The following is a 57,671-nucleotide window of genomic DNA, read 5'->3' as shown; positions in this document are numbered from 1 at the left end:
AGAGCTACTCGCCCGAGCACACCTACGACGTGCGCGACCAGGAGTTGCTCACCTTCGTCGGCTACCACGTCGCCAACGCCCTGCAACGCAAGCACACCACCGAGTCGCTGAAGCAGGCCTATGCGAGCCTGGAGCGCCGCGTCACCGAACGCACCCGCGCCCTCGCCCTGGCCAACCGCGACCTGCGCGAACAGATCGCCGAACGCGAGCGCGTGGAACGCCGCCTCAAGTACGAAACCCTGCACGACTCGCTGACCGGCCTGCCCAACCGCACGCTGCTACTGCAGCGCCTCGAACAGGCACTGCAGCGCTATCACGGCGATACGCAGGAATTGTTCGCGGTGCTGTTCATCGATCTCGATCGCTTCAAGGTGATCAACGACTCGGTGGGCCACCTGGTCGGCGACGACCTGCTGTTCCAGGTCGGCGGCCGCATCCGCGCGTGCCTGAAGACGCGCGACGTGGTGGCGCGCCTGGGCGGCGATGAATTCGCCGTGCTGGCCGAAGGCATCACCGATCCGAAGATGGCGATGCTCATCGCCGAGCGCATCATCGACGAATTGCAGACGCCGTTCCGGCTCGGTGCGAAGGAGATCTTTACTTCGGCCTCGATTGGCATCGCGCTGCCCAGCCCGCACTACCAGCGTCCGGAAGAACTGCTGCGCGACGCCGATGCGGCGATGTATCGCGCCAAGGACGAAGGCCGCCACCGTGCCGCCGTGTTCGACGATCGCCTGCGCCGCGAAGCCCTGTCGCTGCTGGAGATGGAAGGCGATCTGCGCCGCGCGCTGAGCCGCAACGAATTCGTGCCGTTCTACCAACCGATCGTGGCGCTGCAGACCGGCCGCACCGTGGGCTACGAAGCCCTGCTGCGCTGGCGGCACCCGGATCGCGGCTTGCTGACGCCTGGCGATTTTCTTGCCGTGGCCGAGGAAAGCGGCTGCTCGGAAAGCATCGACTGGCAGATCTTCGAACAGGTCTGCGCGCAGGCCGAAGCGTTGGCCGGCAGCGACGGCTTCGTCAGCATCAACGTATCGGGCCGCCACTTCCGTTCGCTGGACCTGGACAAGCGCCTGCTCGATCTCATCGAATCGCATCATGTGCCGCCGCGTTGCCTGCGCATCGAGGTGACCGAACGTGCGCTGCTGGAAAACGCCATCCAGGTGAAGCGCATGCTGGACAACCTGCGCGAGCACGGCGTGAGCATCGCGCTGGACGATTTCGGCACGGGCTATTCGTCGCTGAGCTACCTGCATCAGTACCCGATCGAGACGCTGAAGATCGACCGTTCCTTCATCGTCGAACTGCCACGCGAAGGCGGTCACGGCGCGGCGGTGGTGCGCGCCATCCAGGCGCTGGCCAATTCGCTGCAGATGCAGGTGATCGCCGAAGGCATCGAGGACGAGGACCAGCGCGAGGCGCTGCTGCGCATCGGCTGCCGCTTCGGCCAGGGCTTCCTGTTCGCCACGCCGAAGATGGCCGAGGTGTGGTTGCAGCGCGAGCATCATTTCGCGCTGCCGTAGGGCGGCGCGCCTTTGGTTCCAATGCCTCGATTCCGCCTGTTCGTCATTCCGGCGCAGGCCGGAATCCAGTAGCGATGCGATGGATTATTGCGGCGCCTCCAACGCAGGCTGTCATAACGCGACAACCGGGCACAGACGCTACTGGATTCCGGCCCTTGCCCCCTTTTGCGGGGTGCGCCGGAATGACGGGCAAGAGAAAGGCCGGCACCTTTCGGTGGCCGGCCTTATTCAACTTCTTGCGGGCTTATTGCGCCGTGTGCGGCGCATTCGCCGCCGGCGTCACGCTGAGCAGATGCTCCGCATCCACCCGGTCGAAGGTGTAACGCTGCGCGCAGAACTCGCAGATCACCTCGATTTCGCCTTCGCGGGCTTCCAGCGCCGCTTCCACTTCATCGCGTCCGAGCGAGCGCAGCACAGCCTCCACGCGCTCACGCGTGCAGCTGCAGCCGAACGCCAGCGGGCGTGGATCGAACAGGCGCACGGATTCCTCGTGATAGAGGCGGTACAACAGCTGTTCCGGCGGCGTGGAGAGCAGTTCCTGCGCACCCAGCGTGGCGGTGAGATGCTGGATGCGCGTCCACGCGTCTTCATCTTCCACGGCGTCGTGACCGCCCTCGTCCGGCAGCTTCTGCAGCATCAGACCCACCGCGTGCTCGCCATCGGCCGCCAGCACGATGCGTGCCGGCAACTGCTCGGACTGGCCGAAGTAGTTCTCCAGCGCCGACGCCAGATCCGGATGCTGCAGGTCGACCAGGCCCTGGTAGCGCTGGCCACGCTCGGCATTGCCGATGGTGATGGCCATGTAGGCTTCGGGCATCGCTGCCAGATCCAATGTTTCCGGCAACGGATCGTTCCAGCGCGCCAGGCCGCGCAGGCGACCGCGATCGGTGCACTCGGCGAACAATAGGCGCAGCGGACCGCTGCTCTTCAGCTCCACCGAGAGCGCACCATCGAGCTTGATGTTGCCGGTCAGCAAGGCGCTGGCCACCAGCGTCTGGCCGAGCACCGAACGCAACGCGGCGGGATAGTGGGCACGACCGGCAACTTCACGCCAGGCCGGCCCAAGACGAACGAGCACGCCGCGCACGCCGGCGCGCTCGAGCATGAAGCGATGCAGGACATCTTCGACAAGCACGGTTTCCACGGGATGGACCTCTCAAGAACAATCCCCCTAGATGGGGGCGCCTGCATCGGGGCACAACGACCGCGGGAGCAGGCTATCGGGGAAGGGGCTGGCGCCTCCTATACTGCCGCCAATTCCGTCTAAGCGCCGCCATGACTCCACGACGCCCGTTCGCCGCCCGTCTGCTCCGCACCCTGGTCCTGCTTGCGATCTCCTGGCTGGCACTGAGCTGGCTGGTGGTGCTGGTGCTGCGCTTCGTGCCGCCGTGGACCTCGGCGGTGATGATGGAGCGCCAGCTGGGCGCGCTCATCCATGGCGAGAAGGATTTTCACCTGCAACACCGCTGGGTGCCATGGAGCCAGGTGTCGCCCTATGTGCCGCTGGCGATGGTGGCCGGCGAGGACCAGAAATTCCCCTACCACCACGGCTTCGATTTCGATTCCATCCAGGATGCGGTCGATGCCGCCGACGAAGGCCGGCGCCTGCGCGGGGCCAGCACCATCAGCCAGCAGACGGCCAAGAACCTGTTCCTGTGGAACGGGCGCAGCTTCATCCGCAAAGGACTGGAAGCGTATTTCACCGTGCTGATCGAGCTGAGCTGGCCCAAGCAGCGCATTCTCGAGGTTTACATGAACAGCGCCGAGCTGGGCGACGGCATTTACGGCGTGGGTGCGGCCAGCGACGCGTTCTTCCATGTGCCGCCTGCGCGTCTCAGCGCGGCGCAGGCGGCGCGCCTGGCTGCGGTGCTGCCGAGCCCTCGCCGTCTGCATGCGGATCGCCCTACGGCCTACGTGCAAAGCCGGGCAAACTGGATCCAGCAGCAGATGGCGCATCTGGGCGGACCGGGCTACCTGCAAAGCCAGACTGCGCCACGCGATACGCGACGGCGCTGACGTGACACAGCCGCTCGCTACGGGCGAGACGCTGCACTAGCATCTGCCCACCTTTCAGGAACCCTCACGCCGCCATGCCACGTCTCACCGTCGTCGTACCGGCTTACAACGAGTCGGCCGTGCTGGATGCCTTCCACGCCCGGCTCAGCCGGGTGCTGGACGAACTGGCGCTCGATTGCGAGGTGCTCTACGTCGACGACGGCAGCACGGACTCCACCTGGCAGCTGATCAGCGCGCTGACGGCGCGTGACGGCCGCACCGGCGCGATCAAGCTCTCGCGCAACTTCGGCAAGGAGGCGGCGATGACCGCCGGCCTGGACCAGGTGGACGCCGATGCCGCCATCGTGATCGATGCCGACCTGCAGGACCCGCCGGAACTGATTCCGGCCCTGGTGGAACGTTGGCGCGAAGGTTTCGACGTGGTCTACGCCACGCGCAGCGCACGCCAGGGGGAAACCGGCTTTAAGCGTCTGACCTCCGCCCTGTTCTATCGCAGCATGGACCGCGTCTCCGATATCCACGTGCCCCGCGATACCGGCGACTTCCGCCTGCTCTCCCGCCGCGCGCTGGACGCATTGCACCAGCTGCGCGAACGCCAGCGCTTCATGAAAGGCCTGTTCACCTGGATCGGCTATCGGCAAACGGCCGTCTATTACCTGCGCGAGCCACGCCAGGCCGGCACCACCAAGTGGAACTACTGGCGCCTGCTGCAACTGGCCATCGAGGGGTTCACCTCGTTCTCCACCGCGCCGTTGCGCCTCGCGACCTGGGTGGGCCTGGCGGCATCGCTGATGTCCTTCCTGTTCGGCCTGTGGGTGTTCGGCAAGGCGTTGTTGTTTGGCGACCCGGTGCAGGGCTATCCGTCGCTGATGGTGGCGATCCTTTTCATCGGCGGCGTGCAGTTGCTGGCGCTGGGCGTGATCGGCGAGTACCTGGGACGCAATTACGCGGAGAGCAAGCAGCGCCCGCTGTACTTCGTCGAGGAGCAGCGCCCGGCGCGAGAGAAGCGTTGAACAGCGTCCGGCCGGCCGCTTCACGTCGGGCCAACACCCCGTCCACGCGGCGGCGCTAGACTTTCGCCATGCGGCCCATCGGCGGCCTCCTGGGAGGTGGAAGCATGCGACAAGTCAAGCATTTGCTGGAAGGAAAAGGCAGCGACATCTTCAGCATCGCACCGGACGCGCCCGTACTCGAAGCGATCAAGCACATGGCGGAACGCCGCGTCGGTGCGCTGCTGGTGATGCGCGACGAACGGCTGGTGGGCATCGTTTCCGAACGTGACTACGCACGCAAGGTGATCCTGCAGGGCCGCTCCTCCGCCCAGACCGCGGTCTCGGAGATCATGAGCAGCCCGCCGCTCACGGTGGGTCCGGACACGGACGTGTTCGACTGCATGCGCTTGTGCACCGACAGCCGCATCCGCCACTTGCCGGTGGTGACCGGCGAACAGGTGGTCGGCGTCATCTCGATCGGCGACCTGGTGAAGGAAGTGATCGACGCGCAGGCCGAACAGATCGAGCAGTTGCAGCGCTACATCACCAGTTGAGCCGGTACCAGCTGAGTGGGCTCAGGCCTTGGCTGTTTCTGCCGGGGATGAGGTGCCTTCTGCGGCCTGCTGCTCCGGCAGCAGGTCGGGCGAATGACCCGCGCGCGCGGCCACCCAGGTAGCGACCACGGCGACACCCGCACCGAGACCGGCCATGCCGGTAGCTGCCACGCCCAGCGTGCCCAACACGCTCACGCCGCTGGTGACCAGCACGTCGCCGAACCGCCAGATGGCCGTCTCCACGAAGTTCTTGCCCTTGTAGCGCGTCTCGCGCGGCACCCGGGTGTACAGCGCATCGACGGCCGGTTTGGTCATGCCATAGGCGAACCCGCGCGAACCGACCAGCATGATCGAGAGCATCGGCACCATGGTGCCGAACAGGCTGACGCTGCCCACGCCGACGATCACCAGCGACACCAGCAGCGCGAAGTTCACCACCGACGGCAGCACCAGGCCCGGGCCCGCGCCCTTGCGCACCAGCAGCCAGCGCGTCAGCGTGAGTTGCAGCACGGCGCCGAGCAGGTTCGCGTACAGATCCAGGTCGTTGTAGAACGACGTGCGCGCCACGCGATCAGGCAGGTGTGCCTTGGTGTAGTCGGCCATCAGCGCATAGGCGAGCGTGCCGATGCCGTCGCCCAGCACCATCAGGATGGCCATGTAGCGCAGGAACGGGCGCGTCCACAGCTCCTTGACGCCGGCCCAGAGCGAACCGCCGATGGGTTCTTCGTTGCGCGCTTCATCGCGGCAGTCGTGTCGCGACGACAGGGTCAGCAGCAGGATCAGGGCGATCGTCAGTGCGGCCGCCGACACCACCAGCAACGACGCCACGCCGATCAGCTGCACCAGGAACTTGGTCACCAGCGGCCCGAAGATCGCCCCGGCCATGCCGCCCAGCGCGATCAGCGGGAACACGCGGCGAGCCTGCGCGCTCTTGAAGATGTCCGCCATGAAGCTCCAAAAGAGCGACACCACGAACAGGTTGAACACGCTGACCCAGATGAAGAAGCCCACGCCCAGCGCACGCGCGCCGATGCGATCCTGCGCCACGAACGCCGGCACGAAGGCAAACAGGCAGGCCACGAAGAAGCTGTAGCTCCAGCCCAGCAGGCGCTTGCGCCGGAAGTGCGACACCAGCGCGCCGAACACCGGCGTCAGCAGCAGCATCACGCCGAACGTGCTGGCGTAGAACAAGGGCAGCGATTGGGAACCGACGGCGCCGCTGAGCTGGTCACGCACGGGCCGGATGATGTAGTACGCCGTCATCACGAAGAAGAACGCCACTGCCGACAGGATCGACGCAAGGCCTTCGTTCGCTGCGGCAGGTCGGGGGGTATTCACCGGCAGTTCCAGCGGGGGACGCGCACAGACTAGCATGCGGCCATGACGGTCACTGACAGGGACCGGGGGACACTGATGACATACGACATCATCATCGTTGGTGCAGGGTCGGCCGGCTGCGTACTTGCCAACCGGTTGAGCGCGAACGGCAACCGGCGCGTATTGCTGCTGGAAGCAGGGCCGCCGGACTGGCACCCGCTGATCCATATGCCCGCCGGCATCGCGCGCCTGGCCAACAACCGCCGCCTCAACTGGAACTACCGCACCGAACCGCAGGCACAGTTGAACGGCCGCACGCTGTGGTGGCCCCGCGGCAAGACCCTGGGCGGTTCCAGTTCGATCAATGCCATGTGCTACGTGCGCGGCGTCGCGGGCGATTACGACCGTTGGGCGCAAGCCACCGGCGATGCACGCTGGTCATGGGAACAGGTGTTGCCATGGTTCCTGCGCAGCGAGGACAACACGCGCGGCGCTGACAGTTTCCATGGCACGGGCGGCCCGCTCGGCGTCAACGATCTCCGTCACCACAATCCGCTGTCCGGGGTTTTCATCGAAAGCGCGGTAAGCGCAGGCTTTGCACGCAACGACGACTTCAACGGCGCCGATCAGCAGGGCTTTGGCCTGTATCAGGTCACCCAACGCGATGGTGCGCGCTGCTCCGCCGCGGCGGCTTATCTGCGCCCCGTGCGCGACCGCCCGAACCTGGAGGTGCGCACCGGTGTGCTGGTGGCGCGCGTGGCGATGGCCCAGGGGCGCGCGGTTGGCGTGCAGTTGCACGGCAGCGATACGCTCATCGAAGGCGGCGAGGTCATCCTCGCCGGCGGCGCGGTGAACACGCCGCAGCTGCTGATGCTCTCGGGCATCGGTCCGGCCGACCATCTGCGCGAGCATGGCATCGCCGTGCAGGCCGACCAGCCCGAGGTCGGCGCGAACCTGCAGGATCACCTGGACATCTGCACACTCGACGGCAGCACCCAGAGGATCACCTACGACCACCTCAACGAACTGGCCGCCGGCTGGCGCTTCCTGCGTCATCGCAATGGACCGGGCACCTCCAACATCGCCGAAGCCGGCGGCTTCGTGCGCAGCCGGCTTGCCATGGACGAACGCTGCGACCTGCAGTTCCATTTCGTGCCGGCCCTGCTGGACGATCATGGCCGTCATCGCCTGCCCGGCTATGGCTACACCGTGCATGCCTGCTACCTGCATCCGCGCAGCCGCGGCACGCTGCGCCTGCGTTCGGCGAATCCCGCACAACCCATCGCCATCCATGCCAACTATCTCGGCGATGCCGAGGGGCACGATCTTGCGCGCATGATCGAGGCCGCGCGCCTGTCGCGCGAGCTGCTTTCCCAACCCGCCTTCGCGCCGTTTCGAGGAGCGCCCGTTTTCCCAGAGCGCAAGATCACGAGCGACGCGGAATACCTCGACTTCATTCGCCGCAAGGCGGAAACCATCTATCACCCCGCGGGCAGCTGCCGCATGGGCAGCGACGCGCGTGCACCGCTGGACAGCGAGTTGCGTGTACGCGGCGTGCAGAACCTGCGCGTGGTGGACGCCTCGGTGATGCCCAACCTGCCCACCGGCAACACCAACGCGCCGGTGATCATGATCGCGGAACAGGCCAGCGCGATGATCCTGAACGAAACCAAGTCGGCGCAGCCGTTGTCCCAATGAGGCTTGCCGTCCATCGGTCGTACGGAAAGGGGATTTTCGCGTCTTGCTGCGGTAATCTCCGGCAGCCGTCATGGATGGAACAGGCTCGCGACATTAGGCCCAGCTCTATCCCGAGCTGTCTTCGATACGGCGTCATCGACGCCCCGCATCTTCGAATCGCATGACGCTTCGCACGCTTCCACTGCTCATCGCCGCCACACTGGGATGGGCCAGCGCACTGCCCGCTGCGCACGCCGCGACGCCAGCAAGCGACGGCACGCTGCCGCCCTCCCAGGGCGTGCCCGCCGATCGCATGAAGGACACCCTGACCTCCTACCAGCAATGGCTGGAGCGCGTCGACCAACGCAACGTCGTGGCTGGCCTGGCCACGGCCGTGGTGTCGGACAACAAGGTCGTGTTCGAGGACACCATCGGTTACGCCGACGCCGCCACGCGCGAGCCGGTGACGCCCGAGACGGTGTTCCGCCTGGCCTCGCTGTCCAAGGCGTTCGCCACCGCGCTCACCGGCGTGCTGGTGGACGACGGCAAGCTTTCCTGGGACACCAAGCTGGCAGCCGTGCTGCCGTTCTTCAAACTCAAGAGCGACAGCGCGGCGCAGCAGGCGACGGTGCGCGACATCCTCGGCCAGCGCCTGGGCCTGCCCAAGAACACCTACGACAGCATGCTCGAAGACAACGTGCCCTACGAAGAGCTGGTGCGCCGGCTCGACGAGGTCTCTCTGACCTGCGACGTCGGTCAATGCTACGGCTACCAGAACATCGCCTTCAGCCTGATCGGCGATGTGGTCTATGCGCAGACCGGCGACTTCTTCACCCGCCAGGTCGACAAGAACATCTTCTTCCCGCTGGGCATGAAGACCGCCAGCTACGGGCGCGAAGGACTGGAAGCGAGCAAGAGCTGGGCGCGTCCGCATCGGCCGAGCAGCAACGGCTGGATCCCGTTCGAACCGAAGGACGCCTACTACCGCGTCGCTCCGGCGGCAGGCGTCAACGCGAGCCTCAAGGACATGGAGCAATGGCTGATCGCGCAGATGGGCGGGCGCCCTGACGTGCTGCCGCCCGCGCTGCTCAACACGCTGCATACGCCCGAGGTATCCACGCCGATCGAACTGCGCGGGTCGCCATGGCGCCGTGCGCGCCTGGAGGATGCCTCCTACGCGCTGGGCTGGCGCGTGTTCGACTACCAGGGCGAAACGATGATCTTCCACGCCGGCGCCGTCGAAGGCTATCGCACGATGATCGGTTTCCTGCCCAGGCAGCACGTGGGCCTGGTGATGATGTGGAACTCGGCCGATCCGCTGCCCGCCGGCCTGCTGCCGATGGTGTTCGACAGCCTGCTCGGCCTGCCGCACGTCGACTGGGCCGGCGTCGAGAGCGACGCGCCGCCCGCCAACACGATCAAGGGCAAGCCGCGCAAGAAGAGCAAGACGGCGGCGACGCGCGGCAGCAAGGGCTAGGCAGCACGCTCACCCCACGGCGCAAAAAAAGGCGCCACAGGTTTCCCTGCGGCGCCTTTTCTTTTGCGGCAGGCTCGCCGCGAGCGCGGCGAGCCCTTGCTCAGTTGAGCTTGAACACGATGCGACGCTTGTCCTGCGACGGCACCGGGTTGCCATCCTGCGTGGCCGGCTGGAACTTCCAGCGACTCACCGCTTCGGTCGCCGCGCGATCGAACACGTGGCGCGGCTCGGCATCGACCACCTTCACGTCGTCCACGGTGCCTTCGGGCGTGACGGTGAACGTCACTTCCACCCAGCCTTCCTGATTGGCACGGACGGCCGTGGTCGGATAGCGCGGCGGCACGTTGCGCAACAGCACCGCCGGGTGCGTACCACCCGCGCTGGCCGTAGCCGTGTTGCCGGCACCCGCCGTGGAGGTCGGCGCCTGCTGCGTGCGCGCGGCTTCCGCCTGTTGCTGCTGCGCTGCGCGGGCCTGGGCCGCACGCTGGTCGGCCACCGCCTTCTGCTGCGCTTCGGCTGCGAGGCGATCGGCTTCCGCCTTGTCGGTCACTGCCTTCTGCGCTGCCAATTGCTGCTGCTTCTCCTTGTCCGAGGCCAGCTGCTGCTCGCGATCCTGCAGCTTGCGCTGGGCATCGAGCTTGGAACGCAGGATGGTCAGCGTGTAGTTGGCCGGGTCGGCCTTCGCCAACAGATCGATCTGGCGCTGGGCTTCGTTGAAGTCGCGCTGGTTGATCGCCTGCTCGGCCACGCTGGCGCCCACCGGGAAGGTTTCGCGCAGTGCGTCGGTGGCCACCGGGTTGCCGGGCTGCTTCTCCAGCACCTTCAGGTAGAACTCGAACGCGTTGTTGCCGGCCGGTGCCAGCAGACGCTGTTCGTTCACTGCCTTGCGGGCTTCCGCAAGCAGCTGGTTCATGCTCATGGCCGCCACGTTGACCGGCGGAGGCGGCGCCTCGCCGGCCTTCACCGGCGTGGACGGGTGCGCGCCGGCATCGGCTTCGACCATGTCCTGGTGCGGCTTGATGATAAGGAACCATGACGCTGCGGCGAGTACGGCAACAACAGCAACGATGGCAATGGCAGCGGGCCGAATGGCCCCACGCGCGTTACGACGCGCATGACGTGTGTATCGGGTATCCATGATCTCTCACCGAGTGGCATCAGATACCCGCGCTTTTTCCCCCTGTGAATCCAGGAGCGGCAGCCTCCCCAGGCCACCGCGGCGCGGATGTGTGAAAGGTAACCGTAATGCAGCACTACGGCAAATCGTTCGACGTGTCGGCGACAGGCCGCACATCGCGTCGTATTGGCTTGCGGCGTGACTCACGCCACCTCGGGCCGCCAACGCTAGGAAATTTTCTTACCCCAGAAACGAAGCGTCCCGGCAAGGGCCGGGACGAATCGCTCTTTCGAAGGACTCTCCCCGCGCTGGGCACCGCGGGGAGAAAAGTCGTTCTTGCTTGTTATTAAGAGTAAAGCTTAAAGCTTACTTCTTGGCCTTGGCGGCCTTGGGGGCCTTCGCAGCCTTGGTCGCCTTGACGACCTTGGCAGCGGCAGCCTTCTTCACGGTGCGCTTCTTAGCAACAGCCTTCTTCGCAACCTTCTTGGTCGCGACCTTCTTCACGGCAGCCTTCTTGGCAGCGGCCGGGCGCTTCTTAGCAACAGCCTTCTTGGCGACCTTGCGGGCGACCTTCTTGGCAGCCTTCTTGGCGGCCGGCTTGCGGGCTACCGGCTTCTTGGCAGCGGTCTTCTTCACGGCGGTTTTCTTGGACGCCTTCTTGGCGGCCTTCTTTGCAGTGGCTTTCTTGGCAGTGGCCATAGTTCGTCTCAGCTCCTCATCAGTTGGCAGTGGTTGCCCAGTAAAAGCATGTAGGAACGCCTCCACAAGCAGATCGCTATTGGTAGCGTGCCTTAAATTGTTCACCTGACGACGGGTGCGTTCGTCAGACAAGGGCCTCAAGATATGCAATGGGATCGAGACCGTGATCTTGCGTACTGCGCCGGCCTTCTCTCCATGATCGACATAAGGCTTGATGAATTTCGATGTTGCCATGGCACCCGTTCTCCGTGTTCCGATGCGAAAGCTATTCCTGAAGATTTCAGCTGTCAATTGATTTTAACCATGAAATCAATCCATTTCATCCCCCTGCGGGAGGGTCCAAACCCCCGCCACACAAGGCCTTACAGGGGTTTGAAGGCATTTTCTTTTGGACGTCCATACATCCAGACGTCAATGCTGTTTTGATTACCAAGACAGCGACAAAACCGCTTAAAACAAGCCATTTTGCATTTTCCGCGCACATGTGCGCAGCACGCTCGCGTCTCACAAGTCGAGACACATCAAGGACATGCCGGAGCAGGTCCGGAGCTGCCCTCCAGGATGAACGAAAGGCGACTGAATTTATTTTTTGGGCGACCCCGCCGGAAGGTCGTTTCGGACCTCTTCGGACACGTCAAAAGGCATCGAAGCGGGTCGACTCGCGACTCGCCCCCCGCTTTTCGGAACCTCGCCTTGGCCATCTATCGGCATGGACGGCGAGAACTTCAACGCGAAAAACGAGGCGTCGATCACCCGGCGATTCGCCTTTCCGCGGATCGAAAAACGCAGCGGCCGCGAGGCAAAAAGAAGCCGGCCGCTTGCGGCGGCCGGCATCGGGTGAAGCGTCGAACGTCAGGGCTTAGTGGTCTTCGTTTTCGACCAGTTCGGCATAGGCGTCGGCGTCGAGCAGCTCGTCGAGTTCGCCGCGATCGCTGGCGCGAACCAGGAAGATCCAGCCGTCGCCGAAGGCATCTTCGTTGATGGTTTCGGGCTTGTCGTTGAGGCCTTCGTTGACCGCGACGATCTCGCCGGAGACCGGGCTATAGATGTCCGAAGCGGCCTTGACCGACTCGACCACGGCCACGCCGTGACCGGCCTGCACGCTCGCGCCGACCTCCGGCAGTTCCACGTACACCAGGTCACCGAGCTGGCCCTGGGCATGGTCGGAGATACCCACGCGCACCAGGCCGTCGTCTTCGACGCGGGCCCATTCGTGGGACTTGAGAAATTTCAGATCGCCGGGAATCTCGCTCATGATCGAATCCAGTCGTTGATGTGGGTCGTGGGTGGAGCGCCGATTCTAGCCGCTTCACCCGATGGGCAAAACGGGCTGCGCCCGTTCTGCGGATAAGCCTGATCTCAGATGCCGTCGCAGGGCTGGCCGTCGCGCACGAACGGATACTTCACCACGCGCACCGGCACTTCCTTGCCGCGGATATCCACGCGCACCTCGCCCGGCTCGCCGGCCGGGATGCGCGCGAAGGCCACGGCCTTGTTGAGCGTCGGCGCGAAACTGCCGGACAGGATCTCGCCGGTACCGTTGGCGGTGAGCACCGGCTGGCCGTGGCGCAGCACGCCCTTGTCGTCGAGCACCAGGCCGACCATCACGCGCTTTACACCCGCGGCCTTGTGCGCCTCGAGCGCCTGGCGGCCGATGAAGTCGCGGCCTTCGTCCAGCGCGATGGTCCAGCCGAGGTTCGCTTCCCACGGCGACACGGTCTCGTCCATGTCCTGGCCGTAGAGGTTCATACCCGCTTCCAGGCGCAGCGTGTCGCGCGCGCCCAGTCCGGCCGGTGCCACGCCCGCGGCGGCGAGCGCCTGCCACAGCGCCACGGCGTGTTCCTGCGGCACGATGATTTCGAAGCCGTCCTCACCGGTGTAGCCGGTGCGGGCCACGAACAGCGGCATGCCGTGCGGACCCTGCGCCGCCGCCGCCGCGAACTTGCCGAGCTTCTTCATGCGCTCGTGATCCACCTCGGCCAGCAGGCCGATCACCTTGGCGCGGGCGTTGGGGCCCTGCACGGCGATCATGGCGAAGTCCGGGCGTTCCTTGACCTCCACCCCGAAGGCCTTGGCCTGCCGTTCGATCCACTGCAGGTCCTTCTCGCGGGTGGAGGCGTTCACCACCAGGCGGAAGAATTCCTCGCCGAGGAAGTAGACGATCAGGTCGTCGATCACGCCGCCCTGTTCGTTGAGCATGCACGAGTACAGTGCCTTGCCCTGCACCTTTAGCTTGTCGACGCTGTTGGCCAGCAGGTGACGCAGGAATTCGCGCGTGCGCGCGCCGTGAAGATCGACCACGGTCATGTGCGAGACGTCGAACATGCCGGCATCGCGGCGCACCACGTGATGTTCCTCGATCTGCGAGCCGTAGTTGATCGGCATGTCCCAGCCGCCGAAATCGACCATGCGCGCGCCGAGCGCACGATGGGTGTCGTTGAGTACGGTCTTCTCGGTCATCGCGGTGGTGCTCTGGGGAAAGAGCCATTATCGCCGGGGGCGTGGATACATTCCAAGCCGAGGGGCCGTGCGGGGCCGTATCGCTGAACATCTTGCGACGCAGCAAGCGTGCGACCGCCTGCGACTACCAGCTGCGACCTTTCCTATCCGTCATTCCGGCGCAGGCCGGAATCCAGTAGCGATGCGATGGGTCGCCACGGCAGATCCCATCGCAGGCTATCGTGAGGCGTTAACCGAGCGCTCGGCTACTGGATTCCGGCCTGCGCCGGAATGACGACCATGGAGGCGCGGCTAGTCTCAGAGCGGCGTATGCCCCAGGCCCGCAAGCAGTTGTTCTACCACCTGCTCCGCGAGCTGCTCCGCACGCAACCCGGCCGTGAGCAGATGCAACTCTGCCTGCTCGGGCGCCTCGTAGGGCGAGTCGATGCCGGTGAAGTTGAAGATCTCGCCGGCCCGCGCCTTGCGGTACAACCCCTTGGGATCGCGGCGCTCGCACTCCTCCAGCGTGGTGTCGACGAACACCTCGAGGAATTCACCCTCGTCGAACAACCCACGGGCGAAACGGCGCTCGCTCTGGAACGGCGAGATGACGCAGACCAGCACGATCAGGCCCGCATCGACCATCAGGTTGGCCACCTCGGCCACGCGGCGCACGTTCTCCACCCGCGCCTCGGCGGTGAAGCCCAGGTCCTTGTTGAGACCGTGGCGCAGGTTGTCGCCGTCCAACATATAGGTGTGATACCCGAGCGAATGCAGTCGGCGCTCCACCAGGTTCGCGATGGTCGACTTGCCGGCGCCGGACAAACCGGTGAACCACAGGCAGCGCGCCCGCTGGCCCTTGCTGGCGCTGCGCACTTCCTTGTCCAGGTCGGTGTGCTGCCAGTGCACGTTGGAGGCGCGGCGCAGCGCGAAGTCCAGCATGCCGCAGCCGACCGTGGCGTTGGTGGTGCGGTCGATCAGGATGAAACCGCCCAGCGTGCGGTTGGCCTCGTACGACTCGAAGGCGATGGCATGGTCGAGCTCGAGGTTGCAGTAGCCGACCTCGTTGAGGTCGAGCCGGCGGGCGGCGAGCTCGGCCTGGGTGTTCACATCGACCTTGTGCTTGATCGAGCTGACGCGCGCATTGACCGTGTGCGAGCCGATCTTCAACCAGTAAGCGCGATGGGGCAGCAGTGGCTCGTCGCCCATCCATAGAACATGGGCCGCGAACTGATCGGCCACAGGTGCGGGGCGAGCCGCGTCGGCAATCACATCGCCGCGGCTGGCATCGATCTCGCGGTCCAGCGTGAGCGTCACCGCCTGACCGGCGACGGCTTCGGTCAGGTCACCGTCCGCCGTAACGATGCGTTCCACGCGTGCGCGCCGCATGGCAGGCTGCACCACGATTTCAGTGCCCACCGCGATCCGGCCGCCGCAGACCGTGCCGGCATAACCGCGGAAGCTGGCATCGGGACGGTTGACCCACTGCACCGGCATGCGGAAGTCCTCACCTTGCGTGGCAGCGGTGTCGGCGGACTCCAGCAACTCCAGCAAGGTCGGCCCCTGGTACCAGGGCATGCGCGTCGAGTGCTGGCCCACGTTGTCGCCACCCGGTGCCACCACCGGCAGGCAATGCACGCGGGTGATGCCGAGCTGGGTGGCGAGCTCGCGGTATTCATGGGCGATGGCGGCGTAGACGTCTTCCCGGCAATCGACCAGGTCCATCTTGTTCACCGCCACCACCACCTGGCGGATCCCCATCAGGGCGCAGATATAGCTGTGGCGACGCGTCTGCGGCAGCAGGCCCTTGCGGGCGTCCACCAGCACCACCGCCAGCTGCGCGTTCGATGCGCCGGTGGCCATGTTGCGGGTGTACTGCTCGTGCCCGGGGCAGTCGGCCACGATGAAGCTGCGGCGCGGTGTGTGGAAATAGCGGTAGGCCACGTCGATGGTGATGCCTTGCTGGCGCTCGGCATCCAGGCCGTCGGTGAGCAAGGCGAAATCAAGCGCTTCGGGCGCCTCGGCATGCAGCTTGCGGCTGTCGCGGGCCAGAGCGGCCAGCTGGTCTTCCGGCACCATGCCGGCGTCGTAGAGCAAGCGGCCCAGCAGGGTGCTCTTGCCGTCGTCGACGCTGCCGCAGGTGATGAAGCGCAGCAGGTTGGTGTCCGCGGAAACGGTGGAGGTGGCATCCAGCGTGGCCATCAGAAATAACCCTCCTGCTTCTTGCGCTCCATCGAGGCATTGCCGTCGTTGTCGATCACCCGGCCCTGGCGTTCCGAGGTGCGCGAGGCCGCCATCTCCTCGATGATCTTGTCCAGCGTATCGGCCGAGGATTCCACCGCGCCGGTAAGCGGATAGCAACCCAGGGTGCGAAAACGCACCTCGCGCAGCTCGACCTTTTCGCCTTCGCGCAGGGTGAAGCGCTCGTCATCGACCATGATCAGCGCGCCGTCGCGCTCGACCACCGGGCGAGGCTTGGCGAAGTACAGCGGGACCACCGGAATGCCTTCGCGGCGGATGTAGTGCCACACGTCCATCTCGGTCCAGTTGGACAACGGGAACACCCGCACGCTCTCGCCCTTGTGGATGCGTGTATTGAAGGTGTGCCACAGCTCGGGACGCTGCTGCCTGGGGTCCCAGCGATGCTGCGCATTGCGGAAGGAGAACACGCGCTCCTTGGCGCGCGACTTTTCCTCGTCGCGACGAGCACCGCCGATGGCCGCATCGAAGCCGTACTTGTCCAGCGCCTGCTTGAGCGCCACCGTCTTCATCACATCGGTGTGCACCGCCGAGCCGTGGGTGAGCGGCGAAATGCCCTGGCGCACGCCGTCTTCATTGATATGCACCCGCACCTCGACGTCGCCCGCCGCCGCCACCTGCTCGCGGAAGGCGATCATCTCGCGGAATTTCCAGGTGGTGTCCACATGCAACAGCGGCATCGGCGGCCGGGCGGGATGGAACGCCTTGCGCAACAGGTGCAGCAGGACCGACGAGTCCTTGCCGATCGAATACAGCATCGCGGGCCGCTCGAAAGCGGCAGCTGTCTCGCGAAAGATATGGATGCTCTCGGCTTCGAGGGTGTCCAGGTGGGACATGGAAGGCATGCGTTGCGTCACTGGTAGCGGGGCCCGAAAGCGCCTTCGGCGCGCGGTCGATGGAGCAATCTAGCGGAAAATGGCCGTTCCGGCAGCGCCGGCCTTGGCAAGGCGCCAAGAAACGCTTCAGCGCTCCCACCGATGACGCACCCATCGTTTCGTCACCTGATATAGGCGACACTCCACTAAAATCGTGCTTGATGAGACCATCGATGGCGACAGGAAGCGCACAACTCGATGCCACGGCCACGCCTCCCCGCCTGCGTGTGGCCGGCGACTGGACACTGGCTCACTACGCTACGCTGGAGCGTGCGGTCGACGCGCTCAAGCGCCGCCTCGACCCACACACCCCGATCGACCTGAGCGCGCTGGGTGCGCTGGATACCGCGGGCGCCGCACTACTGTCGGGCCTGCTCGGCGCAACGCGGCTCAGCGACCTGGCCACCGACGACCCGACCCTGCCCGCCGCCCAGCGCGCGCTGTTGCAGACCGTCGGCAAGGCGATGGCGAGCTACGTCGAGCCCAAGACCAAGCGCCGCCACAACACCGTGACCGAATTGCTCGCACGCATCGGTGCGGCGATGGAAAACGTGTGGCGCCAACAGGTGCAACTGCTCGGCTTCATCGGCCTGACCCTGCAGACGCTGGCCCAGACGATCTGGCGTCCGCGCCGCTGGCGCGTCACCTCGCTGGTGTCGCATGTGGAGCAAACAGGCCTGGATGCGGTGCCCATCGTGATGCTGCTCACCTTCATGGTGGGCGCCGTGGTGGCCTTCCTCGGCTCGACGGTGCTGGCGGACTTCGGCGCCACCATCTACACGGTGGACCTGGTGGCGTTCTCCTTCCTGCGCGAATTCGCCGTGCTGCTCACCGCCATCCTGATGGCCGGTCGCACCGCCAGCGCTTTCACCGCCCAGATCGGCTCGATGAAGGCGAACGAAGAGATCGACGCGATCCGCGCGCTGGGCCTGGACCCGATGGAACTGCTGGTGCTGCCGCGCGTGCTGGCCATGCTCGCCTCGCTGCCCATGCTCACCTTCCTGGCAATGATCGCCGGCCTGATCGGCGGTGGCCTGGTCTGCGCCGCGGTGCTGGATATTCCGCCGGTGATGTTCATCAACCTGGTCAAGTCGGATATCGGCGTACGCCACTTCCTCGTGGGCATCGCCAAGGCGCCAGTGTTCGCGTTCCTGATCGCGGTGATCGGCTGCCTCGAGGGCTTCAAGGTGAGCGGCAGCGCCGAGTCGGTCGGTGAGCACACGACGTCCAGCGTGGTGCAGTCGATCTTCGTGGTGATCCTGATCGATGCGCTGGCCGCACTCTTCTATATGGAGATGGGCTGGTGAACGCCGTGGCGAAACCGCAAACCGCCGAGAACGTGATCGAGGTTCGCAACCTGGTGAACCGCTTCGGTACGCAGACCGTGCACGAACACCTGGATCTGGATGTGCGGCGCGGCGAGATCCTCGGCGTGGTCGGCGGCTCGGGCACCGGCAAATCGGTGCTCCTGCGCAGCATCGTGGGACTGCAGCGTCCGACCTCGGGACAGGTGCATGTGTTCGGCAAGGACTTGCTCAGCCTTTCGCCCGATCAGCGCTCCTTGCTGGAACGGCGCTTCGGCGTGCTGTTCCAGAACGGCGCGCTGTTTTCCTCGCTCAACGTGGTGGAAAACGTGGCGATGCCGCTGATCGAACACGCCGGCCTCTCGCGTCCCGATGCGCAACAGCTGGGCTCGGTAAAACTGGCGCTGGCCGGGCTGCCGGCGGGCACGGAAACCAAGACGCCTGCCGAGCTTTCCGGCGGCATGGTCAAGCGCGCCGCGCTGGCGCGTGCGCTGGCGCTCGATCCGGAAATCCTGTTCCTCGACGAACCCACCGCGGGCCTGGACCCGATCAGCGCCGCGGCGTTCGACCAGTTGATCCTGACCCTGCGCGATGCGCTCGGCCTCACCGTATTCCTGGTCACGCATGACCTGGACACGCTCTACACCATCTGCGACCGCGTGGCCGTGCTGTCGCAAAAGAAGGTGCTGGTGGTGGGTCCCCTGGACCAGGTGGCCGAGTATCCCGACCCATGGGTGCAAGCCTATTTCCACGGCCCGCGTGGCCGCGCCGCCGAAGAGGCGCACGAACGCGACGCAAAGAGCGTGTTCAATGCCTCCCCGTAGCCCGCGTTGCTCACCCCAAGCGCCCAGCGAGCGGATCGTGGCGCAGCGCCTGACTGGCCGTCAGGTCAAGCCGCGAGCCGCTCGCTGGGCGCTTGGGGTGAGCAACCCTTCGGGCCGGGTCTGTTTGCCCACAGGCCGGCGTCATCACTCAGTCGTGTATCGACATACACTCCTTCGTTCTTCCTTGTCCTGCGCGCAAACAGCTCCCGGCGCGGGCCACGGGGAGACATTGAACACGCTCTTAGAGGTGAAGTGACATGGAAACGCGTGCCCATCACGTACTCATTGGCTTGTTCACGGTGATCGTGGTCGCCGCCGCGCTGCTGTTCGCGCTATGGCTGGCCAAGTCCAGCTCGGACCGACAGTTCACCGAATACCGCGTGGTCTTCAACGAGGCGGTGAACGGCCTCTCGCAGGGCAGCGCCGTGCAGTACAACGGCATCAAGGTGGGTGATGTCATCCAGCTCAGGCTCGATCCGCAGGATCCGCGCAAAGTGCTGGCGCGCATCCGCCTGGGCGGCGACGTGCCGGTGAAGCAGGACACCCACGCCAAGCTCACCATGACCGGCGTGACCGGGCTTTCCGTGATTCAGCTCAGCGGCGGTTCGCCGGGCAGCCCGCCCCTGGTGTCGAAGGACGGCCAGCTGCCGGTGATCGTGGCCGACCCTTCGCCACTCAGCCGCATCCTCGCCAACGGCGAGGACCTGGTGACCAACATCAACGAAGTGGTGGCGCGGGCGAACATGCTGCTGTCGCCGCAGAACACCGATCGGATCAGCCGCACACTGGAGCATCTGGATCAGGTCACCGGCACGATTGCCGACCAGCGCGAGGATATTCATCAGTTGCTGCAGCAGCTGGCGCAGGCGAGCAAGCAGGCCAACGAAACCCTGGCGCAGACCGACCAGCTGGTGCGCAATGCGAACGGTCTGATCGACAACCAGGCACGTGCCACGCTGGAAAGCGCGCGCAGCGCGATGGCCTCGCTGGACCACTCCGCCGCCGACATCGATCGCCTGCTCAGCGACAACCGCGCCGCCATCAACGGCGGCCTGCAGGGCTTCAGCGAATTGGGACCGGCCGTGCGCGAATTGCGCGACGCCGCCGGTTCGCTGCGCGGCGTGTCGCGCCGCCTCGACGACAACCCGGCGGGCTTCCTGCTCGGCCGCGACCGCAGCAAGGAGTTCGTGCCATGAGCGTGCGCTTTCGCCTGTGTGCCTGTGCAGCCATCGCGCTGCTCGGCGCCTGTTCCATCCTGCCCAAGGCGGAATCGCCGGATATCTACCGCCTGCCAGCCACGCCGCTGCCGCGCGACAGCACGCCCGCGGTGAATTGGTCGTTGCGCGTGGACACGCCCAACGCCGAGCGAATGATCGACAGCTCGCGCATCGCGGTGCTGCCGCAGGGTGACGTAGTGAGCGTCTACCAGGGCGCACGCTGGAGCGACACGGCCACCACCCTGCTGCGCAACCGCATCGTGGACGCGTTCCGCGACAACGGCCGCATCGCCGGCCTGAGCAGCGACGAGACCAGCCTGCAGGCCGATTATTCGCTCTCCGGCGACCTGCGCTCGTTCCAGTCGGTCTATCAGAACGGACAGCCGGTGGTGGTGATCCGTTTCGATGCGCGACTGGTGAAGAACAACGGGCTGAGCATCGTCGCCAGCCATCGCTTCGACATCACCCAGCCGGTCGGTGGAACCAGCGTGCCGCAGGTGGTTGCCGCGTTTGGCCAGGCCTCCGATGCGCTCGCCTCGCAGCTGGTCAGCTGGACGCTGCAGCAGCCGCTCGGCGGCCGCGAGGTGCATACGAACTGAGCGCAACGCGACTCAGCGCCGCGATGCGTCCAGCCAGCGAAACGTGAGATTGAGCCGCGGCCCCACGGCCGCGCTTGTCTTCGGTAGATCGTGCACGTATCGGTGTTGGGTGTCCCCCGCCATGCGCAACAGGCTGCCGTGGCCCAGTTCGATCACCTGCACATCCCCGCGAGCGGCTTCGCCGCGCGGCTTGAGGCGGAAGCGCCTTGCGGCCCCCAGGCTCAGCGAGGCGATCACGGGTTGCCGCCCCAGCTCCGGCTCGTTGTCGCTGTGCCAACCCATCGAATCGCGGCCATCCCGATAGAGATTGGCCAGCACGCTGTTGAACCGCGCATCGCACGCCTTCGCCACGCGCTCACGCAAGGCAGCCAGCGTCGGCGTCCACGGACGCGGTTCGAAACGCGTGTGCGAGTAGACGTAGGTGGCATCTTCGTCGCCGATCCAGCAACTCAGGCGCGGCGAATCCACTTCCCGCCCGAAGATGCGGATGCGGTGCACTTCCCATGGAATGGTCGCGCGCAGTTCGGCCAGCAGCGCGTCCGCCTCGTCGTTGCCCAACCACTGCGGCCACAGCGAAAGCTCAGCGCCCGGCAACGGCAGCGGCTGCCAGCCGCCGGTCGTTGCCTGATCGAACAGTCCCCGCACGATCCTGCCCGCCTCAGCGAATCGCCGGATAGGCAGGTTCGACGTCGAGCGTGGCCGCGCACACCGAGGCCAGTTCCAGCAGGCGCAGATCCGAGCCACGCGCGCCCACCAACTGCAGGCCGATCGGCATGCCGTCGGGCAGGTAACCCATCGGAATGTTCACCGCCGGACAACCGGCCAGACTGGCGAAGCTGGTGAGATCGGCCTGCGAATCGGGCACCGCCGCGTCGAGCGGGAAGGCGCCCTGCGGCGTGGTGGGCAGCACCAGCACGTCGATCTGCGCGAACAGCCGGCGCATCTTCAAGGTGGCGGCATCGAGCACGCGGTCGGCGGCGGCGTAGTCGGCGGCACTCTTGCCGGCGGCGTAGCCCAGCAGTCGACGGAAATGCTCCGACACGTGGTCGTCCGTGGCCAGATCGGAGGCAAAGGTGCCCAGCATCTCCGCCTCCATCAACAGCAGGCCGGCCCGACGCGTGCGGGCGAAATCCCAGTCGGCGAAATCCACCGTGCGGCGCTCGCCCAGTTCGCGCGGCCACTTCGCCAGCGCCGCTTCGAACACGTCCACCACATCCTGATGCACGCCAACGGCGCGCAGGTCGGGCAGGAATCCCGCGCGCAGGCGGCCCGGTTCCCAGTCCGGCGGCGACAAGGCCACGCGTCGGCGGCGCGAACGCGCATCATCGGCGTCATAGCCCGCCAGCACCTGCAGCAGCACGGTGAGATCGTCCGCGCTGCGCGCGATCAGGCCCACCGTATCCAGGCGACGCGCCGCCGGCACCATGCCTCGCGCGGAAATCTCGCCATGCGTGGGCTTGAGCGCATAGACGCCGCAATAACTGGCGGGAATGCGGATGGAGCCGAGGCTGTCCGAACCCACCGCGGCCACGGCTAGGCCCGCCGCCACCGCCGCTGCCGCGCCGCCCGAGGACCCACCCGCGGTGTAGCCGTGGCGATGCGGATTGTGCGTTGCACCGAAATGCGGGTTGTCGGTGACCGCGCCCAGCGCGCCCTCGTCCATATTGGTCTTGCCGATCAGGACGGCGCCGGAGGCGCGCAGGCGCGACACCACGTGGGCATCGTCGCTCACCGGCTTCTGCCGCCCCGCCAGGCCCGCGCTGGTGGGCCAGCCGGCCACATCGAAGTTGTCCTTCAGCGCGATGGGAATGCCGTCGAGCCGCCCGATGACGCCGTCGCGACGCCGATGCTGGGCCGCCAGGGCCTGCTCCTGCAGCATCGTCGAACTCAGGCCCAGATAGGCATTGAGCTGCGGATTGAGGCGCTCGATGGCTTCCAGGTAGGTCTCGGCCAGCGCCTGCGGTTGCACGCGTTCCACCGCCAGCCAATGCAGCAGCTGGCACATGGTGGCTCGTCGCAGATCGAGTTCGCTGATCGGTGGTTGCACATTCATGCTCTCTTCCCTGTGTCGCTTTTGGGGGGATTATCGCTACCGCGGATGAAGGGTTTGCAAGGATTTGCCCCCGGTGGCCCGAACCCGGACAATGCCAGTTTGGCCGTTCCATACGTCAGGAAACGGTTAACGTGCCGCACAAGATCAGCTGGAGTCCGCCGTGAGCGACCGCGAAATCATGGAATACGACGTCGTCGTCGTTGGCGCAGGCCCCGCCGGGCTTGCGTTCGCCATCCGCCTCAAGCAATTGAAGCCGGAAACGAGCGTTTGCGTGATCGAGAAGGCGTCCACCATCGGTGCGCAAATCCTCTCGGGTGCCGTGATCGAACCGCAACCGCTGGATGCGCTGCTGCCGGGTTGGCGCGACAATCCGCCGCCCATCTGCGTGCCGGCCACCGACGACGAATTCTGGCTGCTCAGCAAAGAGGGTGGCCGCAAGCTGCCGGTACCGCCGGGCATGAACAACCATGGCAACTTCATCGTCTCGCTGGGCGCCCTGTGCGCCTGGCTGGCGCCGCAGGCCGAAGCGCTGGGCGTGGATGTCTTCCCCGGCTTTGCCGCGGCCGACACCGTTCACAACGACGACGGCTCCGTTGCCGGCGTGCGCATCGGCGACATGGGCGTGGCGAAGGATGGCTCGCACAAGGCCGGCTACACCCAGGGCATCGACATCAAGGCCAAGGTCACCGTGCTGGCCGAGGGCGCGCGTGGCAGCCTCACCAAGCAGCTGATCAAACGCTTTGCGCTGGACAAGGACAGCGATCCGCAGGGCTATTCCATCGGCATCAAGGAACTGTGGCAGGTGCCCGCTGGCCGCGTGCAGCCGGGCAAGATCGTGCACAGCTTCGGCTGGCCGGCCGACAACCACACCTACGGCGGCAGCTTCCTCTATCACCTGGACAAGGACCGCATCGCGCTCGGCTACGTCAGCGGCCTCGACTACAGCGACCCCAACTACCAGCCGTGGGAAGCGTTCCAGCAGTGGAAGAATCACCCGTCGGTGAAGTCGCTGCTCGAAGGCGGCAGCATTCTTTCCGCCGGCGCGCGCGCCATCGTCACCGGCGGCTACCAGTCGCTGCCGAAGGTCGAGATGCCGGGCGCGCTGCTGATCGGCGATACCGCCGGCCTGCTCAACGTGCCCAAGATCAAGGGCACGCACCAGGCGATCAAGAGCGGCGTGCTCGCTGCCGAGCATCTCGTGGCGAACGAACTGAACCCGGCCGGCTTCGACGCCAAACTGCGCGGTTCGGACGTGATGGCGGAGCTGAAGAGCGTCCGCAACATCAAGCCCGCGTTCAAGAAGGGCCTGTGGTTCGGCATGTTGAACGCGGCATGGGAAACCGTGCTGCGCGGCGCTTCGCCATGGACATTGAAGAACAAGGCCGACTGGTCGTCGCTGCACAAACTCGGCGCGCAGGAAGAACCCAAGCGCGACTATGTGCAGCCGCGCGAACTGCCGCCGCGCGATCGCCTCGCCGGCGTCTACTTCGCCGCCACCGAGCATGACGAAGACCAGCCGATTCACCTGCACGTGGCCGACACCAACGTATGCGTGACCCAGTGCGCGGTGGAATACGGCAACCCGTGTACGCGTTTCTGTCCCGCCGGCGTCTACGAGATCGTCGACGACGGCGCGGGCAAGCGCCTGCAGATCAACGCCGCCAACTGCGTGCATTGCAAGACCTGCGACATCAAGGACCCCTACCAGATCATCAACTGGGTCACACCGGAAGGTGGTTCGGGTCCGAATTACCAGAATCTCTGACGCGAGGGCATTGCGCTGTCCGCCCGACTCACCTGGCGCTTCAAACGCCTGAACTACGCGCTGCAGCGCTTCCGCGGTAGCGTGGCGCTGCGCGGCTGGCGCGGCACGCTGGCCCGCGTGCAGCAGGAGTTCCAACGTCGCCCAAGCTTCGACGACTCGCTGCAGGTCGAACCGCTCGATGTTCCCTTCGAAGCTTTTGCGCTGCCCGTCTCGGAGCAACCGCTGGTCTCGGTGATCATCCCGGTCTATGGCAAGCTGGAGTACACGCTGGCTTGCCTGCGCTCGATCGCCAGGCATGCGCCCAACGCGCCCTGCGAAGTCATCGTGGTGGACGACAGGTCACCCGACGATTCCGCCGCACGGCTCGAACAGGTTGGCGGCCTGCGTCTCCTGCGCAACGAGCGCAATGTCGGTTTCGTGGGCAGCTGCAATGCCGGTGCGGCGAAGGCACGCGGCCAATTCCTGTTGTTCCTCAACAACGACACGCAAGTGATGCCGAACTGGCTGGACGGCCTGCTCTGCTGCTTCAGCGATCGTGAGGACTGCGGCATCGCGGGCAGCCGCCTCGTATATCCCGACGGTCGACTGCAGGAAGCCGGCGGCCTGGTGTTCGCCGACGGCAGCTGCTGGAACGTCGGCAAGTTCGAGCAGCGTGACGCGCCGCCCTGGCGTCGCCGTCGCGAAGTGGATTACGTCAGCGGCGCATCCCTGATGATCCGCCGCGAGGTGTTCGAACACATCGGCGGCTTCGATGCACGCTATGCACCGGCCTACTACGAGGACACCGACCTCGCCTTCGCCGTCCGCCAGCAGGGGCTGAAGGCGTACTACGAGCCTTCGAGCACCGTGATCCATTGCGAAGGCATCAGTGCCGGCACCGACCTGCATGCCGGCATGAAACGACACCAGCTGACCAACCAGAAGGCCTTCGTGGCCAAGTGGGAAACGGCACTGGCCGCGCAACCACCCGTCGGCACATCGCTGATGCATGCGCTGCGCTGGCGCCGCCGCGGCCGCATCCTCGTGGTCGACAGCATGACGCCCGAACCGACGCGCGATTCGGGCTCCCTGCGTTTGAGCGCGATCCTCCGGCTGCTCGACGAACAGGGCTGGGCCGTCTCGTTTCTTCCCGACGACGGGCGCGCCAGCGACGAGGAAATCCGCGCACTCGGCGCGCTTGGCACCGAAGTGCTGTGCCGCCCCTGGGTTTCCGACCTGCCGCACTGGCTGCGAGCCCATGGGCACGAACTTCGCGCCGTAATGCTTTGCCGCCACACCGTGGCCGGCCAGTACGCATCGCTGGCGCGCAAGCTGGCGCCCAAGGCCCGCCTGTTGTTCGACACCGTGGACCTGCACTTCCTGCGCGAACGCCGTGCCGCCGAATTGAGCGGCAGCTCGTCGATGGCCCGCCAGGCCCAGACGTCGCGCAAGAGCGAGCTGGCGCTGATCGAGGCAAGCGATGTGACCTTCGTGGTGAGCCCGCACGAACAAACCCTGCTTGCTGCCGAACTGCCGCTGGCGAAGGTGGAGCTGCTGTCCAACATCCACGAGGTGCATGGTTGCCGGCAGCCCCATCCAGCGCGGCGCGACTTTGTTTTCATCGGCGGGTTTGGCCACCCGCCCAACGTCGATGCGGTACGCTGGATCGCGTCGGAGATTCTTCCCGCCCTGCGCCTGCAACTGCCGGACGCGCGCGTGCACGTACTCGGCGACGTGCCCGACACGGCCCGCGAAGAGTGGGGCGGCGTGCCGGGACTGGAGCTGCATGGCCGCGTGCCCGATCTGGCTCCGTGGCTGGACGGCGCATTGGCATCGCTCGCGCCGCTGCGTTTTGGTGCCGGCGTGAAAGGCAAGATCAACATGGCGATGAGCTACGGCGTGCCGGTGATTGCCACTGCCGTCGCCGTTGAAGGCATGCATCTGAAACAGGGCCAGGACGTACTGCTGGCCGACACGGCAGATGCGTTCGCTCGCGCCGCCGGACAGCTCCAGCAAGATGGCGACCTGTGGCAGCGCCTTTCGCTCGCATCCATCGACAATGTGAAGCGCCATTTCTCCTCGCGCCTCGCCTACGAGGCGCTGGAGCGCGCACTCGCGCCGGCGCGCGGCTGAAGCGGGTCATCCATGCCGTCACTCGCCCAGCTTTCTTCCTTCCTGCGTGATGCCATCCAGCGTCATGGCGGTGGCATGACCGGCATCCGCTCGCTCGCCACCCGAAGCGTGAAAGTGGTCAGGGCACTCGGGATACGTGGCCTGCTCTGGCGCCTTCGCGCGGCGCAACAACGCAACAGCGCGCTTCCTCCGCCGGAGGCCATGACGCTAAACGCGGCCGCACCGCTGGCCAGCGTGAACATGAGCATCGGCGTGATGGCGCACGTGTTCTACCCCGATCTGCTTGAAGAGCTGGCGGGTTGCCTCGCCCGTATTCCGCTGCCCTACACGCTGATGGTATCGGTGGTGGACGAGTCCGCTCGCGCGCAGGCGGAGGCACGCCTTTCAGCGCTGCCGCGATTGAGCGCGCTGCATGTACGCATCGTGCCAAACCGCGGACGCGACATTGCCCCCTTGCTGGTCACGTTCCGCGAGGAGATTCTTGCGCTGGACCTGATCTGCCACGTGCATACCAAGAAGTCGCTCTACGGCGGACAGGATCAGGTCGGTTGGCGCGGCCATTTGTTCGACTCGCTGCTGGGATCGTCGGAACGACAGTCGTGGATTTTTGGCATGTTCCAGGCCAACCCGGAGCTAGGTATCGTCTACCCGGAAAGCTACGCCAACGTGCCCCTGTGGGGACACACCTGGCTCAGCAATGCCGAGTGGGGCCGTCAACTGGCCGAGCAGCTCGGTTTCGAGATCGACGCGGCGGGCTATCTCGATTTTCCCGCAGGCTCCATGTTCTGGGCGCGCACCCAAGCCCTTCGCCCCCTGTTCGAACTTGGCCTGCGCACCGATTCGTTTCCTCCCGAGAAGGGCCAGATCGACGGTACCTTGCAGCACGCCATCGAGCGCATGCTGTCCCTGGTCACCCGGCATCAAGGCATGTTCGTCGGCATCCTTCCCACCGATGGGCGACTGGCATTGGCGCAGGAAGGCGAGCGCAATCGCCGACTCTATTTCGACGCGCCGCTGCGGCAGAAGATCGATTACTTTGCGACCGATGCCACCTGGCTGTCGTTCGACATCTTCGACACGCTGGTGCTCCGGCCTTTCCTCACGGCGCAAGGCGCACGCGACTTTCTCGCCATGCTCGTGCACAAGCAGCATGGCATCGAGAACTTTGGCGCACTGCGCACGCAAGCCGAAGCAAAAGCGCGCGCGCGCGCCGGCAAGGATGTAGACCTCGACCGCATCTACGCCACGCTGCACGAAGATGCGGCACTGCCCGCCGACACGCTCGCCGCGGTCAAGTCACTGGAACTCGCCACCGAACGACGCCTGCTCAAGCCCCGCCATGCCTTGGTGGCCGCGCTTGAATCCTTCGCTGCCGAGCCGCAACGCAAGCTGCTGGGCGTATCGGACATGTACATCACCGAGGCGGAGCTGCGCAGCGTACTTCCCGCGGAGGTCGATCGCTCGTTGAGCCGGCTGTATGTGTCGTGCGACACCGGCTGGCGCAAGGACAGCGATGCCGGATGGCGTGCGCTGCTGGACGCCGAGCACGCCGAGGCCAGGCGCTGGCTGCATATCGGTGACAACGAGCAAGCCGACGTCATGCGGCCGCTGCATGCGGGCTTGCTGTTCCCGGTGCACGTGCTGCGCCCTGCGGCGTATCTCGATGTGGTGCCCGGCTTGCGCAGCCTGCGCCCGTCGCCCGAACAGCGTGGCCACTGGTCGCACGAACTCTGGCTCGGATTGGTTGCCAATCGCCTGGCGCAAGTGGGCGATCAGCAACCGCTGGCGTTCGCACAGGCGGTTCAGATCGAGCATCCGGACACCTTCGGTTACACCGTGCTCGGGCCGCTGCTCGCGGACTATCTCCTGTGGTTGGCCCGAACAGCCCTGCAACACGGCACGAAGAAAATACTGTTTCTGAGTCGTGAGGGTTATCTGCTGCATCGCCTTTATCAGCGCCTGCAGGAGCACGTGCCCGCGCTCGCCGATGTCGACGGACGTTATCTGCTGGTATCGCGCCGCGGCGTCAATACGCCAGCCGTGCGGTCGCTGGCCGACCTGGCGCCCGTCTTCCGCAAGCCATATACGGGCACGCTGTTCGGCCTGCTGGATTCGCGACTCGGCCGCGACGTCGCCGTGGCCGCACGGGAAACGCTGGGCAAGGCCGCGCTCGACAGCGAGGTGTATCTGCCGGAAATGGCTGAGGCGCTGATCGATCGCCTGCGGCCGGCCGCATCGATGCTGGAAAACATTGCCGAGCGCGAGCGCAGCGCGTATCTGGCCTATTGGAAGACCCACGTCCGCGAGGGAGACCGTCCCATCCTCGCCGACGTCGGCTACGTGGGCAGCATCCAGGCGCAATTGGCACGAGTCACCGGTGAAGCCCTGGGCGGCGCCTACTTTGCGGTGACTCGCGAAATCGGCGAAGTACTCGCCGGCAATCAGTGGGCCGCTGCGCGATTCCATGATGGCCGGGAGCAAGTCGAGTCATCACCCGTGCTCGAGCAGCATCTGCTACTGGAGTCCATGCTCACGTCGCCGTCCGGGCAGTTTTCCCATTTCGAGCAGGACGGCGCCGAGCTCGTTGCCCGCTATCGTGAAGACGAGGCGCATGGCCACCGCTGGACGATCATCGGCAAGGTGCAGGCGGGTGCCGAACAATTCATTGCGGATCTGCTGGACGTGGTGGGCGAGCACGCTTTGGAAATCCACGTATCTTCGCTTGCCGTACAGGAGCCTTTGCGCAGCGTCGGCAGCGGACGCTGGCAACTGGGCGCGTGGAGCGAAGCGTTGTCCGTCGATGATGGGTATACGGGACGCGGTCAAGTCACGACACGGCCCGCCACGCGCTGATCACGCCCGGTATCACCCCGCGCGAGATTCGATATAGCGCTGCCCACCAAACCGCGCCACCATTCGCACCCGCATGGTGGCCCCAATCTGGTTAGAATGATCGTTTAAACAAACGTTCAAGCGCCTCGGGGCGCCGGCAACTCAAGGAAACCGCTCATGAAGATTCTGGTCGGCTACAAGCGCGTGGTGGACTACAACGTCCGCATCCAGGTGAAACCCGATGGTACGGGTGTGGTGACGGACGGCGTGAAGCTCTCCGCCAACCCCTTCGACGATATCGCGCTCGAAGAAGCGCTTCGCTTGCGCGAGAAGGGCGTCGCCGAGGAAGTCGTGGTGGTGGGCATTGGCCCCGCCGACCTCACCGCCCACCTGCGCAATGGACTGGCCATGGGCGCCAACCGCGCCATCCATGTGGTGACCACCGACGCCGTGCAGCCGCTCACTGCCGCCCGCATCTTCCAGAAGCTGATCGAGAAGGAACAGCCGGGACTGGTGATCCTGGGCAAGCAGGCCATCGACGACGACGCCAATCAGACCGGCCAGATGCTCGCGGCGCTGTGGGATCGCCCGCAGGCCACGTTTGCCAGCAAGGTCGAGATCGCCGACGGCAAGGTCACGGTGACCCGCGAAGTGGATGCCGGCCTGGAAGTGATCGAAGCGGAACTGCCCGCCGTGATCACCACCGATCTGCGCCTCAACGAGCCGCGCTTCATCAAGCTGCCGGACATCATGAAGGCCAAGTCCAAGCCGATCGACACCATCGAGTTTGGCTCGCTCGGCGTGGAAGCGAACGATCACCTGAAGACCACGCACTACGCCGCGCCAGCCAAGCGCAGCAAGGGCGTGATGGTCAAGGATGCGGCCGAACTGGTCGCGGCCCTAAAGCAAAAGGGCCTGCTTTAAGCAGCCTTGGGAGATAACGACATGTCCAAGATCCTCGTCATCGCCGAACATTTGAACGGCAAGCTGAATTCCTCCACGGCACGCGCTGTGAGCGCTGCCGCGGCCGTCAAGCCCGAAGCCATCGACGTACTGGTGCTGGCCGACAACGCCGACGCCATCGCCGCCGAAGCCGCCAAGATCGACGGCGTCAGCCGCGTGCTGACCATCGCCCGCGCCGAGAACGCCCACCCGCTCGCCGCCGTGCTGGCCCCGCAGATCGCCAAAGCCGCCGCCGGCTACAGCCACGTATTCGCCCCTTCCACGACCTTCGGCAAGGATGTGCTGCCCCGCGTAGCCGCCCTGCTGGGCGTGGCCCAGGTGAGCGACGTGATGAGCGTGGAAGGCAGCCACACCTTTAAGCGCCCGATCTACGCCGGCAACGCCATCATCACGGTGGAAGCTGATGCCGGAAGCACGGTGGTCGCCACCATCCGCACAGCCTCGTGGTCCGCCGCAGCGAGCGGCACGAACAGCGCACCGGTCGAGGCCCTGAGCGTCGATGCCGCCCTGCCCTCGCATACCCGCTTCGTCGAACTGCAATCGGGCAAGAGCGACCGCCCGGACCTGCAGAGCGCCAGCAAGGTGGTCTCCGGCGGCCGCGGTGTGGGCTCGAAGGAAAACTTCGACATCATCTACAAGTTCGCCGACAAGATCGGCGCCGGCGTGGGTGCCTCGCGTGCCGCCGTCGACGCCGGCTACGTGCCCAGCGACCTGCAGGTCGGCCAGACCGGCAAGATCATCGCGCCGGAGCTATACATGGCCATCGGCATCTCCGGCGCCATCCAGCATCTCACCGGCATCAAGGACGCCGGCACCATCGTCGCCATCAACAAGGACGGCGAGGCGCCGATCTTTGAGATTGCCGATATCGGCCTGGTGGGGGATCTGTTCAAGATCATTCCGGAGTTGGAACAAGCGCTCTAAGAGCTTTGGCTCGCACGCGCGAGGCGTACTCGTGTAACTGAGTACGCCTCGCCCACTGCGTCGGCGTTCCTGCACATCCGCTCTCCAACTATTGCCGATGCTTTGCAGTCCGGCCCATTAGCATGCAGTAGATTGCCCTCGATACTGTAGACGCAGCGCGGCTCGACGCCAGGCCGCTTGAGCAATCCAGAGACAGACTCTGACTCGGCATCTGACAGATGCCAGCCTGCCAGGACCTCCCTCAAAATCGCTCAACAACGGCAAACCAGAGCTTCAGCGTACTGGCCAGCCTCGCTTATCCGGTGATACCTTCGGACAGGACTATCCAGATTACGGGGTGACGCATCAATCGGATGCCGAAATCCCGACAAGTGCCACACACTTAGACCATTTACTACCGGCTAGTGTCGGGATTCTGAAATTGCGATCTCATTGTTTCGATAGAACACATCCACCTTGCCTATGGAGTAGGCCATGGACAGACGTGATTCGATCCTCAAGTACATCGCAAAAGAGCAACGCGGAATTGAAATAGGCCCCTGGTTTGGCCCGCTTGCACCGAAACGCGATGGTTATCAGTGCCTAGCACTCGACATTGCAGACACCGATACTCTGAAGAGAAGAGCTTCGGAAGACGTGAGACGACCTCCGGAGGACATTGACCGAATTGAAGAGGTCGATCTGCTTGGCTCCTCAACGGATATCAGCGAACTCGTAAAGCGGCGACATCAATTGGGCACGTTCGACTACGTTGTTTCATCGCATAATGTCGAGCACATGCCGAATCCGATTCGCTTCTTTCAAGGTTGCGGCCGAGTCTTGAAGCAAGGCGGCATCATCTCAATGGCCGTTCCCGACAGGCGCGCCTGCTTTGACTATTTCCGGCCGCTGACGAAACTTGCGGAATGGATTGAAGCCTCTCTGGAAGAGCGCAATCGCCCGACATTTGCTCAGCGATTCGAATTCGATACAACATTTGCGCAATATGACGACGGCAAGCAAAGCGTTTCCAGCTTTCATTGCAAGGTGCAGCCGTCCATGGTCTCGGCCATCTTTAACTTGGACACCGCCTTTCAGCAATGGCTGGATCGCCGCCAACAGAAGGATCCGCCGTATCTGGACACTCATTGCTGGGTCTTCACTCCCGCGTCGTTTGAACTGCTGATACGAGACTCTGCATATCTAGGGCTTATTCCTTTCGAATTGGTGGAAATTTCAGAGACGGCCGGCAACGAGTTCTACGTACACCTCAGGGCGACAACATCTACTCACACCCTACGGCCAGCCAACTACGAAGCAATTCGGAATTCGATCTTGCGGCGCGTTCTCGATGAGGCAGCCGTCACGTCCGCGCTCAGATATGACGCGGAACTGGAAAGCAAGCGGGCGGCGGAGCCGGATGCTCAGTCAGTCGATGCCAAACATCCGCATGATGGCGTCGAGGCCGAGCCCGCACCCGTCGATACAAGGTTGAATGTCGCCAATCTGAGGATTCGACAGCTCGAGGAAGCTATGGCCGAATTGCACGCCTCCTCCAGCTGGCGTCTCACTGAGCCCCTGCGGCGAATAGTCACCCATTTGCGCAGATTAAGGGCATCTAATTGACGATGGTTAATTGACCATCGTTCGGCCGACCTGAATTGATTGCGCTTCCAGCCCATGCCGCCGCTAGCGGCATCAATCCACTTTGCGCGACGTAGCGCGATGCGCCACATGGCGCACAAAAGCAACCCAACCATGTTGGCGCACAAAATCAGCATGGCCTTTCACGCGCACCCGTTGACGACCGCGCCAAAGCAACCACGCAAACTGAATGCGTATAAACCACCTATCCTCAATGGCACGCAGTTGTGCAGCCGAAAGCGTCTCGTTCCACATCGCCGCTACGCGATCCACATCATGTCGCTCGCGAACCTGCATACGTGCGCGACGCCCCATGCGTACACAGGCCTCCCGGTCCAACAGCAAACGCTCGATTGCACCAAACCATGCATCGACCGAATCGTCGACCAACAAGCCATCCACGCCATTATCGACGGAACTCGCGTACGGCTCGACGTTGCTGTAAATGCCAGCAATGCCCAGTGCCCCGTACTCGCGATACTTGTTGTTGGTCTTGGCCTGCGCAAAAGGACTACTGAGCAACGGGGCCAGGCCCACATGCCAGCGACGCGCCTGCTTTAGCTCGAGGAATTGACCGTAATCGGCATGTCCATCGATGACGGTCACGCCGTCCAGATCACGCAATGCCTCGGGGACGAAACCGATGAATTCGAATTCAATGCGACCTGGGTATTTGGCCAGCAGACGGCGAATCGCCTCGACAGCAGCATCAAACGCCGCACCGCGGGTCGTGCCAGCGTATCCGACTCGCAGCGGTGCATCGCTTGTGATGGCTGCAGGAGGCTCATCGGCGATTAGCGAGAAATCGAAATGCGCGGGAACCACGCTGATATTCAACGCGGGAAAACGCCGTCGCATGCGCTCTGCCAGGAACCCGGAGTTGACCACGACGACCGTCGCATGCCGAACAAACTCGTCCAACGCATGCAATCGAGATGGAGCAGCAAAGAACGCCTGTAATTCGGGCGTGGCATCGCACTCCCAAAAATTGTCGTCGAGATACAGCGCGTACCGTCCGCCTGCTCGACGAATAAGCCTAGGAAGGCGCGCCAATGCCGGATCAAATGCTCGTGAGAAGATCGTGGCACGCGCAGCCAACGTCTTTGCATCAAACTGCTGACCGACGCTGGTATGGACCTCGGCTGCGCCGACCAACCTTGTCAGGACCTGCCGGACAATGGCCGTAGTTGGAATTTCCCCATCGGCGATGAGATTGAAGCCATCGTTATAGCGGTATTTGTAGCAACGCTGACGAAGCTCAACAATCTCTGCCTGCCGGTTGCTCGCGTACTCCTTCAGATCTTCCAGCTCTTGTTGGAAGACCTGCAGTTGGCCCTCTCGCTGATCGGCAAGAGCACGGCTGCTATCGACCTCTTGCCGCGCGGCATGCAACAGTTCCATGCGCTGATCAGCAGCATCACGGTAAATGCGAAGATGCTCGACCAGTTGCTGCTCGCTTTCGCGAACCGTCATGACCTCTTCGCGAACAGCTTTGATCTCCCCCTGCTGGATTTCGATTAGAGCCATGCGTTGATCTGCGACATCCAGCAAGTGTCGGACCCGTAGCTCGCAATCGATAATGGCCTCCGCATTGCGCGCTAGGCGCCATTGCGCATATCCCTTCGAGGCAACGAACAGCAATTCCGCGTCCGATGTCGCAGGCGCACCCTGCTGCCTGGCAAAACGACGGATGTCTCCATGGAGAACATCGATGGCGGCAAGACGCCGGGCGAAGTCTACTGCTCGCGGCACGTCCAGCGTGCTGAATGCATGCCCAAAGAAGGACAACTCTAGGCGGCTGGCCTCATCGTTATTCAGATCAAATCCAAGGTCGCGACGAAAACCATCCTCGTAGGAAAGCTCGTTCGGCATTAGTCGTTCGTTGCGCATCGTCGCCGCGTAACGCATGACCAAATCGCGTTCCAGGTCACTCGCCCGCCCAAGGGAACCAACCAACCCGAACCCGTACTCGGTTGCCAGGACCTCATCCACAAAACCGACCTCATAGACCTGCGAAATTCGATGCCAGAGATCCCAATCGCAAAGCCGTTTAAGAAGTACATGCGGATCGTACCAACCGACGCGCTCAATCGTTGAGCGAGGTAGCACCACGCAAACGTTAGGAATGAAGTTGTCCCCCGACGCCAGTCTTGCGGCATCAAAAGGCGCGCCTAGGTCATGATTTTTTTCACCGCTTAGGTTGAGCTCTGCCCGTGCGTACACCATGCCCCAAACAGGATTCTCCAACAGCGCCTTCATCAAGTTCTGCAGATGTGTCGGCCGCAATTCGCAGTCGTCGAACATCCATGCCAGGTATTGGCCGTTTGCGTGTGCAAAGCCCTTGGCCAAGGCATAGGCAGGCAGGCCGGTATTCTTTTCCAACCTGATGTGCTTGACCCGTGGATCTGAACTAGCGCACCGCTCGACGTATTCCGCAGTGCCATCGATCGATCCGTCATCGATTACCAGTAGCTCGAAGTTGGACCAGGACTGAGCCAATACGCTCTGGATGGCCCTTTCCAGATGACCGCTTTTGAATCGAGCATAAGTCGGAAGAAAGACCGAAACCTTGGTTTCATTCATGGAAAAGCTCACCCATCAAATGTACTCTGCTTGCAGCAGCAGCGGCCTCGAGGCGGCTATTCCTCGGCAATGCGAAATAGCACTCGGCGGCCACCCTTTACGGCGCCATCCTGCCATTGATACAGGAATACCGGGCTTTCCGAACCGCGCACAAAGAAGCGTAGACGCCAGTTTGATTGCCCAACCTGCAGTTTTCCGACATTGAATTCGGCAATAAGATTCGGGTTGATATGCGCGATGGATTGCGTCGCATGAAAGACGATTTCGTCTGCATGGTTGACGATCTCCAGCCCGAATACGCCGTCGAGACTTGGCACGGTGGCGGCCAGTGCGACCTGCACGATGGTTCCGGCCACCGGGAGTGGATGAATCGGATATTCCAGGAACGCTACATGTTGCAAGTTGGCACTTAGATTGATCGACGCGATCGGGATCACTTGATCGTCACAAGATGCCTGGGCGGCAAAAGCCGCAATGTCCGCACCCGGGCACGCCACCGGCAAGCCCTCCCAGCGCGGCACCATGCGCAAGAAACGTCGCCGGATGCGATCGCCAAAACTCCTGCCTAGGGGGCGCGTGCGCTCGCTCAAGAGGATTCGGGACGCCCGCTTGAGTCCTTCAATCTGACTCGTCAATCGTTCAACTCGGCTCTCCAGAGCTTGAAGCTTGCGCTTGTAGGTAACCGCCGCCTTACTATCGCTTTCGTCTGCGAAAAAGCTCGCCAGAAGCCCCCGCCACGCCTCCACGGCCTGATCGAGACTCAGCTCTGCGCGGACATGCGCATGCGCGGCGGCAGCCATGTTCCGCCTTTTGGTCGCATCGGTCACAAGCGACATGATGGCCTCAAACCAGGCCTCTTCCGTGTTGTCGACGAGTAGGCCCGTTTGCCCCTCCATGACGACGGCCTCGAAAGGGTCAAGTTTGCTGTACACACCAGCGATATGGCAGGCACCGTAGTCACGATATTTCGTTGGCAACTTGGCGCGGTTGAATTCGTTGTCCTCTAGCGGCGCAAGCCCGATATCCCATCCGAGAGCGGCAAGATCCCGCAACGACTCGGTAGACGAGTGGTTATAAGGAATGAAGCGCACGTTCTGAAGTGCGGTCAATTCGTCGCTCTGGGGCCCGAAGAATTGGAAGCGCACATGAGGCGCTGCCACGGAAACTCGCTTTAGCGCACTCAACACTATGTCGAGCGCTCGCACGTGGCTAAACGATCCAAAGAAGCCGATTGTGACGGTCGATTCCTCGCGATGTCGTGGTGTGACGCCCGCGAGCTGCGAGAAATCGAACCCATAGGGAATCTGGACGACGTTCCGGCTGTACTCGCGCGATCTGGCCGCCAATCGAGCCGTCGACGCCTTGACCAGATCGGCCTTTGTCAGCATTTCCTTCAACGCCGCAATTGTCGTTGGCGCATGATAGTAGTCCGACAACTCGCCAAAGCTTGAGGGCATAGCGAAGAAATCATCGTCCCACGAAAAGATTACCGGAATGACGAACCTCTCCCTCGCATCCTGAGCCACACGAATGGCGTCCGCCGTCACGTCACGAACAACCACCAGCAACTGGGCCCAGGCCATGTCTTCGGGCGACACGCTGTCCGCTGTCATCACGCGAAACACGATGGCCCCTTCGGCCTCGAGTCGCGAGTAAGGGCGCACGACGTCTATGTCGGTCGTGGGGATATCAGCCGCGAGAACAAGAATCCTGCATGGGACGCTCATAGCCGCCCCCATCAAGCCAAAGTATCGAGAGGCGACGACCTCTATGCTGTAGCGCCGCTCAACATCCTCGCGCGCATGACGGGCGATAGACGACGCCAGCGCTGAATCGTCCAGCAAATTGCAGAGTGAGGCGTACCAACCTTGAGCGTCCGATGCAATCGCCCCGTTGTATTCATGGATAACCGAACCCCAGTACGGTGGAGCATCTGAGTACACGGCCGGAATATTGAGCGAACCGTATTCCCGGTATTTGTTATCCGTCTTGGCATCGTTGGCGGCCGATCGCATCAGTGGCGCAAGGCCAACATCCCAGTTGCGAGACAGAACAAAACCATACAATTCACGAACGCTGGGCAGGGAACCGAAATGAGTCACCCGTGGATGCGCTGCCAAGGATTCGCACCGTACATGGACAAACTCGAGTTCCAGCTTCGGGCGTTCCGCCAAAAGCCTTTCCAACACCGGCGCAATCATCTCAATGTCGACCGAATGATAGGTCGAGGCGGCATACCCTATGACTTTTCGCTCCGCCTTAGCCGTGCGATCGTCGGGCAGGATCGCGCTGACTAATCCATCGATAAGCTCGAAATTGGCAATAGCCACGGGCACGACACAGTGCGGCTGCACCTTGACTATCTTTTGCCGAAGCGCCTCAGAGAACGCCCATACCTGTGAGGACTTGGAACAGATCTTCAGCAGGTTTTCCCAGGCGCCAATCGCCTTGTAGTGCGCCCCAAGCGGAGACTCCGGATCTAGCGCCTCGAAGTCATCGTCGATCGCATAGATGACCGACACGCCGCTCGCTCGCGCTTTTTCCACCAGTGCCACGGCCTCTGGCTGGCAGCAGCGCATGAGCAGCAGCAGGTCAAACTCAGCGACAACTTCGCCCAGTCGAGCATCGCCCATCAACACCAGTTGAAATTCAAGCAATCCCTGATCAGCAAGGTGCTGCAACGGCCGGGCCAAGACGATTTCGACCGACGGAATCATTCCATCCGCGACGGCTAGCACTTTCAATCTTGACATTATTGCCTCGGCAATTTGTGCGGGCGGCTGCTGTCCGCAGAATATCGCCCTCATCATTGGGACAAGGGGTATTCACCCTCTTAAAACTCAGATCACGCTCTCACTGATCCGGTATTGCTCAAGAACCTCGTCGGCATGGCCATCCATCACGATATTCCCTTCGCGCAGCCAAATAACCCGCGTGCAAAGCGACTTTACGAGATCGAGGTTGTGAGATGTAAACACCAAGACGCGCCCCTTGGCCATGAGTTCACGCATTCGCTTGGCCGATTTCACGGAAAAATGCTGGTCACCAGCTCCGAAAGCCTCGTCGATAAGCAGAACCTCCGGGTCTATCGAAGTAGCCGTAGAGAAGGCGATTCGAATAAACATGCCCGAAGAGTAGGTTCGGACAGGTTGAGAGAGTGCTTCGCCAAGTTCTGAAAACTCAGCGATCTCCGGCATTCGATCCTTGATCTGCTGTGAGCTCAGCCCCTGCAAAAGGCCTCTGATTCGGATGTTTTCGTACCCCGTCAACTCCATCTCAAAGCCCGTGGCGAACTCGAACAACGGCGCTACGGCCCCTCTCACGGCAAGCTGGCCGCTTGACGGTGGCAGGATGCCGGCAAGAACACGGAGCAAGGTGCTCTTTCCCGCACCATTGTGGCCGACTATGCCAACGCGCTCGCCATCATGGATCGAGAACGTCAGGCCTCTTAGCGCACGCTTCTTTCGAATAGATCCACGACGGAGAAGCTTGCGCGCGATGCCCAAGCTGTTTTCCAAGGGATAGTCGACAACGACATCCTTCAATTCGATCACCGGTTCGCTCATAGTGCGTACACCAGGCGCTTATCGAGGTGACGGCACACCAGCAACACCAGGATCCCAAATCCAACGACGTAGGCGATGGCGCCCGTCCAGATGGAGGCATCTGGCATGGTGCCGTGCAGTAGCGGCTCGCGAACCATTTCAAGCAGGTAATAGAACGGGTTGTACTGGTACACGTGTCCCAGGCCCTTTTTCGCCAACATATCGGCAGGGAAAATGATGGGTGTAACGAAGAACAGCACGTTCAACAGGCTCGACATGGCATGGGGGAAATCACGCAGGTAGGGCGTGATGTAAGCGCTGAGAAACGCATGCAGAACCGCAGCCACGATGAGCAGGAGTACGCCTGGAATCGCAAAGACGACGCCCTGGAATGTCAGCGCCCCCAATATTGCCAAAATAATGAAGCAGACCACCAACGACATCGACAAGGTAATGGCCTGCGAAAGCACCGATCGATAGATGTATGTCTGCTTCGGAAGATTGAACTGCTTGACGTAACCGGCAGCATTGATGAACGCGCCGCTCGATTCCACGAAACTACTGGAGATGAACCCCCAGAGCGCGAAGCCGATGGTAAGAAAGGGAACGAACGTCTTGGTATCCAACTGGAATAGCTGCGCATAGATCAGGCCCACACCCGCAGCCCAGATGGCAAAGCTGACCAGGATCCAGGCAAAGCCCAGCATAGACCGAGCAAAGCGCCCGCGTAGATCGTTGAAGGCCAAGTGCGACCAAACTCGCCAGAGTTTCAGTGCCTGGTACGAGTCGATCGCGAAATTTCCAGTTTGCCTCATCGTTACAATGAACCTTGTGTTGTGATTGCAAACGGCAGGGCATCGCGAATGGGCCCAAATCGCCCTGCCGTCAGATCCATCTGGAGTAAGCCATCTGTTGTACCCGTCGTCTCGAAACCAACCGACTTGTACAGGCGAACGGCACGATCGTTGTTCTCGATGACCTCCAGGTGCACACGCTTGAGGTGAGCGAGATCAAAAGCAGCATACAATGTGAGCAGCAGCGCTTCCCGGAACAAGCCCGCACCCCGCAGCTCCGGCTGCGAGAGAAATCGGCCGACCTCCGCGGAATCCCCATCGACGTTATAGATCGATGATTGTCCGACTGGAGATCCCTCGGACGACTCTACGAAAAACATACAACCCGTTGCGTCGCTTGCCTGATATTTGTCGTACCAGTTCACATGCGACTCCCATTGCAACGGAGTCGCATTCTTGAACCATCTCAGGGATCGCTCGTCGTTCCGCCATGCGAAAGTGTTCGAAAGATCTGCCTTCTCGAGTCCGCGAATGCGGACCCGAGGACCTTCGATCTGCACATGCCTTAGACGCCCAACTAGCGTCATTTTGCGTACTTCAGAATCAGTTCCGCGATGGTTTTCACGTCCGCATGGGTAACGCCCATGTGCATAGGCAACGACAAGATTTCGGAGCTGGCCTGCGCAGCATTGGGGCACGTACCTTTGCCATAGCTGTACATGGTGTACTCCGTGTTGTCACGGTAATGAACACCCGGATAGACCGCGTTCTCATTCAGTGCGAGCATGAGCTCGTCGCGATTGGACACGCGTACTTGGAACAGGTGCGTCGCACTTTCGATGCCCGCTGTCATGGGTATCAGCTTGATGTTCTTCGCCCCGGATAGGTAGCCGCGATACCAACTGGCAAGCTGGCGACGATAGGCGTTGTCCTGGTCGAGGTAGCGCAGCTGCACCAGCCCAATAGCTGCCATGATTGAGTTGCCGTGGAACTTGTAGCCGACGCGTTCGACGTCATACATCCACTTATAAGCGCCCTGCGCTGCCGTGCGCGCATAGGTGTCCTTGTTGATACCCAGCCACGACAGTTTGCGGACTTCGGCATCATCCTCTTCATTGGCGAAGCAGATCATTCCTGAGTCGGCCGTCGGGAGATTCTTGACGGCCTGGAAGCTGAACACGGTGGCGTCGGCGTCGTACCCCACATGACGCCCGCCGACCCGCGTTCCAGCCATATGCGCAGCATCAAGGATCATGGCGATACCACGCTCGCGGCAGAGCTTCAGCACTTCCGCATATCGACCGGTGTTACCGCCCAGACCTACAAACATCACGGCACGGGTGCGATCGGTGATCTTGGCTGCGATGGACTGTGGGTCCAGGCAAAGGGAGTCATCGACATCCGCGAATACTGCCTTGAAGCCGTTGTAGACAACCGCATGGTTCGACGAGACAAACGTCAGCGGCGTGGTAATAACTTCATCGCCCTCCTCCCAGCCCAGTCGACGGCCCAGAACCTCGAGCGCGAGCTGCAAGCCAACCGTGTTGGAGTTCAGAAAATGGGCGTGCGGCAGCCCTGTGTAGGTCTTCCAGGCATCTTCGAACGCGACCGTCTTGAAACCGAGTCCCGTCCAACCCTTTTCGAGACATTCACGGATCTCTACGAGACATTCTTCGACACGGAACTTCGGGACGAAAAGCTGAATTGACATTTATCTAGTCCAAATAAGTTGTTGAACGCAAAGGGCACAGCCAAACTTCTCAAACCGACCCTGGGCCGCACGCGTCATTTTGTCTGCGCCCACTCTCGCGTTCCATGAAAAAGGGCGCATAGCACGATAGAGACACCACATAAGCGACGCAAGTTATAGCTGTCGCGACACTGAATCCATGTCGAACAAGAAGCATGTCGATTTACAAGGAACGAACATATCTACTTGATTTACAATAGCTTATGCAAGAGCCCATTCGAGCTCCGACCTCAGGTCAGAAATATCTTCCACACCAACGGAAAGCCGGATCAGCCCGTCACTGATACCAAGGCGCTTGCGATTGGCCGCCGGAATGGACGCGTGAGTCATGATCGCAGGGTGCTCGATAAGGCTCTCTACGCCCCCGAGCGATTCGGCTAGCGCGAACAACTCGCAGCGCTCCAGCACCCGTTTGGCCTTCCTCAGCCCTCCACGCACTTCGACACTGATGATGCCGCCGAAACCGTCCATCTGGCGTCGCGCAAGAGCGTGCTGAGGATGGCTTTTCAGACCGGGATAGATAACGCGTTCGATGGCCGCATGCTTTTCCAGCCAGCGCGCCAATTCCAGCGCACTGCGGCAATGCTCGCGCATCCGCAAATGCAACGTCTTCAATCCGCGCAGGGCTAGAAAGGCGTCGAACGGGCCGCCGACTGCGCCCACAGCGTTCTGTAGGAAGCCCATGCGCTCAGACAGCTCAGCATTGGCGGTGACGACAATGCCTCCAACCATGTCTGAATGACCGTTGAGGTACTTGGTCGCCGAGTGAAGGACCAGGTCGGCTCCGAACTCCAGGGGCCGCTGCAGAATCGGCGAACAGAAAGTGTTGTCGACGACCAGCAGCAGTTGATGCTTGCGCGCAAAGGCCGCGATCTTAGCGAGATCGACCAAGCGCAACATGGGATTGGTCGGGGTCTCTACCCAAATCAGTCGAGTATTGGCCTTAAGAGCACCCCTAAGAGCATCCGTGTCGTTGAGGTCAATAAAGCTGAAGTCCAGCCCTGCCGAGCGTCGACGCACACGCTCAAACAGCCGATAACTGCCGCCGTAAAGGTCTTCCATCGCGATGACATGACTACCGGAATCCAGCAAGTCGAGGACCGTCGCGGCAGCTGCCAGCCCTGAACCAAACGCGAAACCCGCGTCACCTCCCTCGAGGCTCGCAACGCACTTTTCGTACGCTGCGCGCGTGGGATTTTGCGTCCGGGAATATTCATAGCCCTTATGCTTTCCTGGGCTTTCTTGTACGTAGGTCGAGGTGGCATAGATGGGCGTCATGATGGCGCCAGTGGTGGGGTCCGGGGACTGCCCCGCATGAATGGCTCGGGTGCCAATCCCGTGCTGTGTCTTCTTCATCGCCAATTGAGACCTCACCAAGAAAAAGCAAAGCCCATTATGCTAGCGCATAAGATGAGGCCGACTGAGAACCGCGGCAAATTATCCCCCCCCCGGGGGGCCGCGTCTAGGTCGCGCTAGACAGGCATGCAAGAATACGTAGTTCATTGGGATTGGAAGGACTCTATGAAGACTCTGCTGGTCACCGGAGGCGCCGGGTTTATTGGCGCCAATTTCGTCCTGAAGGCCGTTGCCGACGGCCTGCGCATCGTCAATCTCGACAAACTGACCTATGCCGGCAACCCCGACACGCTTTCGTCATTGTCACGAGACGAAGGTCACACCTTTGTGCAAGGCGACATCGGTGATCGCGAACTCGTTGCGGCTCTTCTGAAACAGCACAGCGTGGACGCCATCGTAAACTTTGCGGCCGAATCCCATGTGGACCGGTCTATCGACGGACCCGCGGCATTTGTCGAGACCAACGTCGTCGGCACGCTGGGCCTACTGGAGTGTGCCCGTGACTACTGGCGCGAACTGCCACAGGGAAGGCGCGAAACGTTCCGCTTTCTGCACGTGTCTACCGACGAGGTCTACGGATCGCTCGGGGCGACGGGCCTTTTCACTGAGAGCACGCCCTATGCGCCGAACTCTCCCTATTCCGCCTCGAAGGCTGCGTCGGATCACTTGGTCCGAGCGTTCCATCACACTTATGGCCTGCCAACAGTAACCACCAATTGTTCGAATAACTACGGCCCGTTCCAGTTTCCCGAAAAGCTTATCCCGCTGGTTATCCAGAAGGCGCTCGCGGGCGAGAGTCTTCCCGTGTACGGCGACGGGAAAAATGTGCGCGACTGGCTTTTTGTCGGCGACCATTGCAGCGCAATTCGACGCGTGCTCGAAGCGGGCCAGATTGGCGAAACCTATAATGTCGGCGGTAACGCAGAACGCGAAAATATTGTCGTCATCAAGACGATCTGCGCCTTGCTTGATCAACGCGCCCCACTCGCCAGCGGACAGCCGCGCGAGTCTCTCATTACTTATGTCCGAGATCGGCCTGGCCACGATCGCCGCTACGCCATCGACGCAGGCAAGCTCAAGCGGGAACTGCAGTGGTCGCCATCCCTGACTTTTGAAGATGGCATCGCCCAAACGGTCGACTGGTACATCAACCATCAACCATGGGTCCAGCGCGTGCTGGACGGCAGCTATCGAATGGAGCGCCTTGGCTCATGACTACCCCAAAGGGAATCATCCTCGCAGGCGGTTCTGGCACACGCCTGTACCCCATTACTCAGGCCGTTAGCAAGCAGCTGTTGCCTGTTTACGACAAGCCGATGGTGTACTACCCGCTTGCGACGCTGATGTTGGCAGGCATCAGGGACGTTCTGGTGATTAACACGCCACACGAGCAAGCGCTGTTCGAACGACTTCTGGGCGATGGCTCTCAATGGGGCATCAACATCCGCTACGCGGTGCAGCCTTCCCCTGACGGGTTGGCGCAGGCGTTCATTATTGGTCGTCAATTCATCGGCAATGATCCGTGCTGCCTAGTCCTTGGCGACAATATTTTCTACGGAGTCGGTCTGACCGATCGACTCAAGCGCGCGGCGCAGCGCACGTCGGGAGCGACGGTTTTCGGTTACTGGGTAAAAGACCCTGAGCGCTATGGCGTGGCAGAGTTCGACAGTACCGGCCGCGTCGTCGGACTGGAGGAGAAGCCTTCTGTACCCAAGTCAAACTATGCGGTGACGGGGCTGTACTTCTACGACAATCAGGTATGCAACTACGCCGCGGATTTAAGGCCGTCGGCTCGGGGTGAACTGGAGATCACCGATCTCAACCGTTGCTACCTTGAACAAGGCGCGCTCCACCTCGAGCAACTCGGTCGCGGTTATGCCTGGTTGGACACAGGCACGCACGATTCGCTCATGGAGGCCGGAAACTACATTCAAACCATCGAGAACCGGCAAGGCCTCAAAGTCTGCTGTCCCGAGGAAATTGCTTTCATCAACGAGTGGATCAATGAAGAACAGCTACTCAAGCTAGCCGCTCCTCTCGCCAAGACTGGTTACGGGCAATACCTTCAAAATCTAAGTACCAAGGCTCCTGTCCGATGAAAATTATTGAGACCTCTCTTCCGGGAGCTATTGTTCTCGAACCGCAGGTATTTGGCGATGCCCGTGGCTTTTTCTATGAAAGCTACAATAAGGCAAAATTCCACGAGGCCGGCATCCGCTCGGAATTCGTGCAATCCAATGTGTCACGCTCTGCTAAAGGCGTTCTGCGCGGACTGCACTACCAGTGGCCGAATCCACAAGGGAAGCTTGTGAGCGTGCTTGAAGGCGAGGTGTTCGACGTTGCTCTCGACATTCGTCACGGCTCTCCCTCGTTTGGTCAATGGGCGGGAGTAATGCTCAGCGCCGACAACCATCGCCACTTCTGGATTCCGGAAGGTTTCGCCCACGGTTTCTGCGTGCTTTCCGAGTTTGCCACCTTCACCTATCAGTGCTCGGCCTTGTATGACCCCAAAGCCGATGCGGGCGTGCGCTGGGATGATGCAGCGATCGGCATTGACTGGCCGCTGAGCTCTCCACTTCTATCCGACAAGGACAACAAGGCACCCTTGCTCAAGGACATCTCACTCGAGCGGCTGCCGGTCTGGGTGCCGGCCTCGTGACAATTCTGTTGCTTGGTGCCAACGGCCAGCTTGGCCAGACTTATCTTGCGCACCCCGAAATATCTGATATTGGAAAGCTCGTTCCCGCTACGCGCGATGGCCGCCTCTTAGACGGAACAGCATGCCAACAGGTCGATTTGTCGTCATCAGAAGAAACGACGACCCTACTAAACAGGATCCGGCCGAGCATCATCCTAAACGCCGCAGCCTATAACGCCGTAGATCAGGCAGAAGACGAACCGAAAAGAGCGTTTCGCATCAACCGTGATGTCGTCTCTGAACTTGGAAGTTGGGCCGCTGCAAACGACGCACTCGTCGTCCATTTTTCGACGGACTATGTTTTCGACGGCCGAAAGGAGCAGCCGTATGCTCCCAATGACCGAACCAATCCCCTGAGTACATACGGGCAAAGCAAACTGGCCGGCGAGGAAGTACTACGGAAATCGGGCGCCCGCCATCTGCTGCTGCGAACCGCCTGGGTATACTCAAATGCCGGCAATAATTTCATGAAGACCATGCTCCGGCTCGCACGGGAGCGTGACGAGGTTAGGGTCGTCGCCGACCAGCATGGCTCGCCGACTACGACACGCCTTATCGTCGAATCGTCGCTCCGTGCGCTCACGAGAATCCAGTCTTCGCCTTCGGACCATGCCTTGCTCGGTACCTACCATCTTGTGGCAAGTGGTAGCACTAGTTGGCATGGTTTCGCCAAGTCGATTTTCGACCGTGCTTTCGAGTTGGGGATGATTGCAAAGAGGCCACGACTTGAGGCGATCATGTCGGCGGAATTCAAGAGCAAGGCACACCGCCCCTCCTATTCCGTACTGGACAACCGATCCTTCCGCCAGGCTTTTGGAGTCGAACTGCCCGACTGGCGTCAAGGACTGGAAGAAACCCTTTCCTCAGCAAGACCCACTTGAGATCAATCTCATGCTCATCCCTTTGATTCTGAGCGGTGGCAGCGGCACCCGGCTTTGGCCAGTTTCCCGCAAAAACCTGCCAAAGCAGTTCCTCACATTGACGGGGAAGGAAACGCTGTTCCAGCAAACTCTACAACGCACGATCAAGTTGACTGGAAAAGCCACACCTATCGTGGTGGCGAGCGAGGACCATCGTTTTCTTGCCGCGGAACAACTTCTCGAACTTGGCATCAGCGGCGCGTGCATCTTGCTGGAGCCTGCCGCGCGCAATACGGCGCCCGCCATTGCATTGGGAGCCCTACAGGCCGTTGCGCAAGATCCAGACGCCATTCTATTGGTTTTGCCCGCTGACCATCTTATCGGAGATATCGCGGGCTTTGAGGCTGCAGTAGAGCGCGCCCTGCCAGCGGCTATGGCGGGCTGGTTGGTGACGTTTGGCGTCAAACCTGATCGGCCGGAAACAGGCTTCGGCTACATACGGCGTGGCGATAGCATTGACGCCCATGCATATCGGGTTGCCGAGTTTGTCGAAAAGCCCGCGCTTCATCTAGCAAAGGAGTATCTGACCAGCGGCCAGTACGCCTGGAACTCGGGCATGTTTCTTTTCAAGGCATCTCGCTACCTCGAGGAGCTTGCCGAACACGCCCCGGATATCTTTGCAGCCGTCCAGGAAGCCTACGCGCACGCCAAAACGGATCTGGACTTCATTCGTATCGATTACGACGCTTTCGCCAAGGTGCCGGACAACTCCATCGACTACGCCGTTCTGGAAAAAACGGCGCACGCCGCCGTAGTCCCCGTCGAATGCACCTGGAGCGACATAGGATCATGGTCGGCTCTTTGGCTCGCGGGACGGCGCGACGCTGACGGAAATCTGCGCGAAGGCGATACGATCGCGATCGATACAAAGAACTCCCTGATTCGCTCCCATGATCGCCACCTGCTTGCGGTCGTAGGACTCGATGACGTCGTTGTAGTTTCTACACCTGATGCAACCTTGGTCTCGCACCGCGGCGCTGCTCAGGACGTTAAGCGTGTTGTCGAAGAGCTGAAAGCCTCCGGACGGACAGAACACTCACTTCATCGAGTTGTGCGCCGTCCCTGGGGTAGCTACGACTCGCTGGAATCAGGCGACCGGTTTCAAGTAAAGCGGATCATAGTCAAACCTGGCGCTGCACTGAGCTTGCAGAAACATCATCACCGCGCTGAGCACTGGATCGTCGTCTCCGGAACGGCCGAGGTGACGTGCAACGACAAGACATTCTTGCTGGGCGAGAATCAAAGCACTTACATCCCACTCGGTAGCGTCCATCGCCTTAGCAACCCCGGGAAAGTTAATCTCGAAATGATCGAAGTCCAGTCCGGAAGCTACCTGGGCGAAGACGATATCGTGCGACTGGAAGACGTATACGGCCGCACCTGATGACAGGCGAAGCACGTTGTTCACATATAGCAAGGGCGGCCAATGCCGCCCTTGTCGTTTGCATCGAACGTCAACGTCACAATGCGCCGAGCGGCCGCCGGAATCTGACCAACGCAGCAAGCCACTGCGCAGTGAATATGATCAAGATCAAGCCAGGAATTTCGTAGTGCAGGCGCATGCGTGACGCGTCAGAAATGTACTGACTACCAAACAACCATTGGCTGGTGAGGCCTTCCGCCGCAAGCCACGCCGTCACGAAAACCACTGTGATGTTGAAACGTCTGGCGACCAGGATTGCAACTCCAAATCCAAGGACTAGAAGCGGCATCAGAGCCGCCACAAGCATCGCCACAGAAGTTGAGATATGTTCCATCAGTCCAATACTCAGCCGGGAGCGCACCGCCAGATTCGTATCCTCTAAATACGGAGCAACATAAGTGTCGAGAACCTGCCTCTTATAGTTCGCATAGCCGCCACTGATGAATGCCTCTGGCGCCGTGAGTAACAGGCGCAAATAGAAAGCCTTCATCTCGTTAAGCAGGCGTGGGTCCCACACATCGATGCCCTGCTGGCGAAAAGCGACCAAGAGCGCCCCTCGCTCCATGTCCCCATGTTCCATCAGGTAGCGAGAAGCCACCGGCGACACTTTGGGATCGCCCAAATTACGAGGACATCGACCCTGATCACAGGCCATCGAGACGAAGCCCAAAAGGTTGACTCCCGTATTATTGGGTCGACCTTGAAGCATGACGTTGTATGTGACTCCTGCGATCAAAGCAGGCAGCACCAAAAGCAGGAAAAGACACGCCTGCCAGCGCTCGACGGCATGTGACGCTCGCAATGCCCTGACCAGCACAAGCATGAACAAAGCACCGATGAAAGCCACATTGGCCGTGCGAACAAAGAGGATTGCGACGAGTGCGATGGCCAAAAACCACGCGATATAGCGGCGACGAGCGCGCAGTTGTTCCCAAAAGAAGAACGTAAGCGCAAAGGCGAAGAGGTTAAGCGTTTCGGTCAGCGGATTGGCGATGTAGAAGTAGGCTCGGATATTGACGAGCATAAAACCCGCGACCAACCAGCCACCAAATTTGTACAAGCGCTGCATCGGATAAAAGATCAGCACTATAGATGCAAAATACAGCGCCGCCTGGAAGGCAAATAACGCTTTCAAGCCCCAATGAGCGTTGACCTTGCCTGCCACATAAGGCCAGATCGGCTGGTAGTTCCAAAAATCAAAATGGTATTTAGGAACTACATAGGCGGGGGCATCTCCGTACAATGACAGAAACGTTGAAAACTGATTCAGTACAATGAGATACAACAGTAAGACACACGTCCATCCAAATAGATGTCGGAGTGCACGCTGCCACGGCGCGCCTGTCCAGCGGACGTTTGGCCAATAGGACTCGATCTCCGCATGATTCATTTGGAATGTAGCCCTTGGGGTGTGTTGACGAAGACAAGCCCGACAACCCGAAGCAAATTAGAGCCGACCGCCCTTATGACGCCACACCATTGAATATAACAGCAGCCTTACAAAATTGCCCGAATGTTGCTCCATTCGGTGACCCACCGCGTGACAAATCCGATCCGCTCGCTGCAACGAACCAACCAGCCTCACTTGCCCGAATGCTCGCGCACGCACTACAGCCACGATCGGCGCCCTCGCCCCCCCCCGAAACCTAGTGACGTCGCAAAAAGGGCACTGAACCAAACCCGACAGAACTTTGGCGTGAGGCCATTCGGGCGTACGGTCGTAGCCACGTCCGCCAACTGGAGGTTAGATCCGTGCGTCGCGACCGGGTTCAGTCCGGACGGCGGGCAATTGTTCTTTCCTGAGCACGGATCAGCTTCTCAAGCTCACGGGTTTTCGCCGCCATCAGCGCCAGATCGCCACGCGACTCCACGTTGAGGCGCAACAGCGGCTCCGTGTTTGACGTACGCAGATTGAATCGCCAGCTTCCAAAGTCGGCGCTCACACCATCGATGTTCTCGATGGTCGGCCTTTGCGGTTCGAAATGCTCAAGCACGCTCGCCACGGCGGTCTTTGCATCCTGCACCACAAAATTGATCTCACCACTGCACGGATAGGCTGCCATCCGCTCGGACAACATATCGGTGAGACTCGTATCAGCCTTTGAGAGACGCTCCGCGACGAGCAACCAGGGAATCATGCCCGAGTCGCAATAGGCGAATTCGCGGAAGTAGTGGTGCGCGCTCATTTCGCCACCGTAGATCGCGTCCTCGGCACGCATGCGTTCCTTGATGAAGGCATGCCCTGTCTTGCTTTCGATGGGAACACCACCTGCCTGCCGGACCATCTCGATCGTGTTCCAGGTCAGGCGTGGGTCGTGGATGATCTTGGCGCCCGGATGCTTCTTCAGCAACTGAGCCGCAAGCAGGCCGACGATGTAATAGCCCTCGATGAACTCTCCTTGCGCATCGAAGAAAAAGCAGCGGTCAAAATCACCGTCCCACGCAATGCCGAAATCCGCGCCATGCCGACGAACAGCCTCCGCTGTGGCGGCGCGGTTTTCCGGCAGAAGAGGATTGGGAATGCCGTTGGGAAAGCTGCCATCGGGCTCGTGATGAATGCGGATGAATTCCAGCGGCAGATGTTCGTCCAGCAGATCGATCACGCCGCCAGCACCGCCATTGCCCGCATTCACCACCACCTTGAGCGGTCGCATGGCTTGCGGATCGATATATCCCAACAGGTGCTGGATATAGGCTGACTTGTCGTGGTTGTGCGTAACATTTCCACGCATCGAAGAGGCCGCGCCAAATTCATTCGCCTCGACCAGGCGTTCGATATCGCGCAATCCGCTGTCGCCGCTGATGGGGCGCGCGCCTTCGCGAACCAGCTTCATGCCGTTGTAGTCGATGGGATTGTGGCTCGCAGTGACCATGATGCCGCCGGCCACCTGACGGTGAAATGTCTGAAAGTAGACTTCCTCCGTGCCGCACAAGCCGATGTCGATCGCATCGCGTCCTTCGTCATTCAAGCCGCGAATGATCGCTTCGGCAAAGGCAGGGCTGTCACGGCGTATGTCGAAGCCAACCACGACCGCACCCTCGCCTACCGTCCGGGCGAAGGCACGCCCCAGCCGATAGGCAATATCGGCATTCAGTTCATCGGGCACACGGCCGCGGATGTCGTACGCCTTGAAACACTTCATGGGCGAAAGCCGGCTAAAGAAAGGCCTTCATTGTAGCGTCTTGAGCGTGGCCGCCCATGAAGGGGCAGCCGCGCTGCATTGCGCGATTTCGTCGCAGTTACGGAGGACTACGCGAAGAGGTTCAGCTGGAAACGATGGCGCGCCGAAGCGCGCACCGGTCACTCCACCGTCACCGACTTCGCCAAATTGCGCGGCTGATCCACATCCGTACCACGCAGCACCGCCACGTGATACGCGAGCAACTGCAGCGGCACGGTGAACACAGCCGGGGCGATGAAATCGCCGCCGCCGTTGATGCGCAGCGTGACGCCGCGGGCGCCGTTGCCTTCCAGGCTGGCTTCGCCGTCGGCGAAGACCAGCAGTTCGCCGCCGCGGGCGCGGACTTCCTGCAGGTTGGATTTGAGCTTGTCCAGCAGCGGGCCGTTGGGGGCGACGGCGATCACGGGCATGTCTTCGTCCACCAGAGCGAGCGGGCCGTGTTTCAGTTCGCCGGCGGGGTAGGCCTCGGCGTGGATATAGGAGATTTCCTTGAGCTTGAGCGAGCCTTCCAGGGCCACCGGATACTGGGCGCCGCGCCCCAGGAACAGCGCGTGCTGGCGGTGGATCAGATGCTCGGCCAGATCGATCACCTGCGGTTCCAGCTTGAGCGCATCTTCGAGCGCGCGCGGCAGATGCTGCAGCTGGGCGCAAAGATCGATGTAGCGGCCGTTGTCCATGCCGCGGTGGTGCGCCAGGTGCAACGTCAGCAAGCCGAGGGCAGCGAGCTGGGTGGTGAAGGCCTTGGTGGAGGCCACGCCGATTTCCGGGCCCGCGCGCGTCATCAACTTGAGGTCGGACTCGCGGACCACGGACGACTCGGGCACGTTGCAGATCGCCAGCGTGCCCAGATAGCCACGGCGACGCGATTCGCGCATCGCGGCCAGCGTATCGGCCGTTTCGCCGGATTGGGAAATGGCCACGAACAAGGTTCCATCCGGCACCACGGCTTCGCGGTAGCGGTACTCGCTGGCCACTTCCACGCTCACCGGCAGGCGCGCGTGCTCTTCGATCCAGTACTTGGCCACCAGACCCGCGTGATAGCTGGTGCCGCAAGCGATGATGTGCAGGCCGCGCACCTTGGCGAGCAGCTCGTCGCCGTCCACGCCGAAGATGTTCGGCAACACGCCGTGCGGACCGATGCGCGCTTCCAGCGTGGCGGCCACGGCGGCGGGCTGCTCGAAGATTTCCTTCTGCATGTAGTGGCGGTATTCGCCCCGCTCCACCGCATCGGCGGAGAGTTCGCTCTCATGCATGGAACGTTCGACGCGCTGTCCGTGCAGGTTGTAGATGTCCACCTGGTCGCGGGTGATTTCGGCGACGTCGTCCTCGTCGAGATAGATGATCTTGTTGGTCACCTGGATCAGCGCCTGCGCATCCGATCCCAGGAAGTGCTCGCCGATGCCCACGCCCACCAACAACGGCGCACCGTGGCGCGCTCCCACCACGCGACCCGGTTCCTTGCTGCTGACGACGGCGATGGCATAGGCGCCCTCGAGTTCGCGCACGGTGGCCAGCACGGCATCACGCAGGTTCATGCCCGACTGCACGTGTTCGTTGATCAGTGCCGCCATCACTTCGGTATCGGTTTCCGAAGTGAATACGTGGCCGCGCGACTGCAGATCCGCGCGCAGGCTGGCGTAGTTCTCGATGATGCCGTTGTGCACCAAGGCTACGCTGCCCGCCATGTGCGGATGCGCATTCGCTTCATTGGGCACGCCGTGCGTCGCCCAGCGGGTGTGCGCGATGCCGGTGCCACCAGGGAACGGCTCCGCCAGATAGAGGGCTTCCATCTCACGCACCTTGCCCTTGGCGCGCACGCGGCGGATCTCGCCGCGATCGAGCACGGCCAGGCCGGCTGAATCGTAACCGCGGTATTCGAGCGCCTTGAGGCCGGCAATCAGCAAGGGGGCCACATCACGCTGGGCGGCGGCGGCAACGATTCCACACATAAGCTGTTACTCCTTGAAGCAGCGCGGACTATGACAGTCGCGAAAACGCGACTGTGGCCGCAACCGATTTCAGCAAACTTTCGTGGCGATGGGCGGGTATTCCGATGGCCTATGCTGAACGCCTCGCCGCCCGCGCTTCAATGCACCTTGCGGCGTAGATAGTTCAGCAGATCGATGCGGGTGATCAGGCCCAGGAACTGGTCGCCGTCCACCACGATGGCCACGTGTCCGCGGTCGAACACGGGCAACAGGGATTCGATCGGCGAGCGCACGTCCAGCATGTGCAGGCTGGTGATCATGGCGGTGGACACCGGGTCGCGGAACCGGGCTTCGTCCACGTGCACGTGCATCAGCACGTCCGATTCATCGAGAATGCCGACCAGGCGGCTGCCATCCATCACCGGCAGCTGCGAGACGTCGTACAGCTTCATGCGCGTGTAGGCGGTCATCAGCAACTCGTTCGGGCCGATCACCACCGTGTCGCGCTGGGCGAACGGGCGCAGCAGCAGGTCGCGCAGGTCGCCGTGCTGCTCGCGCTCGATGAAGCCGTTGTCGAGCATCCAGTAGTCGTTGTACATCTTCGACAGGTACTTGTTGCCCGTGTCGCAGACCAGCGTGACCACGCGCTTGGGCGTCGTCTGCTCGCGGCAATAACGCAGCGCGGCAGCCAGCAGGGTGCCCGTGGACGAGCCGCCGAGGATGCCCTCCTTCGCCAGCAGCTCGCGCGCGGCCAGGAAGCTCTCCTTGTCGGGAATGGCATAGGCCTTCTTCACGCGGGTGAAGTCGCTGATGCCCGGCAGGAAGTCCTCGCCGATGCCTTCGACCATCCAGCTGCCCGATTTGGTCGAGAGCACGCCTTCGTTGATGTACTGCGCAAGGATCGAGCCCACCGGATCGGCCAACACGAAGTCGGTCTCCGGCGAATGCTGGGCGAAGAACTTCGACAGGCCGCTGAGCGTGCCCGAGGAGCCGCAGCCAACCACGATGGCGTCGACCTTGCCATCCAGCTGCGCCAGGATTTCCGGGCCGGTGGTGGCGATATGCGCCGCCGGATTGTCCGGGTTGCCGAACTGGTTGATGAAATAGGCGCCGGGCGTTTCGCGCGCAATCCGCTCGGCCATGTCCTGGTAGTACTCCGGATGGCCCTTGGCCACGTCCGAACGGGTGAGCACCACTTCGGCGCCCATCGCCTTGAGGTTGAAGATCTTCTCGCGGCTCATCTTGTCGGGCACCACCAGGATCAGGCGGTAGCCCTTCTGCTGCGCCACCAGCGCCAGGCCCAGGCCGGTATTGCCGGCCGTGCCTTCCACCAGCGTGTCGCCGGGGCGGATCTTGCCGGCCTTTTCGGCGCCGTCGATCATCGACAGGCCGATGCGGTCCTTGACGGAGCCGCCGGGATTGGCGCTTTCCAGCTTGAGGAACAGCTCACACGGTCCAACGTCCAGGCGCTGCGCGCGTACCATCGGGGTACGTCCGATCAGTTCGAGGACACTCTGGTGGACCGACATAAGAACTCCTTGCTGTAGTCAGCGGCCGCTTCTTGGTGGCCGCTCGGAAAGGCGATGATAACCGAGCCCGGCTTGGCCCCCACGCGGATGCCGGAAACGACGCGGCCCCGGAGCCGTGAGGCGCCGGGGCCGCGTTCATGCGAAAACGTCGCAGAATCAGTTGATGTGGTGCGCTCGGTTGTCCCACATGCGCTGGAGTCGCTCCTTCGCGTGGAGTTTCTCCTTCTTCATGCCCGATAACGTCATGTCATCGATGGGAAGCACGCCGATTTCGGCATCGTGCACCTTGCTGTCGAGTTCTTTGTGATGCTGGTAGAGCCGGCGAAATTCGGCATCTGCCTTCATCAATGCTTCGACATCATCACGCTGCTGGTTTTCAAACATGATCGAACCTCCTCTGGCGAGAACGGCAGGCACCTGACAGGGACGCCTGCTGACGAGGAATCACGCACACGCACCCGCTATCCATGCCGGTCGACCGGTGCACGGATAACGATGAAAGGGGAAGAATGGGTGCATGACTCAGGTCGGTGACCCAGGACGCGGAGATGCCCCCTGGGAACTTGACCCTACTCCCCGATTTGGGGTCATGCAAGCGTCATTTGGCCCGCCACGAACGATGGAACTTTCTGAAAAAAGAGTGCCAGAACAGTCTTTTGCGCAACACCAACGCCGCCGTTGCGAAACTTGAACAGAGTCGTCCGCGAACCCCGTTGTCTCGACCATGGGACAGACAAATAAAAAGGCCGACGGAGTGACCGCCGGCCTTTCGAGCACATCGAGGATCGGGACTTACTTGCCCTGATCCTTGTTGGTCGAGCCGTCGCCCTGCATCTGCTGACGCATGGCGCGCGCCGCCTGGGCAGCCAGGTCAGCCTGCTTCTTGGCTGCATTGGCGACCTTGGCCTGGGCCGCCGCCAGTTTCTTGGCCTGGTCGGCCTGGGCCTGGGCCTGGGCGGCCGCTTCAGCGCCCGCGGCAAGCTGGCGATCGGACTCTTCCTGGGCCGCCTGGTATTGCAGGCGCTGGCGTTCGAGTTCGCGGCGCGCCATTTCCGTCTCGCGGCGGCTGCCATCGAGCTGAATCTGGTCGTGCTCGCGATCGAGCTTGCCGATCTGCAACTGGGCGTCCTGCAACTGCGCCGTGGCGCGGGCCAGGTCGACCCGGCGCTCCGCGATGTAGAGCGCATGCGCGCGATCGCGCGAACGGGCCTGGGAGAGCTGGTTCACGGCGTCACGGGCGCGCGCCTGCTCGGCCTGCGCATAGGTGCCGATGGACGGGTCGCTGGAGAGCTGGTCGAGGCTGTTGTTCAGCCGCGCCACGTCCATGTCGTCCTTGGCGGCATGGGCAGCGCCCACGGCGGCCAAGGCGAACACCAGCGTCGAAAGCTGGAGGGTCAGTTTTTTCATAGGTGGCCTCCCTGGTCAGTGCTCGACGATGGAGCCGGCTGGTCGGGATTGGGATTCTGCGGATAGGTCTGGAAACCCTGCCCCTGCGGTACCGGCTCACCCAAGGCGGAACTCGGCGGCGCGGGCATGTCCGTCGTCTGCTGCGGGGGCGGCAAGTTGGCGGGCTGGTTCTGGTCCTGCTGTTGCTGGTCGGCCAGGGATTGGTCGATCTGCTCGCGCAGTTGCTGGTTTGCCGAGGTCTTGTTCTGGATCTGCGACCGCGCCGCACCCAGGCGGGCCTTGGCGCGGGCCAGTTCGGCGCTGGCCCGGGCTTCGTCGGCCAGTTGGGCGGCGACGTCGTAGTCGCGCTTGGCCATGGCGTTCTGGGCCTGCTGGAACTTGTCCTGGGCGTTGCCCAGGTCAATCGGGTCGTAGACCGCGGCGTCGGCATCGCGTGCCGCCCGCAGCTGAGCCTGCGCCTGATTCAGGATCCCGTCCGGCGGCGGCGTGGACGCGCAACCGGCCAACGCCAGCGTCATGGCCAGCGTCAGGGTCGAAACCGCCAAACGGGCAACCGGGGGTCGCTGTCTCGGCGGGGAAAAGATGTGCACCATCACTCAGTCCTCTCAGAGTGTCACAGCGTATTGTGGGCGGGCATAATCCACTTTAGCAATGCGCACGGAACTAGGGGATTCGAGTGGACATTGGTTATTTCCTCAAGCTAATGGTTGACAAGGGCGCGTCGGATATGTTCCTGACGACGGGCGCCCCTGTGAACATTAAGGTCGAGGGCAAGCTTTACCCGCTGGGCAATACCGGCCTGCCCAGCGGCATGGTGAAGAAAATCGCCTATTCGCTGATGGACGAGGGCCAGGTACCGCAGTTCGAGCGCGACCTGGAACTGAACATGGCACTGGCCGTCAAGGAAGCCGGCCGTTTCCGCATCAACGTGTTCAAGCAGCGCGGCGAAGTGGGCATGGTCATCCGTGCCATCAAGAGCGAAATTCCCAGCATCGATCAGCTGCAGCTGCCGAGCATCTTCCGCGAGCTGATCATGGAGCCGCGCGGCCTGATCCTGGTGGTGGGTGCCACCGGCTCGGGCAAGTCGACCACGCTGGCGGCGATGATCGACCACCGCAACCAGAATTCCTCGGGCCACATCCTCACCATCGAGGACCCGATCGAATACCTGCACCGGCACAAGAAATCCATCGTCAACCAGCGCGAAGTCGGCCTGGATACGCACAGCTATCACGAGGCCCTGCGCAACGCGATGCGCGAGGCGCCGGACGTGATCATGATCGGCGAGATCCGAGACACCGACACCATGGAAGCGGCCATTTCGTTCTCCGAAACCGGTCACCTGTGCCTGGCCACGCTGCACTCGAACAACGCCGACCAGACGCTGGAACGCAT

The 57,671-nt window shown here is 62.4% G+C and carries 47 protein-coding genes (2 of these 47 only partly in view); 23 read left to right on the top strand and 24 right to left on the bottom strand.

Translation table 11 applies throughout. The annotated features are described in order from the left end of the window. On the top strand, positions 1 to 1,523 hold the 3' portion of the coding sequence (locus ISP20_RS10960; protein ID WP_239535713.1) for a bifunctional diguanylate cyclase/phosphodiesterase. The gene continues 1,315 nt to the left of window position 1, outside the view; 1,523 of the gene's 2,838 nt are visible here — the last part of the coding sequence; its start codon lies off the left edge, out of view; the stop codon is at positions 1,521 to 1,523. A 244-nt stretch (positions 1,524 to 1,767) separates the two neighbouring features. Here the strand turns inward: ISP20_RS10960 and hslO are convergent, their stop codons facing one another. Then, on the bottom strand, positions 1,768 to 2,667 hold the full coding sequence (hslO, locus tag ISP20_RS10955) for an Hsp33 family molecular chaperone HslO (RefSeq protein ID WP_204636127.1): 900 nt from the start codon (positions 2,665 to 2,667) through the stop codon (positions 1,768 to 1,770). Between the two features lie 131 nt (positions 2,668 to 2,798). Between hslO and mtgA the strand changes: the two genes are divergently transcribed. The 3 genes from mtgA to ISP20_RS10940 all read left to right on the top strand — a co-directional run bounded on the left by mtgA (position 2,799) and on the right by ISP20_RS10940 (position 5,085). Then, positions 2,799 to 3,539 carry a monofunctional biosynthetic peptidoglycan transglycosylase gene (gene mtgA, locus ISP20_RS10950; protein WP_204636126.1) on the top strand — a complete coding sequence of 247 codons (741 nt, stop codon included), beginning with the start codon at positions 2,799 to 2,801 and terminating at the stop codon, positions 3,537 to 3,539. 74 nt (positions 3,540 to 3,613) lie between these two features. Then, entirely contained in the window at positions 3,614 to 4,552 is a 939-nt protein-coding gene (locus tag ISP20_RS10945) for a glycosyltransferase family 2 protein (RefSeq protein ID WP_204636125.1), read from the top strand. A gap of 104 nt (positions 4,553 to 4,656) precedes the next feature. After that, on the top strand, positions 4,657 to 5,085 hold the full coding sequence (locus tag ISP20_RS10940) for a CBS domain-containing protein (RefSeq protein WP_204636124.1): 429 nt from the start codon (positions 4,657 to 4,659) through the stop codon (positions 5,083 to 5,085). A 21-nt stretch (positions 5,086 to 5,106) separates the two neighbouring features. Here the strand turns inward: ISP20_RS10940 and ISP20_RS10935 are convergent, their stop codons facing one another. Continuing rightward, the gene (locus tag ISP20_RS10935; protein WP_425490812.1) at positions 5,107 to 6,423 is read right to left on the bottom strand and encodes an NTP/NDP exchange transporter; all 1,317 of its coding nucleotides are present in this window, start codon (positions 6,421 to 6,423) and stop codon (positions 5,107 to 5,109) included. Positions 6,424 to 6,498: 75 nt separating this feature from the next. On the opposite strand from ISP20_RS10935, the gene ISP20_RS10930 reads away from it, so the two are divergent. Continuing rightward, positions 6,499 to 8,100, top strand: coding sequence for a GMC family oxidoreductase (locus ISP20_RS10930; RefSeq protein ID WP_204636122.1), 1,602 nt, complete (start codon positions 6,499 to 6,501; stop codon positions 8,098 to 8,100). A 160-nt stretch (positions 8,101 to 8,260) separates the two neighbouring features. After that, positions 8,261 to 9,556 (top strand): serine hydrolase domain-containing protein, encoded by a 1,296-nt coding sequence (locus tag ISP20_RS10925; protein ID WP_204636121.1) that lies wholly within the window; start codon positions 8,261 to 8,263, stop codon positions 9,554 to 9,556. Positions 9,557 to 9,656: 100 nt separating this feature from the next. Here ISP20_RS10925 and ISP20_RS10920 read toward each other — a convergent pair whose 3' ends face one another. Together ISP20_RS10920 and metJ are read right to left on the bottom strand one after the other, a co-directional pair. Beyond that, a complete protein-coding gene (locus ISP20_RS10920; protein ID WP_204636120.1) occupies positions 9,657 to 10,694 on the bottom strand; it encodes an energy transducer TonB in 1,038 nt (345 codons plus the stop codon). Positions 10,695 to 11,039: 345 nt separating this feature from the next. Continuing rightward, positions 11,040 to 11,606 (bottom strand): met regulon transcriptional regulator MetJ, encoded by a 567-nt coding sequence (gene metJ / locus ISP20_RS21820; RefSeq protein ID WP_204636119.1) that lies wholly within the window; start codon positions 11,604 to 11,606, stop codon positions 11,040 to 11,042. Between the two features lie 475 nt (positions 11,607 to 12,081). Here metJ and ISP20_RS21725 point away from each other — a divergent pair, with 475 nt between their 5' ends. Beyond that, positions 12,082 to 12,213 carry a hypothetical protein gene (locus ISP20_RS21725; protein ID WP_275586793.1) on the top strand — a complete coding sequence of 44 codons (132 nt, stop codon included), beginning with the start codon at positions 12,082 to 12,084 and terminating at the stop codon, positions 12,211 to 12,213. Positions 12,214 to 12,231: 18 nt separating this feature from the next. On the opposite strand, the gene gcvH is transcribed toward ISP20_RS21725, so the two are convergent. The 4 genes from gcvH to cysD all read right to left on the bottom strand — a co-directional run bounded on the left by gcvH (position 12,232) and on the right by cysD (position 16,915). Continuing rightward, positions 12,232 to 12,627: a glycine cleavage system protein GcvH gene (gcvH, locus tag ISP20_RS10910; RefSeq protein ID WP_204636118.1), complete on the bottom strand. Its 396-nt coding sequence runs from the start codon at positions 12,625 to 12,627 to the stop codon at positions 12,232 to 12,234. 104 nt (positions 12,628 to 12,731) lie between these two features. Then, positions 12,732 to 13,832 (bottom strand): glycine cleavage system aminomethyltransferase GcvT, encoded by a 1,101-nt coding sequence (gene gcvT, locus ISP20_RS10905; protein WP_204636117.1) that lies wholly within the window; start codon positions 13,830 to 13,832, stop codon positions 12,732 to 12,734. 297 nt (positions 13,833 to 14,129) lie between these two features. Further along, entirely contained in the window at positions 14,130 to 16,013 is a 1,884-nt protein-coding gene (cysN, locus tag ISP20_RS10900; protein ID WP_204636116.1) for a sulfate adenylyltransferase subunit CysN, read from the bottom strand. Next, on the bottom strand, positions 16,013 to 16,915 hold the full coding sequence (cysD, locus tag ISP20_RS10895; protein ID WP_204636115.1) for a sulfate adenylyltransferase subunit CysD: 903 nt from the start codon (positions 16,913 to 16,915) through the stop codon (positions 16,013 to 16,015). The genes cysN and cysD overlap by 1 nt, the downstream gene beginning before the upstream one ends. Before the next feature lie 203 nt (positions 16,916 to 17,118). On the opposite strand from cysD, the gene ISP20_RS10890 reads away from it, so the two are divergent. From ISP20_RS10890 to ISP20_RS10875, 4 genes are all read left to right on the top strand, one after another. Continuing rightward, on the top strand, positions 17,119 to 18,252 hold the full coding sequence (locus ISP20_RS10890) for an ABC transporter permease (RefSeq protein WP_239535669.1): 1,134 nt from the start codon (positions 17,119 to 17,121) through the stop codon (positions 18,250 to 18,252). After that, entirely contained in the window at positions 18,249 to 19,073 is an 825-nt protein-coding gene (locus ISP20_RS10885; RefSeq protein WP_338030991.1) for an ABC transporter ATP-binding protein, read from the top strand. Before ISP20_RS10890 ends, ISP20_RS10885 begins: the two co-directional genes overlap by 4 nt. A 257-nt stretch (positions 19,074 to 19,330) precedes the next feature. Beyond that, positions 19,331 to 20,269, top strand: coding sequence for an MlaD family protein (locus tag ISP20_RS10880; RefSeq protein ID WP_204636114.1), 939 nt, complete (start codon positions 19,331 to 19,333; stop codon positions 20,267 to 20,269). Continuing rightward, positions 20,266 to 20,889 carry an ABC-type transport auxiliary lipoprotein family protein gene (locus ISP20_RS10875; protein ID WP_204636113.1) on the top strand — a complete coding sequence of 208 codons (624 nt, stop codon included), beginning with the start codon at positions 20,266 to 20,268 and terminating at the stop codon, positions 20,887 to 20,889. Before ISP20_RS10880 ends, ISP20_RS10875 begins: the two co-directional genes overlap by 4 nt. Before the next feature lie 12 nt (positions 20,890 to 20,901). Here the strand turns inward: ISP20_RS10875 and ISP20_RS10870 are convergent, their stop codons facing one another. Next, a complete protein-coding gene (locus ISP20_RS10870) occupies positions 20,902 to 21,534 on the bottom strand; it encodes an alpha-ketoglutarate-dependent dioxygenase AlkB family protein (protein WP_338030990.1) in 633 nt (210 codons plus the stop codon). Positions 21,535 to 21,547: 13 nt separating this feature from the next. Beyond that, on the bottom strand, positions 21,548 to 22,942 hold the full coding sequence (locus ISP20_RS10865; RefSeq protein ID WP_204636112.1) for an amidase: 1,395 nt from the start codon (positions 22,940 to 22,942) through the stop codon (positions 21,548 to 21,550). A gap of 160 nt (positions 22,943 to 23,102) precedes the next feature. Between ISP20_RS10865 and ISP20_RS10860 the strand changes: the two genes are divergently transcribed. From ISP20_RS10860 to ISP20_RS10835, 6 genes are all read left to right on the top strand, one after another. Then, entirely contained in the window at positions 23,103 to 24,707 is a 1,605-nt protein-coding gene (locus ISP20_RS10860; protein WP_204636111.1) for a 4Fe-4S dicluster domain-containing protein, read from the top strand. A gap of 81 nt (positions 24,708 to 24,788) precedes the next feature. Further along, entirely contained in the window at positions 24,789 to 26,819 is a 2,031-nt protein-coding gene (locus ISP20_RS10855; protein WP_338030989.1) for a glycosyltransferase, read from the top strand. Positions 26,820 to 26,831: 12 nt separating this feature from the next. After that, on the top strand, positions 26,832 to 29,672 hold the full coding sequence (locus ISP20_RS10850) for a rhamnan synthesis F family protein (protein ID WP_204636110.1): 2,841 nt from the start codon (positions 26,832 to 26,834) through the stop codon (positions 29,670 to 29,672). Between the two features lie 156 nt (positions 29,673 to 29,828). Further along, entirely contained in the window at positions 29,829 to 30,575 is a 747-nt protein-coding gene (locus tag ISP20_RS10845) for an electron transfer flavoprotein subunit beta/FixA family protein (protein ID WP_204636109.1), read from the top strand. Positions 30,576 to 30,596: 21 nt separating this feature from the next. Continuing rightward, positions 30,597 to 31,538 carry an electron transfer flavoprotein subunit alpha/FixB family protein gene (locus ISP20_RS10840; protein ID WP_204636108.1) on the top strand — a complete coding sequence of 314 codons (942 nt, stop codon included), beginning with the start codon at positions 30,597 to 30,599 and terminating at the stop codon, positions 31,536 to 31,538. Positions 31,539 to 32,012: 474 nt separating this feature from the next. Then, entirely contained in the window at positions 32,013 to 33,143 is a 1,131-nt protein-coding gene (locus tag ISP20_RS10835; RefSeq protein WP_204636107.1) for a methyltransferase domain-containing protein, read from the top strand. 72 nt (positions 33,144 to 33,215) lie between these two features. On the opposite strand, the gene ISP20_RS10830 is transcribed toward ISP20_RS10835, so the two are convergent. From ISP20_RS10830 to ISP20_RS10800, 7 genes are all read right to left on the bottom strand, one after another. Continuing rightward, positions 33,216 to 35,744, bottom strand: coding sequence for a glycosyltransferase (locus ISP20_RS10830; protein WP_204636106.1), 2,529 nt, complete (start codon positions 35,742 to 35,744; stop codon positions 33,216 to 33,218). A gap of 56 nt (positions 35,745 to 35,800) precedes the next feature. Then, positions 35,801 to 38,461 carry a glycosyltransferase gene (locus ISP20_RS10825; protein ID WP_204636105.1) on the bottom strand — a complete coding sequence of 887 codons (2,661 nt, stop codon included), beginning with the start codon at positions 38,459 to 38,461 and terminating at the stop codon, positions 35,801 to 35,803. Between the two features lie 123 nt (positions 38,462 to 38,584). Beyond that, positions 38,585 to 39,310 carry an ABC transporter ATP-binding protein gene (locus ISP20_RS10820; RefSeq protein ID WP_204636104.1) on the bottom strand — a complete coding sequence of 242 codons (726 nt, stop codon included), beginning with the start codon at positions 39,308 to 39,310 and terminating at the stop codon, positions 38,585 to 38,587. Continuing rightward, positions 39,307 to 40,035: an ABC transporter permease gene (locus ISP20_RS10815; RefSeq protein WP_204636103.1), complete on the bottom strand. Its 729-nt coding sequence runs from the start codon at positions 40,033 to 40,035 to the stop codon at positions 39,307 to 39,309. The genes ISP20_RS10820 and ISP20_RS10815 overlap by 4 nt, the downstream gene beginning before the upstream one ends. Positions 40,036 to 40,106: 71 nt before the next feature. Continuing rightward, entirely contained in the window at positions 40,107 to 40,670 is a 564-nt protein-coding gene (locus ISP20_RS10810; protein ID WP_239535667.1) for a GNAT family N-acetyltransferase, read from the bottom strand. After that, complete coding sequence (locus ISP20_RS10805) at positions 40,667 to 41,794, bottom strand: DegT/DnrJ/EryC1/StrS family aminotransferase (protein ID WP_204636101.1); 1,128 nt, start codon at positions 41,792 to 41,794, stop codon at positions 40,667 to 40,669. Before ISP20_RS10805 ends, ISP20_RS10810 begins: the two co-directional genes overlap by 4 nt. Positions 41,795 to 42,034: 240 nt before the next feature. Further along, complete coding sequence (locus ISP20_RS10800; RefSeq protein WP_204636100.1) at positions 42,035 to 43,189, bottom strand: trans-sulfuration enzyme family protein; 1,155 nt, start codon at positions 43,187 to 43,189, stop codon at positions 42,035 to 42,037. A gap of 165 nt (positions 43,190 to 43,354) precedes the next feature. On the opposite strand from ISP20_RS10800, the gene rfbB reads away from it, so the two are divergent. From rfbB to ISP20_RS10775, 5 genes are read left to right on the top strand one after another with little or no spacing between them, the layout of a single operon-like run. Next, complete coding sequence (gene rfbB, locus ISP20_RS10795; RefSeq protein ID WP_204636099.1) at positions 43,355 to 44,404, top strand: dTDP-glucose 4,6-dehydratase; 1,050 nt, start codon at positions 43,355 to 43,357, stop codon at positions 44,402 to 44,404. Continuing rightward, the gene (gene rfbA, locus ISP20_RS10790; RefSeq protein ID WP_204636098.1) at positions 44,401 to 45,288 is read left to right on the top strand and encodes a glucose-1-phosphate thymidylyltransferase RfbA; all 888 of its coding nucleotides are present in this window, start codon (positions 44,401 to 44,403) and stop codon (positions 45,286 to 45,288) included. Before rfbB ends, rfbA begins: the two co-directional genes overlap by 4 nt. After that, positions 45,285 to 45,848 (top strand): dTDP-4-dehydrorhamnose 3,5-epimerase, encoded by a 564-nt coding sequence (gene rfbC, locus ISP20_RS10785; RefSeq protein WP_204636097.1) that lies wholly within the window; start codon positions 45,285 to 45,287, stop codon positions 45,846 to 45,848. The genes rfbA and rfbC overlap by 4 nt, the downstream gene beginning before the upstream one ends. Continuing rightward, complete coding sequence (gene rfbD / locus ISP20_RS10780; protein WP_204636096.1) at positions 45,845 to 46,768, top strand: dTDP-4-dehydrorhamnose reductase; 924 nt, start codon at positions 45,845 to 45,847, stop codon at positions 46,766 to 46,768. Before rfbC ends, rfbD begins: the two co-directional genes overlap by 4 nt. A 10-nt stretch (positions 46,769 to 46,778) precedes the next feature. Beyond that, the gene (locus ISP20_RS10775) at positions 46,779 to 48,191 is read left to right on the top strand and encodes a mannose-1-phosphate guanylyltransferase/mannose-6-phosphate isomerase (protein WP_204636095.1); all 1,413 of its coding nucleotides are present in this window, start codon (positions 46,779 to 46,781) and stop codon (positions 48,189 to 48,191) included. A 76-nt stretch (positions 48,192 to 48,267) separates the two neighbouring features. Here the strand turns inward: ISP20_RS10775 and ISP20_RS10770 are convergent, their stop codons facing one another. The 7 genes from ISP20_RS10770 to ISP20_RS10740 form a co-directional block, all read right to left on the bottom strand. Further along, positions 48,268 to 49,515 carry a hypothetical protein gene (locus ISP20_RS10770; RefSeq protein ID WP_204636094.1) on the bottom strand — a complete coding sequence of 416 codons (1,248 nt, stop codon included), beginning with the start codon at positions 49,513 to 49,515 and terminating at the stop codon, positions 48,268 to 48,270. Positions 49,516 to 49,999: 484 nt separating this feature from the next. Further along, on the bottom strand, positions 50,000 to 51,373 hold the full coding sequence (locus ISP20_RS10765) for a phosphohexomutase domain-containing protein (RefSeq protein WP_204636093.1): 1,374 nt from the start codon (positions 51,371 to 51,373) through the stop codon (positions 50,000 to 50,002). Between the two features lie 158 nt (positions 51,374 to 51,531). Then, on the bottom strand, positions 51,532 to 53,361 hold the full coding sequence (gene glmS, locus ISP20_RS10760) for a glutamine--fructose-6-phosphate transaminase (isomerizing) (protein ID WP_204636092.1): 1,830 nt from the start codon (positions 53,359 to 53,361) through the stop codon (positions 51,532 to 51,534). 137 nt (positions 53,362 to 53,498) lie between these two features. Then, the gene (locus ISP20_RS10755) at positions 53,499 to 54,869 is read right to left on the bottom strand and encodes a pyridoxal-phosphate dependent enzyme (RefSeq protein ID WP_204636091.1); all 1,371 of its coding nucleotides are present in this window, start codon (positions 54,867 to 54,869) and stop codon (positions 53,499 to 53,501) included. 156 nt (positions 54,870 to 55,025) lie between these two features. Further along, complete coding sequence (locus ISP20_RS10750) at positions 55,026 to 55,253, bottom strand: HP1242/YdcH family protein (RefSeq protein ID WP_204636090.1); 228 nt, start codon at positions 55,251 to 55,253, stop codon at positions 55,026 to 55,028. 408 nt (positions 55,254 to 55,661) lie between these two features. Further along, the gene (locus tag ISP20_RS10745) at positions 55,662 to 56,276 is read right to left on the bottom strand and encodes a DUF4398 domain-containing protein (RefSeq protein ID WP_204636089.1); all 615 of its coding nucleotides are present in this window, start codon (positions 56,274 to 56,276) and stop codon (positions 55,662 to 55,664) included. Then, complete coding sequence (locus tag ISP20_RS10740) at positions 56,273 to 56,821, bottom strand: DUF4398 domain-containing protein (RefSeq protein ID WP_239535665.1); 549 nt, start codon at positions 56,819 to 56,821, stop codon at positions 56,273 to 56,275. The genes ISP20_RS10745 and ISP20_RS10740 overlap by 4 nt, the downstream gene beginning before the upstream one ends. 131 nt (positions 56,822 to 56,952) lie before the next feature. Here ISP20_RS10740 and ISP20_RS10735 point away from each other — a divergent pair, with 131 nt between their 5' ends. Beyond that, positions 56,953 to 57,671 carry the 5' portion of a PilT/PilU family type 4a pilus ATPase gene (locus ISP20_RS10735; protein ID WP_204636088.1) on the top strand. 400 nt of this gene lie beyond the right edge of the window, so 719 of the gene's 1,119 nt are visible here — the first part of the coding sequence; its start codon is at positions 56,953 to 56,955; the stop codon falls past the right edge of the window.

This window comes from Dyella kyungheensis, from assembly GCF_016905005.1.
GTDB lineage: Bacteria > Pseudomonadota > Gammaproteobacteria > Xanthomonadales > Rhodanobacteraceae > Dyella > Dyella kyungheensis.
The sequence above is the reverse complement of the archived record's forward strand: the minus strand, read 5'-3'. Positions and strand labels throughout refer to the sequence as shown.

Excerpts from the sequence above, each read along its gene's own strand:
- mtgA (WP_204636126.1), top strand. The coding sequence starts at position 2,799 with ATGACTCCACGACGCCCGTTCGCCGCCCGTCTGCTCCGCACCCTGGTC.
- ISP20_RS10945 (WP_204636125.1), top strand. The coding sequence starts at position 3,614 with ATGCCACGTCTCACCGTCGTCGTACCGGCTTACAACGAGTCGGCCGTG.
- ISP20_RS10940 (WP_204636124.1), top strand. The coding sequence starts at position 4,657 with ATGCGACAAGTCAAGCATTTGCTGGAAGGAAAAGGCAGCGACATCTTC.
- ISP20_RS10930 (WP_204636122.1), top strand. The coding sequence starts at position 6,499 with ATGACATACGACATCATCATCGTTGGTGCAGGGTCGGCCGGCTGCGTA.
- ISP20_RS10925 (WP_204636121.1), top strand. The coding sequence starts at position 8,261 with ATGACGCTTCGCACGCTTCCACTGCTCATCGCCGCCACACTGGGATGG.
- ISP20_RS10920 (WP_204636120.1), bottom strand. The coding sequence starts at position 10,694 with ATGGATACCCGATACACACGTCATGCGCGTCGTAACGCGCGTGGGGCC.
- metJ (WP_204636119.1), bottom strand. The coding sequence starts at position 11,606 with ATGGCAACATCGAAATTCATCAAGCCTTATGTCGATCATGGAGAGAAG.
- ISP20_RS21725 (WP_275586793.1), top strand. The coding sequence starts at position 12,082 with ATGGACGGCGAGAACTTCAACGCGAAAAACGAGGCGTCGATCACCCGG.
- gcvH (WP_204636118.1), bottom strand. The coding sequence starts at position 12,627 with ATGAGCGAGATTCCCGGCGATCTGAAATTTCTCAAGTCCCACGAATGG.
- gcvT (WP_204636117.1), bottom strand. The coding sequence starts at position 13,832 with ATGACCGAGAAGACCGTACTCAACGACACCCATCGTGCGCTCGGCGCG.
- cysN (WP_204636116.1), bottom strand. The coding sequence starts at position 16,013 with ATGGCCACGCTGGATGCCACCTCCACCGTTTCCGCGGACACCAACCTG.
- cysD (WP_204636115.1), bottom strand. The coding sequence starts at position 16,915 with ATGCCTTCCATGTCCCACCTGGACACCCTCGAAGCCGAGAGCATCCAT.
- ISP20_RS10890 (WP_239535669.1), top strand. The coding sequence starts at position 17,119 with ATGGCGACAGGAAGCGCACAACTCGATGCCACGGCCACGCCTCCCCGC.
- ISP20_RS10880 (WP_204636114.1), top strand. The coding sequence starts at position 19,331 with ATGGAAACGCGTGCCCATCACGTACTCATTGGCTTGTTCACGGTGATC.
- ISP20_RS10875 (WP_204636113.1), top strand. The coding sequence starts at position 20,266 with ATGAGCGTGCGCTTTCGCCTGTGTGCCTGTGCAGCCATCGCGCTGCTC.
- ISP20_RS10865 (WP_204636112.1), bottom strand. The coding sequence starts at position 22,942 with ATGAATGTGCAACCACCGATCAGCGAACTCGATCTGCGACGAGCCACC.
- ISP20_RS10850 (WP_204636110.1), top strand. The coding sequence starts at position 26,832 with ATGCCGTCACTCGCCCAGCTTTCTTCCTTCCTGCGTGATGCCATCCAG.
- ISP20_RS10845 (WP_204636109.1), top strand. The coding sequence starts at position 29,829 with ATGAAGATTCTGGTCGGCTACAAGCGCGTGGTGGACTACAACGTCCGC.
- ISP20_RS10840 (WP_204636108.1), top strand. The coding sequence starts at position 30,597 with ATGTCCAAGATCCTCGTCATCGCCGAACATTTGAACGGCAAGCTGAAT.
- ISP20_RS10835 (WP_204636107.1), top strand. The coding sequence starts at position 32,013 with ATGGACAGACGTGATTCGATCCTCAAGTACATCGCAAAAGAGCAACGC.
- ISP20_RS10830 (WP_204636106.1), bottom strand. The coding sequence starts at position 35,744 with ATGAATGAAACCAAGGTTTCGGTCTTTCTTCCGACTTATGCTCGATTC.
- ISP20_RS10825 (WP_204636105.1), bottom strand. The coding sequence starts at position 38,461 with ATGATTCCGTCGGTCGAAATCGTCTTGGCCCGGCCGTTGCAGCACCTT.
- ISP20_RS10820 (WP_204636104.1), bottom strand. The coding sequence starts at position 39,310 with ATGAGCGAACCGGTGATCGAATTGAAGGATGTCGTTGTCGACTATCCC.
- ISP20_RS10810 (WP_239535667.1), bottom strand. The coding sequence starts at position 40,670 with ATGACGCTAGTTGGGCGTCTAAGGCATGTGCAGATCGAAGGTCCTCGG.
- ISP20_RS10805 (WP_204636101.1), bottom strand. The coding sequence starts at position 41,794 with ATGTCAATTCAGCTTTTCGTCCCGAAGTTCCGTGTCGAAGAATGTCTC.
- ISP20_RS10800 (WP_204636100.1), bottom strand. The coding sequence starts at position 43,189 with ATGAAGAAGACACAGCACGGGATTGGCACCCGAGCCATTCATGCGGGG.
- rfbB (WP_204636099.1), top strand. The coding sequence starts at position 43,355 with ATGAAGACTCTGCTGGTCACCGGAGGCGCCGGGTTTATTGGCGCCAAT.
- rfbA (WP_204636098.1), top strand. The coding sequence starts at position 44,401 with ATGACTACCCCAAAGGGAATCATCCTCGCAGGCGGTTCTGGCACACGC.
- rfbC (WP_204636097.1), top strand. The coding sequence starts at position 45,285 with ATGAAAATTATTGAGACCTCTCTTCCGGGAGCTATTGTTCTCGAACCG.
- ISP20_RS10775 (WP_204636095.1), top strand. The coding sequence starts at position 46,779 with ATGCTCATCCCTTTGATTCTGAGCGGTGGCAGCGGCACCCGGCTTTGG.
- ISP20_RS10765 (WP_204636093.1), bottom strand. The coding sequence starts at position 51,373 with ATGAAGTGTTTCAAGGCGTACGACATCCGCGGCCGTGTGCCCGATGAA.
- glmS (WP_204636092.1), bottom strand. The coding sequence starts at position 53,361 with ATGTGTGGAATCGTTGCCGCCGCCGCCCAGCGTGATGTGGCCCCCTTG.
- ISP20_RS10755 (WP_204636091.1), bottom strand. The coding sequence starts at position 54,869 with ATGTCGGTCCACCAGAGTGTCCTCGAACTGATCGGACGTACCCCGATG.
- ISP20_RS10750 (WP_204636090.1), bottom strand. The coding sequence starts at position 55,253 with ATGTTTGAAAACCAGCAGCGTGATGATGTCGAAGCATTGATGAAGGCA.
- ISP20_RS10745 (WP_204636089.1), bottom strand. The coding sequence starts at position 56,276 with ATGAAAAAACTGACCCTCCAGCTTTCGACGCTGGTGTTCGCCTTGGCC.